Below are 42,183 nucleotides of genomic sequence, written 5' to 3'. Positions count from 1 at the left end.
GATTTTATACCCAGGGTATTTATTTACAAATAACCGCACTACATGCGAACCAATGAACCCGGCCCCGCCGGTGATGAGAATGTGTTTAGACATAAATATAGTGTTATATTAATGATAAATCGTTGGCTGTGAGCGGTTCCTTTTAATGACTGATAGATGAAGGCTGACAGCTTTGAGCGGTTCTTTCTGACGGCCGATTGCTAATAACTTCGAGCTTCTGACCGTCTAAGATTTACCTTTTTTCATAATATCCCTGAAATGCGCTTCATACTGCCCGGTAATAATATCCCATCTATAAATATTTTTAATTTTATCCATATTGTTCTTCAATATAGCCGGGTGATCATTTTTTTGTATGGAACATAATAGTGAAGCTACATCTTCTTTTGAAGAGAAATAAAAACTATCGCTCTCCAGGATTGTTTTATTAAAAACGTTTTCATGGGCACAAATCAATGCCCCTGATGCCATAGCTTCCAATAAAGAAGGGTTGGTGCCTCCAACTGAATGCCCATGAAAATAGAGCCGTGAAAACCACCGGAGGTTGTTAAGGATACTAATATCATAAATAGCGCCTGTAAATTTTATATTGGGGTATGCCTTGTATTTATCTTTTAAATACTTGCCGAATGTGGTTTCATGTTTTCCAATAACGAGAAAATCTTCTGCCCGTTTGCCCAACACCACCCCGTCTAATATGGTTTCAATATTATTTTCCGGTTCCAGCCTTGCAATAAGTAAACTATATTGATTCTTTAAAAGTTTATAGCTGCTTAAAACCGCTTCATCAGGATTTTCGAATGGGAGTGCCCCATAAGGAATAAATACAGAGGATTTGTTATACTTATCCTGAAGGTATTCGCGTATGCCTTCGGAATCGGAAATCAGATAATCACTAAACCGAACACCCAACGACTCAGCATATTGCAAAAAACGCTGTACCTTTTTTGAATATTTACTTCGTTTCCACTCCAGCCCATCCATATTGGTTGTAATGATTGATTTTTTGGGCAAAAGCCTTCCCCACACAGAACTGCTCGTATAGCCCAGTTGCAGTATTATATCAAAGTCTTGCTTACGGGCATGCCTTATACAGTTAAAGTCATAAATAAACTGCCCGGCCGTTCCTATTTTATTTTCAGGATCGTAACAATGAACGATTCTAACGCCGTTCCAGGTTTTCTTCTTATAGGGATGTGTATGCGAGTTATAGACAGTAACATCATATTTTTTTTCTGCAAGATCTTTCGCGAGATATTCTGCAAACTGCTCAAAGCCGCCATGAAAATTAGGAATGCCACGGGAACCGAGAATAGCAATTTTCATTCGTGCAAGTTTGTTTTTTAATTGTCTCATGGAACGCCTGAATATACATTACTTGTAATTGAAACATTTTACATAGGCGTTTCATCCATTAATAAAATTTTGCGTTGTAACCATACTGCAATAATAAATCCCTTATTCAGGTATAAGATCAAAATATTTTGCAGCTATATTTTTCCAGTTAAATAATCCCGCTGATTCCAGCGTGGTCTTAGTAATGTCTTCTTTTGCCGTGTTATCAAATAAATACATAATTTTTTCAGCAAGGTCATCCGGGCTGCCATCCCGGAATAACATGCCGTTTTTTTGATCAATAATAATTTCTTTGTTTGCCGGAAGGTCTGACGCTATTACCGGCAACCCATAGCTTACAGACAAAAGCAATACGCCACTCTGAAAGATTTTCCTGTAGGGCAATACAAGTGCGTCAGTTTTTTTAAACAGGTAATTTCTTTCCTCATCAGTAATAAACCGTATCAGTTTAATTATTTTATTTTCTATACCAGTTTCTTTAATGATGGCTTCATAGCGAGCAAATTCATCCCGGTGCGGCCTCCCTGCAATAATCAGCCTGTAATTTTGCGGCAGCAGCGCCATTGCTTTGAGCAGCACATCAAGCCCTTTTACGGGTTTTATCTGCCCGAAAAAAAGAAGGTAGTTTAAACCGCCGTCAAAATTTATGGGCAGTGCCTGACTGCCTTCCGGGATATCCTGTACAAAGGGTATGTAATTACCATGCGGTATTACTACCAGCTTTTTTTGGTTTTCAATGGTTAGGGATGATGACACCGCATCTTTTGAGGTTCGGTTGTGCACCACGAGCCATTGAGACCAGTTATACATTTTTTGCCTGTGGCGGACATTATCCTCATTGCTCAGGCTTTCCACATCATGGATGATAGTAATGATTTTTAATCCAAATAATTTAATAATTCTGTAAGAAAAATAGTCTTTAGGTGCTGAAGAGAAAAGATGCAGTATAACCCATTTTACCTTATTCTTTCTGCATTTAGCCAATGCTCTCAGGTGTGCTGTTATAAAATTAAGGGTATTTTGCACAGTGCCTTTTTTAACATCAAGAAAGAAGTTATACTGATTAACGTTGTTAAACCGGCTGTCTGTAAAGTTTGAAAAGGAATAGGTCTCCACATCCAGCTTTTGGAATTCATTCAATAAACCCAGATCATAACAATTCATCCCGGCTTTAATGCCTACCGGGTCTATGACGGCAACTTTTTTCATTTTGAATCGGCACAAATTAAATCAGTATTTATACAACAATGAAATAATAGAGAATATTAATAAGGGTACAATTATTGTTTTATTTTGGTGCTAAAAACTTGCGATGATTAAATGGTTTAATAATATAAATTACAGAAAATTTATTCTCCCGGCACTATTGTTTGTATCTCCATTTATTTATTGTTCTAACAATAATAATACAGAAAATCAAAAAAGTTCTCTCCAACGGCAGGAGAAACAAAATAGTGAAAAACGACAACCTCTTAGTTTGCTATCTTCAGGTGAAAATAATTTGTCAGACGCAAACACACCGAATAATATAATTATTGCAAATCTTGAAGGGGAACCTCGGAGTTTACCTTTATATGGATTCAATGGGAATATTAGCAAAGGCCCATCTTGGTCAAATAGTAACTTTCGTGACTCTGTTGTCTCATTGCATTTAAAAGTCATACGCTATCCAGGTGGTACTATAAGCAATTTTTGGGATTGGAGGAAGGGTAGTTTAATAGATAGCATGCAAGGGTTTAAAAATAAAGAGTCAAACCAGAAAATTTCTTCTCCAAATACTTTAAAAGACTTGCAATTATTAGTTAAACAATCAAATTGTGATGTGATATTTACGTTAAACATGTTAACAAGTACTGTTGAAGATCAGATAGAAATGTTAGAGAAAGCCAAATCTTTAGGAATTCCAATTAAATGGATCGAATTAGGCAACGAATACAATAACAAGGAAAGTGAAGGACGAAAAAAATTCATTAATGCCATCGAATATGGTAGAACTTGTGTTCAATGGATTAAACCTATTAAATCAAAATTTCCAAATGCTCAAATAGCCGTAGTTGGTGGCAACAAAGCTTACAGCCCGGAAAGCAGGAAATGGAACGCTATGGTTATGCAGAATGCCTCTTTGACTTCCAATAATGCAACCTTAAAAAGTATATCTTCGACTGCCCTTATAGCTCATCTTTATCCTTTGCCAATAAATGTTATAGATAATTCTGGAATCAATTTTCAAAAATTATATACAGAATTTCAATCCGAATTTATAAAAGGAGGCTTTAACACAGTTAATACGAATATCTGGATCACTGAATATAACATCTTATGGTCTGCGGGCAAAAAAAAGGGAATTGATAATTCTACAACGTTAAAGAATACATTAAAATGGAGTCAAACTTTAGCAACACTTTTGATGACATCCGAATGTACAAGCCTCAGCAATAAAACGCAACTCATTTTAAATCACAATATCGCCAACATCCAATCATTCGCTGCTATAAATACCAAGGAGAATAATAAAAAAATGCCAAGTGGTATAGGCATGGAATTATGGTTAAGAGCTAGCGATAACATGATAGATATTCAAAAAATAAAATTCGGTGCAGACAACTCTCAAATCAAAGATTATGAAATCTTTGGATGGAAATTTTCCAATAATACATCTTCATCGCTCCTAATTGTTAATTTAACAGGGACACCCATTACCGTTGACCTAAAAAAACTGCTCAATAACCAAAAAGACTGTACTATAAGGTTTGCAGACAAAAACGATATAGTGATGGGGGGCATAAATATTCAGACAAAGAACATTCCTATAGAGGATAAAATCGAATTTCCACCGTATTCTGTTGCTACAATAAAATGACTTAATTTGTAAATTAAGTGTGAGCTCTGTCGGCCAAAAATCTGCCTATTTTAACCACTCAGGTAAAGGCAAATCATTACTCTTAAGGTAAGTTAATAATTTTTTGTTTGAATCAGAATATATTGAGGTTAACCTTTTAACTTCCTCTGAATTTATATTTTGTTTATCCATTCTCTTTTTGTTTAGGTTATAATATGCATTTCGAAAAAATATTTTAAGCTTAAGGTTTTTCCGCCAGAAGATTTCGAATTTATGATTAAAATATAAAGCGGACTTATGCATGATTTTATTTTTTACGAATATTGTTTTATTCTCCTCTGTGTAAACCATTTTTTCAAAAATAGTTCTATCAATATCAAGCCAGATTGCCAATTCCTTCATTACTATTTTTGTGTTTTTTACTAGGTCTTCAAAGTAAATTATCTTAAAATTTTCTTTGTAGTATTCAATCCATTCAGGAATAAAATCTATATATCTACCCTCCATAATCGCCCTACTGAAATCATCATCTCTCAAAGCTTTTTTTTCCTCTTCTAAACATTTATCTATAAATAAATTAAGCGTGTAAAAATCTTCAATGAATAATTTTGATTTTAAATAATTATAATTTGATATAAATCGATCAACTGGATTTCTTAAGATAATAATTATTTTATGAGGGGGTAATATCTCAATCATTTTATGCATTAGAGTCTTTCCTCCATATATATATGAAGGGCTCGCATCTATAGCATATTTTTCATTTTTCCAATTTTTGTAAAAATCTTTATATTCTTCAACCTTTTTTATATCCTTATTGAATCTTATAGGAGTAAAATAATGTATCTCTTTCTTACCCGGTCCATAAACATCAGGATGGGAAGTCAAATAAGTATATAAAGAAGTTGTTGCAGCTTTATGAATACCAGCAATAATTAAATTAGGAAGATCTCGTTTCATCATTTAAAATCTAATAAATCACTTATAAGAAAATACCTTGCTTAAATGATGTTTGTATCAATATCCATGTTCTAAAATTTCTGTTGTATTTACCGGAAAACAAAAAACGCAAGTTAAGCCGGATCCAGAATATGATAATATGTGCATAAGCTAATACAGTCTTTTGCTTTCTTAAATAATATACCTTATTACGTGTCGTTTGCCTAATTATAAAGTCTCCAAATTTAAATTTTATAAAAGTACCGGATTTAGATTTAGTTAAACTTCCTTCTTTGTGGAGAAAAAAAACATCGTTTATATATAACATTTTGTGTTTACCGTTCTTCAACATCCTATACCAAAAATCTGTATCATCAAAATATACAAAGTACTTCTCATCCATTAATCCAATATCTTCAAATACCGATCTATGAATAAGCGCGCAGCATGTTGGGGCATATGTAATTTCACAATCATGATATTGACCAACATCTTTTTCTTTCATTCCTACATGACAATTGCTATATCCGTTATTCTTATCAAGAAATCCTCCAGCGAACCAGATGATTTCAGGATTACTGAAATACATCATTTTAGGCACTACGACATCATATCCTTTTGCTTTCGACGCTTGAACAAGTTTACTAATCAAAGTATCTTCAAATATCGTATCATTGTTTATTAAGATTACATATTCACATCCATCTTTTAATGCCTGCTTTATGCCTTGGTTATTTCCACCAGCAACTCCATTATTAAATGAATTTTTAATAACTTTCAAATCGTTAATTGTTGAATTGCTCTCAATCAAACTTACTGATTTGTCAGAGGAATTATTATCTATGACATACAATGAAAAATTCAAATAATCTTGTTTATTAACCGACGTAATGAAGTCTTCAACAACAGATTCTCCGTTAAATGTAATTGTTACTAGCCCTACTTTTTCCATTTAGATTGTTATTGCTTTTTAATCTATTTAAGATAACCCGTCTTATACTTTTGACTCTTCCCAAATTAAAAAGAACTGATATTCCTATTTTAAAAGGTAAAATGCAAAACAATGGAATAGCAGATAAAGGATAGCCAGTTTTCACATAAGGATAATCCAGTTTTTTCATAATATCTTTTGTAATTAACTGATTAATGAAAATTTCACCTTTACTTATTCCTCCTGCCTTCCATTGATCCTTTACAAAAGGCCTTATTCCCGTTTTCTTTGTATTTGTTTCATTCTTGTTCTTATTATTTGAGGATCCCACAAGCGGTATCTCAAGCATTTTTGATTCATAAGTGATGCCAATAAATTCACATACTTTTCTCAAATAAGTTTCAGGCTCTGAAAGTAGGTTTTCGAATTGAAGTAAAAAAAACCTTGGGTCATTTATGTATTTAAGCCCTTTTTTCACAGAAGCAGTCCAGAGAAGCCCATTGATATAAGGATGGTAGTTAAAAAAATTTCGCAGACTTTGCTTGATAGGAATGTCATTCTCACCCTTAAATCGCCTGCGCCACCTATTCTTTTGAGACAGTAATACACCTCTGGGGTCTCTAACCATATGAATAAATAATGCATCGGGGTAAGCTTTTAATATATTCTCTATATAAAAAATATTAGTCGGCGTTTGTTCACAAGCGTACTTCTTTTTATTTTTTTTTACTTCAAAATTTAAGAATTCATCGAAAAGGTCGTTACTATTTAATTTCGAATTTTGGCTATATATTAAATCAGCCTCTTTATAAATGATGTTTTTCGATTCTATAAATTTAAAAAGCCCGTTAGCTTGTATATTTATCAGCTTGCTGTATTTTTCAATTGCATCCTGCTTCTGAAGCTCTTTTGCACAATCTTCTGGCAAAGTTATTTGTTCAAAGAAGTGAAGCTCATTAAAACTAAAAATCTCAGAATGATTCCCTAATATTTGGCTTAACATAGTAGTGCCACTCCGACTACTTCCTACAATAAATATCTTTTTTACTTTTCCCATCCAAGGTTTTGTTAAGAATGCTAGAAAAAATAGTAATATTATTTATACAAGCCTTTTAATTTCATTTCGACTAACGATTCCTCAAGCCTACTTACTTGCACTTCCTGTTTATTTACCCAATTTACAAACAACATAATACCTTTTTCAAAATTGAAGGCTGGTTGAAAGCCGAGATCTTTTTTAATAAGTGTCAAATCAGCAAAATTGTGCCTTATATCACCCAACCTATAGTTTCCTGTAACATTAACAGCGACATCACTATTATATAATCTCTTTAATGAATTTGCGACTGTTAAAACATCAGTAGCAATACCTGATCCTACATTATATGAATTCCAGCGCAACTCTTTATCTTCAACACCTAAAATGGTTGCATTTACAACATCATCAATAAAAACAAAATCTCTGCTTTCCTTCCCATCTTCAAATACATTGATATCCTTTCCGTTTTTTATTAAAGTTGAAAATATTGATAAAATGCCAGTATAGGGATTTGATAAAGATTGTCCAGGTCCATAAACATTCTGATAGCGGAATGCTATAGCGGGAATATTTAAAGCCTTACCCACAGTAAGTACCATTTGTTCCTGGTTTTGCTTGGTAATACCATAAATTGAGGAAGGATGTATTCTTGAATTTTCATCAGTTGGCATTAGTTCAGCATTTGTTTTCGTATTCGGGCATTTCACATTAAAGTCACCTATAGCCAGGTTTTCTTCTTTCCGTGAATCCGGATAAAGGATTTCACCGTTAATATTTCTATACTTTCCTTCTCCATAAATTGAACGGGAAGATGCGACAATTATTTTTTTAACCTTAAAATTTTTATTATTAGTAATTAAATCAAGCAGAATAGCCGTTCCATTTATGTTTACATTACAATATTTCTCTATCTCATACATTGATTGTCCCGTACCGGTTTCTGCAGCATAATGAATAATAACATCCTGATCTTTTAGCGCTGCTGCAAGATGCGTACGGTTAGTTATATCTCCTTCGATAAAGTTCACCTTATCCCTTATTGATAGAAACAGAGGTGATTGATATGGATTATCTCCATGTATTTGTTTGGAAAGATTATCGAATACTGTAACATTATAATTTTTCTTTATTAAGCCCAAAGCAAGATTTGAGCCAATAAACCCAGCTCCCCCCGTTATTAGTATATTCATAGTAATAGTTTTTTATTTGAGCCAACTACTTAAATCTCTGTTTATTAATTTTTGAAGCTTTAAAATATCTTCCCTATAATGTTTTTTAAGCGCTTTTTTTATTTCCGGATTAATTTTCTCCTTTTGAAGATTAATGGCATATACTTTATTTTTAACTGAAGCCGCAAATTTTTTTCGGCTCTTCTTTGGAATAATCATCTTGAGGAATTGCTTAAGCACGGAATTTTCCTTAACCAAACGAATTAAAAATTTAGATTTTGGTCGCCCTGAAACATTAAATTTCTCATTTGTATTAAACTTAATTGAGCTATTGATTTTTAAAAAATCACACAAGTCTTTCATTAAATTTTCCGGGCTAGAAATTAAATCTTCGAACAAATAGATTTTTACATTTTTAAAATTTTCGAGATACGCTTTTACTTGCTCGGAATAATATCCACGTTCTAAATAAAAAAAATCTGTATTTGTATTTTTTTCTTTTCTTAATTTCTCCGCAGCTATAGCTTCTTCAAAAGTTGCATCCTCACGCATATCCCGCACGTTGTGCATATATTGGGAAAAGGCACGATCCACAGGATTTCTTAAAATCATTATGATATTTAAATCTTCATAATCTGGTAAATATTTCTTTATATTTTTTATTGTACTTTCATATAAGTAAAGATATATTGCTGTGGCTTCTCCTTTCATTTTATACTTGTCGGAATTTTTAAAAAGTTCCTTATATTCTTCAAAAGAGAAAATTGTATTAGGGGGGATTTTATATTGAGGTGGAGAGTCTGCAAAACAAAAAAAGCAAGGCTCTTTAATTCGAGTTAAAAAAACTTCTGGATGTTGAAGCAAATAATTATATATAGAGGTAGTACCACCTTTAGCAGCTCCCACAATTAAAAAATTAGGAACATTAGCATTCTTCATTGTTTTCAATTTTAATTATTCAGCTGAACGCATAATTTAACCTTGCAGTTATTTAATTACAAGCTTTACTATTCCTTTCAACTATTAATTATTAAATAATGTCTTATGAAAGATGAAGAGAACATTATATGCTCTAATGGATTTTCTTAGAACTGAATATTATAATCCTCTCTTAATTTTTGGAGATCTGGTCCATAAATATTTTCTAAATATTCTATTGCTTTTTCGTCAATAACTATTTTATTATCATATCCTTCTGTAAATAATTTTTCTTTTAGAAGAGCTTTTTTTGTCCCTAAAAGAGAAATAATCTTTTTTAAAAATTTATTCCTTCGAAAGCGCTTTATAAAAGCATATTTTGGATGTGTGGTTGAATTATATACATCATCAATGTGCAAATCAACATTATCGTCTACAGCCAAGAAAGTAAAGACTCTATTTAACGTTTCTCGTTTATTCGTTATGAAATCCTCAAACTTTAAAATCAGAATCTGGCTTGATGGAAATAAGCACGTATACCTTGCTACTTGCTCGTGATAAAAACCAAGGTCAATGTAGATATGATCTATGCCCCAAATTTTATTTTTCTTTTTAAACTCTTCTTTAATTAATTCTAAAAATGGTTTATTTGAATGAATACCTAAAGATTGGGCCATTTGATATTGAGAAATTAATCTTTTTACCGGGTTGCGTAACATTATTATAATCTTAGCTTCATTGTTATAATTATATATTTTTTGCGCGGCCATTACATCCCATAGATACGAAGGACTAGCATCACCTCTTATTTTATGATATCTTCCCTCTTCAAAGAGCGAAGCATAAACTTTAGCATCTCGGATTATTCTTGTATGCACTTTTTCTCCTTTAACAGGATTTCTATATAAGTCTTTGTTTAGGCTTTTTACGTTATCAGAAAAGAAATGTGGCTCTTTAATAGGTGACATGTAAATTTCTGGATGCTGAGACAAGTACTCGTAAAGAGATGTCGTTCCGCATTTTGCAGCTCCTACAATGAATAAGTTGGCTTTATTTTCCATAACAATAAGGAACTGATACCTTTTAGGTTTTTGAAATTGAGGCAGGATTTATTGCAGTCAGGTCGAGATTGGAACCTTGCCATAGAGACTGCTTCCCCTTCCGCTGAAACTTGGCTGCCAAAATCATTAAACCACTTATAATAAAGGTAATAAAAAAGGGTTTCAACAATAATGGTTCTGCCATAACACCAATAACTAATAAAAAAGTCAGCAATCCTCTCTTTTCTTTTATTAAACATTGCTTCGTATATGCATATATCCATAAACCTCCTATAAACACACCCATTGTTGCCAATATGAAAAGAATAGAATTAGAACTTCCTCTTTCTAATTCATTATAACCGAGTATACTTTGTAAATATTCGGGAAGCCCATATTTTACTCTTATTCGCATATATTGTTGGTCATCGATGCCAACCCCGGTAAAAAAATTGTCTTTTATAACAAATATCTGTTGAACTAAGTCATATAACCTTACTGCTGAAGAAGTTTGATGTTCACCTTCAAATTTGTTTTCGAGATTAGCTTGTAATAAAGGAACAAAAAGTAAAGCTCCAACTAAAATAATAGGCAAAATCAAAATTGGGTTTTTTTTAATCCTCCTAATTAAAAAGCCAAACAATACGATTATCATTATACCGTATGCAGTAGTTGAATAAGTTGAGATGATTGTAGCAATTGTAAGTAGTATGTAGAAGTTCTTAGTTTTGAAAACGTATAATTGGAAATATAAAAAAAGATTTAAATAAAATTGTAATACCCCAGGCTCCCAAAAAAGGCCTTGATTCCTTGTAAAAGGAATTCCAAACAGGCTAAAAGAATATTCATCAGCTCTCATATAAAATAAATAAAGAAAAGATCGTGCTTGGAAGCCAGTAAAATCATTCCCCATATTTATTGAAAAAAGAAAGGGTAAGATTAAGAATAGTATAGCACTGACAAATGCATGCAAACGTACAAAGATGAGTAGTCTATAAAATATTTTTATAAATTTTTGATACGTAAAAACACTAAAAATATACACGCAGAACATTCCTTGAATGAAGAATTGAATTAACTGAAATATATACTGCATTATATCTTGTGGCTTTATAGAGAAGATATAAACTATGCATAAACAGATAATCACAATTATTAGGCTATATCCTAAAGCAGTAACTACACTTTGTTTAAGCTTAGGTTGTCGAAGAACAAAAAGAAGCATCAAAACAACTATAAAGGCAATATAAACAGTATTCCTTTCAACCGCAGCAAGCACACTACCTCCATTTAGGACCCACAATAGCATTAATAAGCCATGCAAAATCGTCAAAAGTTGTTTAGATGGTTTATTCATGTCGATTATTAAGCATCAAATTTCCAATGACTTAAATCTTTTTCTATCAAAACTTCCAACTTTTCTACATCATTCTTAAAATAAGTGTTATAAACATTTCGCTTTATTGCTACCTCCAAGCTTTTATATTTCTTCGGTTGATTGTTGCTTTTCTGCAAAAATTTCCTTATCCTTTTCCTCATTGTAACTGAAGGTATAATCTTTTTGATGCCCTTTTTTATTACAGAATCATGAGTTATTAGCTTTTTTATCATTTTAGAACGCGCTACACTGCTTGGATTACTTGCTATGTTAAAATCCAAATTTATAGATTTGTCAATTTGAAGAAAATCAAGTATTGACTTTATACAATTCGGAGTATCGGCAAAAAGCTCTTCAAAGATCAACACCATTACCCTTTCTTTTCCAAATAATTGCCGATAAGTTAGTATAGTGTTTGCATATAAACTCTGCCATACATAACCAAATTTTAAAGCCAAGAAATAGGTATCTGGCTTCTTATATTTGATAATTCTATCTTGTTCTTCCTGAAGTGCTGTTTCAAAATCATATGGTTCTCTTTCATCTCTTTTATTGTGAAGAAAATGAGAATACGCTCTATCAACAGGATTTCTTAAAATAAAAAGGAATTTCACATCTTTTCCAATAAAACTTAATATCCGATGTGGAACCATTTCACTAGCAAGATATGAAGGTGTGAAATCACCAATAATTTTTTTCTCCTCACTAGTATTATAAAATGTCTTTAAATACCATTCAATTCCTTTTTTGAAATAATCTTCACGGTTAAAGAAATTAGGCTCTTTCAGTTTAGGTAAAAAAACTTGAGGATGCTGCTTCAAGATATCATAGATTGTCGTTGTTCCAGACTTAGGTGCCCCCCCACAAAAAAAATTAGGTAATTTCATTTTGATGATTTTGATTATTAAGTAATTATCTCATCTTGATTAACTAAGATTTCTTAATCCAGGGAAATAAATACTATTAAATCCAAAATACTTTTTAACATAATAGCTTAATGAAAAATTCCGTATAGAAGTGCCTGAAATACTGGCAATAGCGGCCCCAGTTACTCCATAAGAAGGTATTAGAATAGCATTAAGAAAAACTTCAATAACAACGCTAATTAACAACACATTTTGAACGATTTTTTGATGTCCCGTCATTTGCAAAAGTATTCCAACCGAACCTGTCATTACATTGATTAAAGCTGCGACACTTAAAAGAACCAATGCAAGACTACCACTGCTAAAGGATTTACCCATTATATTTAGGAAGAAGGAAGGGAAAATAATAAAGCAAGTGACTATTGGAAAGGTGGTCCAAAAAATGATCTTAGTTGTACTTCTAAAGTTTTTAGCAAGATTTTTATAATCTTTATTAAAAAAATATTCAGAGAATTTAGGCGCAGAAATGGTATTAATTGCTTGTAGTGAAAGAGACGAAAGCATCCCATATTTTACGCATAAATTTAAGATTCCAACATCTTCATTTGAGCCCATTACGCCTAGCATTAATTGATCAATCCAAGTACTTAAAAAGCTCATTGATTCTACAAGAAGTAGCGGGTATGAATTATTTATAAGTTGTTTATATGATTTGCTGTGTGAGGCATCAAAATTATCATTATTACTCACCGCACTTTGAAATTTTTTCCAAAAAATAAATCCTATTAAACTTGTAATCAAAATAGCTGTAAAAAAAGCATAGGTGGGTAAATCATTATATAAAATTGATTGCTTAGGCACAAATAACAAAAACAATGGCAACAATATAAAGTTAAGAGTGGGCAATGCTGAAGTACGCAAAAATGATGAAATTCCTATTTTTTTTAAACCTCTAAGACTCTGAGAATAAAATAAACCAAACGCCATTGGCAATATAAAGAATGCAGATAAAATGACAATGTTTTGAGGCATCTTAAGAATTTTCCCCCAAAACGAGGAGCCTATAACAACAATAGTAGAGGTAATAATACCAAATAATAAAAGGAGTCTTGAAAATTTTTTAGATATCTGCTTTATATTACCCCCCAGTTTTCTGGGTGCAAAAGCGGCAACAAATCTAAGCATAGAAGTATCGCAGCCAAAACGGGTTACAATACTTCCAATACGAAGCAATAACGTAACTAATACATATCTTCCGTATATTGAGGCTGAATTACTGCCATAAATTTTAGATACTAGAATTACAAAGAAGTATCCAAAACCCATTCCGATCGCGTTGACTATAAATGACGTCCCCCCCCCTTTAGCAATTTCTTTAAAATCTTTATCTTTCTTAAATTTAGACTTTAGCCTTTTAGTTATAACTGATAACATTCTGCCGTAAAAATTATAAGCTGCTTTTTTGAATCAATTAGTAATGGTTCAATTAAAATGAGAGGACAATCAATAAAGTATTCATACAATTAAAACTAAGATTTTGATCTTTTTTTATTTTCATTGTAACCATATCCATATCCATATCCATATCCGTATCCGTATCCATAACGATAAGAAGCACCTTGCTTTACATCATTTACTACCAAATAAAGATTGGGTATCTTATTATTTTCCTTTAGATCATTTACTATCTCAAGACTTCTTTTATAGGAATATCCTTGTCTTACTATATACAAGTGAACATCGCTATGCTTACTAAGTATCTGTGCATCTGCGACGGCACCTATAGGAGGAGAATCTATAATGATAACGTCAAATTCCTGTTCAAGCTGGTCAAACATTTCGCTCACTTTTGGAGACATTAAAAGCTCAGCGGGATTAGGAGGAATAGGGCCTGAACTTAAGACAAAAATATTTTCGCTTCCAGCATATTCCTTAATAAAATTATGAATGCTGCTGCTATGAGAGATGGCATAATTCGTAAATCCATTATCATTAGACATATTAAGCATAGCTGAGAGCTTGGGCTTGCGTAAATCCATTTCCATTAAGAGCACTTTCTTGCCCGAAAAAGCATATATCTGTGCCAGATTTACAGATATAAAGGTTTTCCCTTCACCCGTCATTGTAGAAGTTAACAATATTTTTGGACAAGTTTTTCCGCCCACCAGAAAATCCATATTGGCACGGAAAATACGAAACTGTTCAGCCAATACAGAACGGGAATATTCTTGCTTTAAAACCCCGGAAACATCATCACTGTGTCCTATTTCAGCTAATATTGGGCAGTTAGTATTAGTTGTAATATCGTCTTTCGAGTCAATAGTTTTGTTTAAAGTATATTTAAAAATAAGAAAACCACCAGGCAAAGCAATTCCGGCTAATACCCCTATCGCGAGAATTAAGATTTTAGACGGAAAATAGGGTTTAAATTCCGATTTAGGCACCGCAATAATGCTGGCGCTTGGAATATTTGAAGCCTTAGTGATAGCCGTAGTTTCTTCCTGCTGCAATAAAAACAGGTAGAGCGCCTGTTTCACATCCCTTTCTCTTGATAAATCCACATATTGCCTTTCCTGTGCTGGCACCTCACTTATCACATTGCTGATCTGCGCGTTTTGGGCGGTGATACTGCTGCGGGTTACCTGCAAGGCATGCAACTGATTTTCCAGGTTTTGAATCATATCACCCCGCACCACTTCCAACTGATTATTGATGCTTACAATTAGCGGATTATCCTTGGTTGTAGAAAGCAGTAATTTATCACGCTGGCTTATAAGCGTATTGTATTTTCCCACGAGCGCAACAAAATTCGGATCGGCATTTACAAGGGTAGGTATGGGCCGTCTAGTATCCGCTTTTACACCATCCAGCATGGTCTTTACGATATTAAGCTGTACATCGGTTTCATTCAGCTTGTTATAATATTCGCTGGCGCTACCCACCAAGGCTTTAGCCTGTTCATCAATATCAGCCAGTTTATTCTTTTGTTTAAAGCCCTGAATGCCGGCTTCTATATTATTGAGGTCTGCTGCCACAATGGCTACCCTGTCTTTTATGAATGCGAGTGTGCTATCAGATATCTTGTTCTTTTCGTTGAGGTTGCGTTGCACATATACATCAATTAGTTTTTGAAGGATATCTTCGCCTTTCCGCGGTACGTTATTATTTAAGGTTAAGCTGATAATATTTGATTGGTCATCAGGTATGTTTACAGTAAGCGCCGGCTGGAGATTGGTTACCGTAGCATCTATTGAATTCAGGGATATTGCATAATTTTCACCCGAAAAAGGCAATCCCGTTTTTGTAAATACAAGTATGCCTGCAGAAGTAATAAGCGTATCGCCGAATTTTGCCTTGGCAGAATTAATAATGATATCGCTGCTTGACAACGAAAAGCTGCTATGTTTGCTATCAAAAACAATATCAATCAAAGCTGCCTGCGTAGAATCATTTAAAGGAATAAATACTGCTTTAAAAGGGCTATTCCCATACATTTCAACAGACTTAACCACGCCCTTATTATAATAAACAACATTAAGGCTAAGGTCTTTCACCACCTGCTCCAGGAGGTCCCTGGTTTCCAGTATGCCCAGTTCATCATTTACATTGCTTTTTATGCCAAACAGACTCCCCAGTTGCTGCATCTGCGATCCCCCGACAAAAGAAAAAGCAGAATTGCTGCTGTTTTGGTCATCTTTCACCAGTACCTGTGCGTGTACGTTGTACTGGGGTGTGGCATACCAGATAAAAGCTACGCTTAAAACCAGGCACACCACGAGGCTAATGGCAAACAACAGCCAATGATCAAGCAGGCGGGCAATTAATTTTTGTATATCAAAAACATCTTCATCCTCAGATGTCTTTCTTTTATTGTAATTATTCATTCTATAGATTATTATCTTATTCGGCTTACTGCAACCAATATTATAGAAAGTAAAGAGGCAATGATGGTTATATTACGGTTACGTGCTGCATCTGTGCTCCTGGCCTTTGATTCATTGGGTTCCACATACACCACATCATTGGGCTGCAGGAAGAAATAAGGTGAACTTATTATATCCTTCGAATTAAGATTTAAATGCACCATATTCTTTTTATTATCCAATGTGTCGCGGATGACGGTTACATTCTCCCTTCGTCCGAATATGGTAAGATCCCCTGCCTGGCTTAAAGCATCAAACAAAGTAACTTTTTCCGTGGGCATTATATAAGTGGCCGGCCGGGCCACTTCCCCAAAAACGGTTACCTTAAAATTGCTGAATTTTACGTTTACAATAGGGTCTTTTATATATTTTTCCATCGCAGCGCGAACCACCTCCCTGGCTTCCACAGTAGTATTGCCCTCCAGCTTTAATTTGCCTGCAAACGGTAATTCTACCTCACCGTTCTTGTCAACCAAGTACCCCGATACGGTTTGAAGCTGGGGACTGTTTGCAGCACCAATAGCCTGGGTTACGGCATTAGCGCTGTTTAACAAAGCTGTGATATCGGGATCTACCGTTTCAATTGTAATGCTTAATAAATCATCCGGCTTTATCACCGGGCTTTTAAAAGCCTGCATTTGCACCGAGGCGCGATAAGCTGTATCAGGAAAATCTTTGAAATAAGGTATATTTTTATAGGACGTACATGATGTACAGGCAATACAAAAAAATACAAAATATAAAAACAGCCTTACAACATTGCAGTTGAATATGGTTTCAGTTAGCTGGTTTTTTTTCCGGGAACCTTTATAATTCACAATGAATGTATTTTAAATAAATCAAAATAAGCACAGATTGGCTTAAAAATCAAATACTATACTGGTATAATAAATTTTTTCAATATCAAGCTATAGCCTTGCATCAGCAAGTTCTTTGCCAATACATCCTTTTACATCAAAAATAACTGCATTATTCTTTTTGTATGGCATAAAATCCATTTCGAGGAATTCGCGGTGTGCCACCGCAATAATAACCGCCGCATAATTTTTATCTGTCTCTTGCCTGCTTACCATCCCGATTCCCAATTCCTTCATTACCTCTTCCCTGTCTGCCAGCGGGTCATATACATCTGTTTCCACTCCAAATTGCCGCAGTTCGTTGTATATATCAATCACCTTGCTGTTTCTTATATCGGGGCAGTTTTCCTTAAAAGCCAGGCCCAGCAATAAAGCCTTACAGCCTTTTATGGTATGCCCTTTTTTTATCATCAGCTTTACCACCTTACCCGCTATAAAAGCGCCCATCATATCATTTACCCTTCTGCCAGACAATATTACCTGGGGATGATAACCAAGCGAAGTTGCTTTATGAGCCAGGTAATAAGGATCAACGCTTATACAATGCCCGCCTACCAAACCAGGCCTGAATTTTAAAAAATTCCATTTGGTGGCGGCGGCCTCCAGCACATCATTTGTATCAATACCAATACGGTCGAATATGAGCGCCAGTTCATTTACAAAAGAAATATTTACGTCCCGTTGGGCATTTTCAATAGCTTTGGAAGCTTCGGCTACCTTTATATTGGGCGCTTTATGCGTGCCTGCGGTTATGATGGTTTTATATAAACTATCAATTCTTTCTGCAGCTTCCGGCGTTGAACCCGATGTTACCTTTTTAATATTCACCAGCTTATTCACTTTGTCACCCGGATTGATACGTTCCGGCGAATATCCCACATAAAAATCTTTATTAAATACAAGACCGGAGGCTTTCTCTAATACAGGCACACATTCTTCTTCTGTGCATCCCGGGTAAACAGTTGATTCATAAATAACTGTGTCCCCCGGTTTTAAAACCCGCCCGGTCATTTCAGAAGCCTGCAACAAATAACTCAGGTCGGGGGCATTATACCGGTCAACCGGTGTTGGAACGGTTATAATATAAATGTTGGCCGCTTTTATATCTGCAAGTGCATTTGTAAAATAAATTCCTTTGGAATTATTGTTGCCCTGTTTTAAAACGGCCTGTAAAACACCGGGTTCTGCTTCCAGTGTGCGGTCTTTCCCTTCACTCAATTCAGCGATCCGCTGGCTATTTATATCGAAGCCGGTAACTGCAAAATGTTTGGCAAATTCCAGGGCAAGAGGCAAGCCTACATAACCCAATCCAATTACAGCTATCCTGGTATTCATTCTATAAAATAACGCTATGGCGCTTATTTAAAAAAATATATCACAGGAGGAAAGCTACAAGCTGCAGGCCTCAAGCTGCAAGGGAGGAGAAGCTTCGAGCTACGAGCTGTGAGCTACGGGCGTTGGCGCTGTAGACTGTTGACTCACTTGTTCACAAGTTTATTACTATTTTCTTACTTATCAACTTATCAACCAATCAACTTTCCCCCAAATTCCTTATTCCCAATTCCACTTGCCCCTATAGTTCAAGCGTTCACGGTTCACTTGTTCACAAGTTTATTCCCGGTTTCTTACCTGTCAACCAATCAACTTATCAACCAATCAACTACCTCCCTGTTTATTCACGGCTTCGCCGTCCTCACTCCCACCGGACGAGCCAGGTTTTAAGTGAATATAGCTATGGCATGGCCAATATGTTTTCACTGAAGTATAATTATATACTTCTTAGGCGGAGTACGGGATACAGTAAAAGGCAGGCTTAATTCGTTCGAGGCAATAAACAACAAAGTGGTAAGCATTGTTGGTTCTTCCGGTTTCACAGATTTATTTAACAGGCCGCAAAAGAAAGGATAAAAAAGGAATTTTCAAAATCGGGGCAAAAATGAACTTATCGTTTTTTGCCTGTTAATTTTTTATTTCTTTTATGAGGAAGAAAACAGAAAGTGCCGGCTGAGGTAGAAACATCCATGCAGCTCTCATGCTCCAGATATGAAGGAAGTATGGAGGAGAGTACAAGGAGGTATGGAGGAAGCCATCACAATCCCGGTAAATATTGATAAATGGCTAAAACGATTGCTATAGTTTACTAAGGATGTTGCTATCTACCGGCGAACATTCCGAAAACCTAAAATGACGGCACCAGGTTTCTGCCAAACTCATACATGCCCGGCCAGGGGATCATAGCCAGTATTATCAAAAGCGCAAATGTGTATAATAATATGCAACGCCTGTGTTTTTTATCATCGGTTATACTCTTGCGGTACACACCCCGGGCTACGGTAATCAATATAATCGCCACGATCATTCCTACGGTATGTTCAACTGCAAAAAAGCGGCTGGCGCTGTTGCGCATTACTTCAGCCCCGTTATTCATAAAATTCTGAAGCCCCCATGAACCGGCAAACCATTCATATAATCCAATAAGCAATTGAATATGGGCAAAAATCATGAGCACTAAACCAAGCTTTTTATCGGTTGCACCAAAAGGCTTTTTAACAGCAGCGATGTGCCTCAAAAGATTTATGATCAGCAGCAATAAAATTACCCAGCGTAATAAATTGTGCAGGCCAAGCAGGAAATTATACATGATTTGATGAGTTTGAATTTGTCAAATGTAAGCATTGTTGGTTATAAGCTATGAGCGGCAGCACACAAGCTGCGAGCGGCTCCTTATTCCTCCCAGTCAACCATAAACAAATTAATATCATACCCGCCGCCACTGCTGCGGTTTGAGGAAAACATTAATTTTTTACCATCATAGCTAAACATGGGAAAAGCATCAAAACCATTACCATGCGAAATCTTTTCAAGCCCGCTGCCATCCAAATTCATTAAATACATATTGAAAGGAAAGCCGTGCTTGTATTCATAATTACTGCAAAAAATAATGCGTTTGCCATCCGGTGTAAAATTGGGCGCCCAGTTTGCCTGCCCCAATGAAGTTATTTGCTGCTGATGGCTGCCATCAGCATTGGCAATAAACACTTCCATCTGCGTTGGCGCAACAAGCCCTTTCGATAAAAGGTCTTTATAATCCTTAATATCTTCAGGCGTTTTTGGCCTGCTGGCACGCCATATTATTTTAGTACCGTCAGGACTAAACCATGCACCGCCGTCATACCCCAGCTCATGTGTAATTTGCATAACTTTTTCAGTTGCGAGATCCATTACATATAAATCAAGATCACCGTTACGGTCAGAGGTAAAGATCATTTTTTTACCATCGGGAGATAAGGTTGCTTCAGCATCATAGCCGTTTGTTTTGGTAAGCTGTTTAATTATTTTACCTGAAGTATCAGCCAGGAAAATATCATAGCTGCCATACACCGGCCACAGGTAGCGGTTGCCATATTGTGCACGGTCGGGCACCGGCGGGCAGCTATCTCCGCCCAGGTGCGTTGAAGCATACACTACCTCTGTTCCGCCCGGCAAAAAATAACCACAGGTAGTGCGGCCAAGGCCGCTGCTCAATTGTTTAAATACAAACTGTTTTCCCTTTTCAGGTATATTGCCAATAAACATCCTGTCGCACATAATGCCTTCCTTTTCATACTTCCGCTGAAAAATCACCTGCTTATCATCATAACTCCAGTAGGCTTCTGCATTATCGCCATTAAAAGTGAGCTGTTGAATATTTTTAAAATGTTTTTCATCGGGATATATTAAGCTATCGGCGCTTTGCGCTTTTACGCTTTTGGTTATTATGCCTGCAATAAAAAAAAGCGCTGTGCACCTTATTAATTTAAAAGAATACATGTTGCAAGATTTAATCCTTACAAATGTAATGGCAAAAGGTTTTGCTGTTATAAATAAACAACAGGCTTTATTCGTTATATTAAACTGCGATAGCCCTTCTTATCCATTTTATTTTATCTCATTCAATAAACTTAAAAAGAAGGATAAACTGATGCTGCGAAACAGCACTTAAAATTTTATCACAACCTTTCAATCTCCTATCTTTCCCAAAAAAATACAATGGCTTCATCTAACGAATTCCTGGCTGCTGTAAACAATGGCTATAGTTTTAAAGGAGATCATATTAAAATAGGCTGCGGCATGCTTGATGGCCAGGTTGTGCCGGGCGCTGACGTGTCTCTCCCGTTGCGCATGCTTAACCGCCACGGTCTTATTGCCGGTGCTACCGGTACAGGTAAAACCAAAACATTACAGTTGCTTAGCGAATTTTTAAGCGATGCCAGCGTGCCGGTTGTAATGATGGATATTAAAGGCGACTTAAGCGGTATTGCTGAAGCCGGCGCCGTAAACGATAAACTTGCCGAACGTATAAAACTGCTTAATATAAATTATGTACCAACGGGCTTCCCGGTTGAGCTGCTTACGCTCAGCAATGAAAAGGGAATAAGATTAAGGGCTACGGTAACGGAGTTCGGGCCCATATTGTTAAGCAAAATTCTCGGGCTGAATGATACGCAGGGCGGCGTGGTTGCCATGTTGTTTAAATATTGTGATGACAATAAACTTCCGCTGCTCGACCTCAAGGATTTCATCAAAATATTACAATATGCAGCCAATGAGGGCAAGGATGAACTGGGCAAAATGTATGGCAATATTTCATCTGCCACAACAGGCACCATTTTACGCAAAGTAATAGAACTGCAGCAGCAGGGCGCAGATATATTTTTTGGAGAACCCAGCTTTGAAATTGACGACCTGATGCGCATAGGCGATGACGGCCGCGGCATGATTAATATTCTCCGTGTAACAGATATGCAAAGCAGGCCAAAACTTTTTTCAACCTTCATGCTGCAAATGCTGGCAGAGCTATATGCCACCTGCCCCGAAGAAGGCGACCTGGACAGGCCTAAGCTTGTAATGTTTATTGATGAAGCGCACCTTATTTTTGAAGAAGCAACTGATGCGCTGCTGCAACAAATAGAAACCATCATTAAACTCATACGCTCCAAAGGCGTGGGCATTTTCTTCTGCACACAAAACCCGCAGGATGTGCCCGCTTCCATATTAAGCCAGCTTGCCCTAAAGGTGCAGCATGCATTGCGGGCCTTTACTGCCGCCGACAGAAAGACCATAAAAAAAGCGGCAGAAAATTTTCCTGAAACAAGTTTCTATAAAACAGAAGATTTACTTACACAGCTCGGCACCGGCGAAGCCCTCATAACAACATTGAATGAAAAAGGTATTCCCACGCCGCTGGTACATACCATGCTTTGCCCGCCGCGCAGCCGCATGGATGTTTTAAACGAGAATGAAATAGATATGTTAGTTGCCAAAAGCAAACTTGTAAATAAATATAACCGGGAAATAAACAGCCAGAGCGCTTATGAAATATTAAACGAAAAATTACAGGTGGCGGCAGAAAGGCAGCAGCAGGCACAAGCTGCCCGGCAGCAAAAGCAAACCCGGCAGGTTAAAGAAAAAAGCATTTTCGATTCACCCGCTATGCGCCAGGCTGAACGTACTGCGGCTTCTGTAATTACACGAAGCATACTGGGCGCATTGGGTTTAGGCGGCAGCAGCCGTAAACGAAAGAGCTGGTTTTAAAGTGTGAGTGGTGAGTGATGAATGGTGAGTAGCTGTGAGCTATCGGCTACGTGAATACCGCACTCACAACTCACCATTCACAACTCCCCGCAGTTCTCTATCAATTAAAATATTATTACAATGAAGATCGCCTTATTCAGCGCTAAGGGTTATGATAAGGACTATTTCGACAGGATCAATAAAAATTATCATCTCAGCATTACGTATTTTGAAACCGGCCTTAACAAAGACACATCCAACCTTACGCTTGGCTTTGATGGCGTTTGTGTTTTTGTGAATGATAATCTTGACAAAGAAACGATTGAAAAAATTGCGGCAAACGGCATTAAGGTTATTGCCCTGCGCTGCGCCGGTTTTAATAATGTTGATATTGCTGCGGCACAAGCCAACAATATTAAAGTGGTACGCGTACCGGCTTATTCTCCTGAAGCCGTTGCAGAACATGCGGTGGCGCTTATTCTTACCCTAAACAGAAAAACACATAAAGCTTATAACCGGGTAAGGGAAAGTAATTTTTCACTGGAAAAACTCACTGGTTTTAACCTGCACAATAAAACAGTTGGTGTAATTGGCACAGGCATTATAGGCAAAGCATTTTGCAATATCATGCTTGGTTTTGGATGCCATGTTGTAGCGTATGATGTGTATGCATCAGATGAATTAAAGCATAAAGGCGTTCAATATGTAAGCCTTGATGAATTGCTTAAGCAGTCTGATATTATCTCTTTGCATTGCCCGCTTACACCCGAAACAAAACACATCATTAATGAAAGCGCCTTTACTAAAATGAAGAACGGTGTAATGCTGATTAATACCGGCCGCGGCGCACTGGTAAATACGCAAGACGCCATTAAAGCATTAAAAGATCAGAAGCTGGGTTATCTTGGTATTGACGTATATGAACAGGAAACCAATATTTTCTTCCGCGATCTTTCAGAAGAAATTATGCAGGATGAAATATTTGCAAGGCTGATGACTTTCCCAAACGTATTGGTTACCGCCCACCAGGCATTTTTTACAGGCGAAGCATTAGAACAGATTGCAACCATTACATTACAAAACCTATCCGATTTTGAAAATGGCGAAACGCTTGTAAATGAAGTAAAAGGCTGATGGCTTTTTATGGGCTATTTATTATGGCTGTTTAAGCAAATAGTATATGGCGGCTAAAACCCCGAAGGTTTTTGAAACCTCCGGGGTTTATTATCAACAGCAGTTTCGGCCAATGATCTTTTTGTGCTTATTCATCTCTCTTATCATATTCAATTCCGAGAAAATTAAAGCTGCTTACTTTGCCTTCTTCATTTAAAGAAAAACGCATCAAATCTTTGCCATACCATTTGTATTCAAACCTGCCGAGAAAAGTATCATAATTCCAGTGGCTTAAATCAACATTGATATTATTGGGAAATTTTGCTACAAGAGAATCGCCCTGCAATACAATGCCTGCATTGCCGTATAATTCGTTATGATAACTGCCCGCATAATCTTTCAGCTCAAGCGAAGGTTTGGTATTTGAAACCCTTGCAGAATCTCTTTGCGCTTCTCTTTTTTTATTAGCCGCAAAGCGGGCGGCATAAAGCTGATAAAGTTCCTTGCTCCAGTTAGTATTATCATCATTAAAAACAAAAAGGTCCATGGCTTTATACATTAAAGCGTGGCGTATTTCCGTATGGTCCATATTGGCAAATACATACACACCAAAATTTTCATCCGGTATTAATCCTGCAATAGCCACCGCGCCATCAAGGCTGCCGGTATGAAACTGCACCATGCGGCCTTTATAATCTTCCTGGAACCAGCCAAGGCCATACGTAGTCCAGTGCGTATGCGTTAATTGTTTGGTTGGATAAAATTCATCTTCCGTAACTATAGATTGCGGTTTGAATAATTCCGAATATGTATCCTGTTTTAATAAACGTTTGCCATTAACCCTGGCGCTGTCGAGCATAAAATTTATCCATTTGCCCATATCATCTGTACAGCTCCAAACGCCGCCGGCGGCATCAATGGTTTTGCTGTCGATAAAAGGAATGGTTTCCACCACGCTGTCTTCATACATATAATGTGTTGTAATGTGGTTATTGCTTACCAGCGATTGCCTGTAATTGGGAAAAGTATTGTTCATGCCAAGCCTTGCAAACAAACTGTCTTTAATAAACCTTTCCCAAGGAATGCCTGAAACTTTATGTATTACTTCACCCGCCACTATATACATCAGGTTTTGATAAACAAAAGAAGAGCGGAACGAGTAAGCAGGTTTTATATACCGCATTTGGTGAATTACAGTATCCATATTGTAATCAAAAACCCAGAGCAGGTCGGCATTGCCCAAACCGGTGTTATGCGTAAACAGGTCTTTTACCGTAAGCTCGCTGGCGGCATAGTTATCATACAATTTCAGTTCGGGATAAATATCACTTACTTTATCCGTCCAGCTAACTTTTCCCGCATCCACCAGCATGCCCATACATACAGCCGTCATCGCCTTGGTGGTAGAGGCGCAGATAGAAAGCGTTGACGTTTCAAACGGCGCCCTCGTTGCAATATCTTTCACACCATAACCTTTATTAAAAACAATCTTATTGTCTTTTACTATTACTACAGAAAAGCCGGGCGTTTTCCATAACTGCATGGCATTTTGTGCAAATGCGTCAAAACTTTTTATTGCTTTTTGATAAGGTGCATTTTGTGTATATGCATTAAAAAGAAAAAAGGTTAGACAGATAAGTAGCGGTAATTTTTTCATAGCCGTATTTTATTCATACAAAATAAACGTTTGTAATGTTTTTATAGGCCTGTGCATGGTAAGATTCTTTGAAAAGAAAACCTGTTTGTTGAGTGCTGGCAGGCCCGTAAAAGAAGCCTGGCCGGAAATTCAACAGCATAGCACCTCTCATGCATTCTTTATAATTATGTAATATTGATGATTGAATTAAAACATGCTATCAATCACGATCAGCAATCAAATTAAAACGATTTTAAAAATAAAAGCCAATGAAAAGGTCAGCATTACTCATCGCTATTTTTTGCAGTGCATGCATAGTTGTAAAAGCACAGCCATCACGCTTCAGCGCTGAACATTTTGTAAGTAAAGGAGACACCTTAAATTACCGGTTGTTATTCCCCGATTCTGACCCCGGCCGCAAGTACCCACTTGTTATTTTCCTGCATGGCTCCGGCGAACGTGGTAATGATAATGATGCGCAGTTAAAATGGGGCGTGATGAGTTTCGCCACAGATGAAATGATGACCATGCACCCTGCATTTGTAATTGCGCCCCAATGTCCCAAAGGAATGGCCTGGTCTAATTTTAACCGTACCAATGCCAACCGTGCAATGGCTTTGCAGCCTGCCCCATCAAAACCAATGGAGCTGCTGATAGGATTGATACAGCAAATGAAAAATAACCCGTCAATAGATACCAGCCGCATTTATATAACAGGCTTATCAATGGGTGGCTTTGGCACTTTTGACGCGATTGAACGTTATCCTGATTTATTCGCGGCGGCTATGCCTGTTTGCGGCGGCGGCGATACATCGAAAGCTGCATCTATTGCACATATTCCAATCTGGATTGCACACGGTTCTGAAGACGGCACGGTGAACCCGCAGTTTTCAGTTGATATGCTGCAGGCATTAATGAATGCAGGAGCTCACCCGGGTTTTTCCATGTATCCCGAAACAGGCCATTTTTCCTGGCTGGCTGCATACAATAATAAACTTGCCATTGAATGGATGTTCAGGCAGCGGAAATAAAGGTGTGTATTACTGCGAAACCTGAAAAGTTCAAGAAAGAGCCATTTGCTGAAAAAGAAGTAAAAGGTTACAAAATTAATTTTGCTTAAAATTAATTTTAAGAAAGACAAAGGAACGGACATCAACTTATCGCTTATGGCACTGCAAACGGACGGCCTGTATTAATGCAACTTTCATTAGACAAAGCGTCTAACTCAATGACAATATTCCAATTTTCCAAAACCGCTAATTCGCTTTACAAATGATGCAACAGGTGGCAATTTCTTACCTTTACAGCATATAGAATAACAAAAAATGAGACCCACAGATATAAATACAAACTTAGTTGACAGCTACTATGCATTGCTTAGAAATCTAAGCCCTAACAACAAATTGGAGCTTATAGCACGACTCTCAAAGTCAATGAAGACAACCAAAAAAGCAAAAGATAATTCCTGGAAAGCTTTGTTTGGCGCTTTGGTTATTGACCAATCGGCTGACGAATTTGTTGAAGAACTTAAAAAAGAAAGAAAATTCAGCCGTAAAGAAATCGACTTGTGAAAAAGTATCTTTTAGACACTAATACTTGTGCTTATTTCCTGAACGGGAAGTATGATCTTGAAACCAAAATTGACGAAGTTGGTTTTGAAAATTGTTTCGTGTCTGAAATAACGATTGCCGAATTGAAATACGGAGTTGCAAAAAGCACTCAGAAAGAGAAGAACAGAAAAACACTTGAAACGTTTCAGGCAAAGTTTGACATTCTTCCAATTTTCCCAGCGCTTGATATTTACGCAGCAGAAAAAGCACGACTAAAAACGAAAGGTAAAATCTTAGACGATTTTGATTTACTAATAGGCACAACAGCAATTTTGAACAACCTGATTTTGATAACAAAAAACGTGAGCGACTTTGACCGCCTTGACGGAATTGTTATTGAAGATTGGACATCTGCCGGCTAACAAAAAATACAATAAACAATAACTAAGCTCCCACATACAAAGATGTTGAGCGTTTCGTATCGAAGAAATAGGGAAAATCTACGGTTTCCGGTTTTGCATTATAAAGTTGCCGCTGTTATACTTATTCAGCAAAGCATTCCACATAGCCTTTGTGCCTACCGTAAATAAAAGCTTACACTTTATTTTACAGAAACTGCAGATGTAAGTTTTGCATCTGCAGCATTTTCTCCCACTGTAATGGTGTAGTCGCCCTTGTTTAACTTCCAGGCATTCTTTTCATCATCCCATTTTTGCAGTTCGCTTAAGGCAATGGTAAACTGCACCGTTTTTTCTTCATTTACAGCCAAATTGATTTTCTTAAACGTCTTCAATTCCTTTAAGGGCATACCGGGCAACTGTGGATAACTGACGTACACCTGCGCCACATCATCGCCATTATACTTCCCTGTATTTTTTATGTTTACAGAAAACGAAATGCTGTCTTTATTTACAACAGGTTTATTCGCCCATGTATAATCAAAGCTGGTATAGCTGAGGCCAAAGCCAAAAGGATATTGCACCTGGCCGTTAAAATAGCGGTAAGTCCTGCCTTTCATGGCATAGCTTGAATAATCCGGGAGATCGTTGAAAGAGTTGTAAAAAGTTACCGGTAAATGGCCTGACGGAGAAACTTTCCCAAACAAAATATCAGCCAGCGCGTTGCCGCCTTCTTCACCGGGATACCATGCCAATATAATGGCGTCGGCATAATCTTTAATAGCACTTACATCAACAGCGCTGCCGGAAGTAATTACAACAATCAACGGCGTTTTGGTTGCTTTGCGCAGGGCTTTTAAATAAGCTATATGGGCAGCAGGCAAAGAAAAATCTTTCCTGTCGCCACCGCCCTTGGCAAGAAAGGCATCGCCTTCTTCGCCTTCATACACGGGTGTAAACCCTACTACAGCAATGGTAACTTCCGCATTGCCGGCAGCCCATATACCGCCGAAGTGCGTGGTATCTTCATAATTGCAGCCCATATCATATTCAATCCTCGTAGCAGCATCCACGGCGTTGGTTATGCCTTCAACAAAGTTTACGGCCTTGCCGGTTACACCATGATAATTGCCCATTAATGCATCTGCAGAAGTGGCATTAGGGCCCACTATCATTATCTGGTGATATTTATTTTTATCGAGCGGCAATACCTGCTTATCGTTTTTCAGCAATACCATACTTTCCGCAGCCATTGACCTTGCCAGTGCTCGGTGATAATTATTGGCAATACTGTCATCGCCAAAATTTTTATACGGCGAAAGGCTGCTGTCATCAAAAAAGCCAAGCTTCATTTGTGTTTTTAATATCTGTGCAAGTGCATTGTCAACATCTGTTTGGGTAAGTAATTTTTCATCAACAGCTTTCTTCACATCTGCCTGCAACACATTGCCGCATTCAAGGTCAAGCCCTGCTTTAATAGCTGCGGCGGCTACTTCGGGCCTGGTTGGATAGGTTTTATGCCTTGTATAAATATCATTCAATGCGCCGCAGTCTGTAACAACATGCCCCTGGAAATTCCATTCCTTATGCAGGATATTGTGCAATAAGGTTTCGCTGGTGCAGCAAGGTTCATCGTTCACCCGGTTATAAGCACACATAACGGCTTCCACCTTTGCATCAACCAGTTTTTTAAATGCATATAAATATGTTTCGCGAAGGTCTTTTTCGCTAACCAATGCATTAAATGAATGGCGCCCGGCTTCAGGGCCGCTATGCACGGCATAATGTTTTGCACAGGCCGCCGCTTTTAAATGCAACGGATCATCGCCCTGCAAACCCGTGACAAACGCAGTGCCCATAGTTGCTGTGAGAAAAGGGTCTTCACCATAGGTTTCCTGGCCGCGGCCCCATCGCGGATCGCGAAAAATATTAATGTTTGGCGACCAGAAAGTAAGTCCCATGTACTGAAGATGCTCTCCCTTCTTTGCACCAAGATTATATTTAGCCCTGGCTTCTGTTGAAATAGTTGCAGCGCATTCTTTTAAGAGTGCATTATCGAAACTTGCCGCCATGCCTATAGCCTGCGGAAATATGGTGGCATTGCCTGCCCTGGCCACACCATGCAAAGCTTCGTTCCACCAGTTATAAGCAGTAATGCCAAGCCTTGGTACGGCTTTACTTTCATTTCCCAATAAAGAAATCTTTTCTTCAAGCGTTAGCTGTTGTAAAAGGTCATTTATCCTGGTTTCAACCGGCAGGGAAGCATTGCGAAATGCAGGCTGGTTTTGCGCCGCAGCCAAAAAAACTGTTGCGACAAAACAAAGCGTGATGATTGATTTATGTAGCATAATAGTTTAATGATTATGATGTACGTAAATTACTAAATGATCGTTACGCCTAAGCCATTCTCTTCCGGCAGGTACATGTATCCATCTTTAATTATAAAGCCACCGGCAACCACATCTTCGGCAAGATCGAGGCTGCCATCAAGGTCGATATATTTTGTATGAGGACAGGCGAATGCAGCATGCAGTGCGGCTGTTATGCTTACGATACTTTCATCGTTGCAGCCCCAGAATAAATTAATGCCTGCAGGCTTTGCAATGTTTGCAATATTGAATGCGCTTTGCACGCCGCCGCATTTCATCAGTTTAATATTGAATATGCCATATAAGTTTTGTGCTGCAATGGACAAAGCTGATGCTTCGTTTTTGAGTGATTCATCAGCCGCTAATAAAGCACGTGTTAGCGCAGGCAACTGCAATAATTCTTGATCCGTGTTCGGAAGTAATGGCTGTTCTATCAGTTCAACATGATAATTTTTTGTAAGTGCAAGAAACTGCTTTAGCTCATTCAATGTATAGCCTGTATTTGCATCAACGCGAATGATAAAACCTTCACCGAATTTTTCCTTTAGTTTGATGATACGTTCTGCATCAAGCTGTGCATCGAGCCCCGTTTTTACTTTTAAAATTTTAAAACCCTGCTTATAATAACCAGCCGCTTCATCAAGCGTTGCCACCACATCTTTAATACCAATCGTTACAGAAGTAAGCATGCGCTGATGCTGCCTTCCATAAAAATCAACGATGCTTATGCCCAGCCATTTGGTAAAAACATCATGCAGCGCAATATCAATGCAGGCCTGCGTTCCGGGCATATTAGTAAAATGTTGTTTGGTTAAATAAATAAGATGCAGAAACTGCCTTATATCTTTTCCAATAAACGACTCTAAAAAACCTGATTGCAGGTTTGTTAAAGTTTGTGCTGGTGTTTCACTAACCACTTCCGGTGAAGGATTGGCCGCGCCAATGCCTGTGATCCCATTTTCCAGTTCAATTTCCAGGAAAACATTTTCAACATCCGTAATCGTTTCCCTCGCAATAGCATAAGGCTTTTGCAGCAAGAGGTTTTTACTATATGATTTAAAAGATTTTATTTTCATTCGTACAGGTTTGATTTTTCAATGGCTTCATGCCCGCCTGAACGGCTCAACCGGGGCAGGAAATCCCGCTATGTATATTTCCCTGAGTGAGAAAAAATTATCATGCCCGGTTTCATTCGCTTAACTTTTGCGAAGGCTTTTTATTACAGGCACTATTTTTTCACAACCTTCCTGCAACGGCAGCATAACCGGTATTCCAAATTGGGTTTCATATTGTTTTTGAAACATAAATGCCTCTTCATGATTGCAATGTTCTGTGTTAATAGCAATGGCAATTACAGTTGAGCTAAACTGTTTTATCAATTCAATTTCAGATGCCAGCGAAGGTATTTCTCCCCATACAGGTTCATGTTCATAATATTTTCTTTTAGGAGCTGTAACCAATATTACAGATTTGGCATTGCCCGATATAAGCAGCTCACTGCCGCAAGGCCCTGTGGGGTTTCTCAACGCCGACTGCCCTTCAATAAAAATAACATCCGGGTTTGTTTCTTCATTACAGGTTAGAATGGCATGTTCCAGTTCGCCCGAAACAAAATCGTTTAAGGTTGAATCGAAAATAAAACCATATTTACCACCCTGCAGCCAGCCCGTTTGACCGGTATAAATCATTTGCGTGTTCATGCCTGCGTTATTGCAGGCGTTCATCACAAAGCGGGTGGTGGTACGTTTCCCCAATGCACAGTCTGTACCAATAACCGCCACAACAGGCGTGTTCATCTCAAAAATCTTTCCTGTCCAGAAATGAAGTTCGTGCAACCTTTTAGGCCTTCTTATATCAATCAGTTGAACGTTATTCTTTGCTGCAAGCGCTTTTATTTCGGGGCGATCATTTAAATGATCGTGCAGACCGTTTACAATATCAAGCTTTAATCCAATTGCCTCTTTTACTTCATTCAGCAATGTACCCGGAAAAATGCCGCCGCTTGTGGCCACGCCCACAATACACACTTCCGGGTTTACAGCCATTGCTTCGGTAACCGTTGCATAAACAGGTATGTTCCTGTGTTGGCTATCCAGTAAAACACCGGCATCGTTGCCTGCAAAAACATGATCTATTACTCCCGCGATTTTGTAACGGTTACTTTCGCGTACCAGGCCATGCGCTGTTTTGGCATCCTCTGTATCATATAACCCGTTTGTAAGTAAAATGGCTTTCTTCATATATTTCTTATAACCCGATAAATGTAGAATAATGCATTATTTTATCAGCATTCAACCATAATTTTTTCCAACAGTTGAACAATGAATAATTGTAAAGAATAAATTAGAATTCAAACCGGGCATTAAATATTCTGTTTCAAAAAAAACTAAAAACTTTGTTCATTGGCAAATGGCTATTATCTTTGCGCTCCCGCAATTAAAGCGGCCGGTTCGTCTATCGGCTAGGACATCTCCCTTTCACGGAGGAAAGACGGGTTCGATTCCCGTACCGGCTACAAAGGAAAGGTTAAGTTAACCCCATATTCAGATTATTGAGTGTGGGGTTTTTGTTTATGATTACTGTTTATGTTATAGAAAGCCTTACTGATTCCACCTGGTATACAGGCATGGCCAAAAATGTTTTGCAAAGATTGAAAGAACATAATAGCGGCAAGAACAGGTTCACAAAAGGACACAGGCCATAGAAAATCATTCATACCGAAACGCATCCTTCATGGGTTGAAGCACGTGCAAGAGAGAAATACCTGAAAACGGCCGCAGGTAAAGCCTGGCTAAGAAAATATCTTACTGAAACCGGAGGAAAGACGGGTTCCCTGCCTGCGTGAACGCAGTTCAGGCAGGGATTCTCCCGCAATAAGCGGGACTCAAAGGAAAGGTTAAGTTAACCCCATATTCAGATTATTGAGTGTGGGGTTTTTATTTATGATTACTGTTTATGTTATAGAAAGCCTTACTGATTCCACCTGGTACACAGGCATGGCCAAAAATGTTTTGCAAAGGCTAAAAGAACATAATAGCGGCAAGAACAGGTTTACAAAAGGACACAGGCCATGGAAAATTATTCATACTGAAACGCATCCTTCCTGGGTTGAAGCACGTGCAAGAGAGAAATACCTGAAAACGGCCGCAGGTAAAGCCTGGCTAAGAAAATATCTTACTGAAACCGGAGGAAAGACGGGTCCCCTGCCTGCGTGAACGCAGTTCAGGCAGGGATTCTCCCGCAATAAGCGGGACTCAAAGGAAAGGTTAAGTTAACCCCATATTCAGATTATTGAGTGTGGGGTTTTTGTTTTTAACCCTAAAATTTTATTGTTAGAATCGCCGCAAAGTTTTTCAACAAATATTTTTAAAAGTGAAAGTTACTTTTGAAACTGAAATCTTTTTCGCATGAAGACAGTCATTCTTATTTTATTCTCTTTATTTATCATTTGTGCATGCAACAACAATAAAAAGTTTGATGAAAACAAAGAAGCCGCAGCACCCATATTAAAATCACAGGCAGACACCGCTAACTATACCGAAATTCAATGGGTGGATTCTATTATTGATTTTGGAACAATGAGAACGGAAGATTCGATGCATTTTAAATTCAGGTTTAAAAACACAGGCTCAAAGCCTTTATTCATTTCAGAAGCACAATCGTCTTGTGGCTGTACGGTAACAAATTATCCAAAAGATCCCATTATGCCGGGCAAAACCTCTTTCATATCAGCAACATTTAACAGCAACTTTTCCATCGGGCCTGTCTTTAAAACAATAACTGTTATGGCTAATACGAAAAACAATAACCAGCATGTTTTGCTGCTGCACGGCGAAATAGTTTCAAAAGAAAACAGGTAATCAGCCTGAAATTATTTCTTTAGCCGGTATATGTTTTTCCCAATGATTATCAGCCATATCTGAAAATATACCAGTGAGGCTTTATTTTTGGGCGCCCCGATCCATAGCTCTGGCATAATTTTTAAACGGCATATAAAAAATTTTTTATGAAAAGAAAATTTTCAGGCCTGCTGGCATTGGCTATTATCCTGCTGCTGTCATCATGCGTTGCAAAAAGAAAGTTGCTGGATGCGCAAATGCAATACAGGACTTTGCAAAATGACAGTTCTTTAATGGCATCAAAAATTGCAGCACAGCAAGCAAGCATTAATAAACTGCAAGCTGATATAGATGCGCTGAACAAACAAAACAATCAATTAAGCACCGATGCGTCCAATAAAGTAAATTCATTACAGCAAAACCTGCAGGCACAGCAAAAACGTTTGCAGGATTTGCAAAACCTGCTTGACCAGCAGCGTAAAGCTACAAGTGAATTAAAAAATAAAATGATCAATGCCCTCGTTGGTTACAGCGACAGCGACCTTACCGTTACACAAAAAAACGGGAAGGTTTATGTAAGCCTCAGCGAAAAGTTTTTATTTCCTTCAGGCAGCGCGGTAGTTAACCCGGCAGGAAAGGAAGCCTTAAGCAAGCTCGCCAATGTGTTAACTGCAAATCCTGATATTGCTGTAACAATTGAAGGCCATACAGATTCAATTCCTATCCGCATGAAATTTGAAGATAACTGGGCTTTAAGCACTGCACGGGCTACGAGCGTTGTAAGGATTTTGGTGAATGATTATAAAGTGGACCCAACAAAAATAATTGCGTCAGGGCATGCATGGTTTGACCCGGTTGACACTAACAGCACGCCTGAAGGCAGGGCGCGAAACCGTCGTACGGAAATTATTCTCACACCTAACCTCGACCAGATTTATAAATTGCTTGAGCAATAAATAAAATATTTAAACTTTTATTATTGAATAATTTAAGTATTGATTATCCTGTTTTTCCTAAACAGCTTGAATAAAAAATCCTTGCTTAAAATTTAATAATAATAAAAATCATTTTACCTTTGCAATGTTTTTTAAGGGTTTAGGGTTGAAAAAACCCCGCCTAGTCTTAGGCGGGGTTTTTATTTTATATACGCTTGTTATAATTATTTATAGTGAACAGGTTTCAAACAGATGGCGCATCTGTAACTTCATCACCTGTTTGTGGTGGTATGAGTTTACTCCTGAGGTAATCATCTGTATGATCTATTTTCACTTCAACCCACATAGGCAGATGATCGCTCATTTGATAAGTTCTCCAGTACGTTTTATAATAAAGTGTTTTGTTTTGCCTTTCATTGCCTCTGCTGGTTGTATAGTAACGATCACCCATTGCTGGTATATATAATTCTTCGTCCTGCTCTGTAAACACCACTTCATAAAAATTAAAAATACCCGCATTATTTGTGGCCTCAAACCTGCCGGGTTTTACCTTAAAAGCAATCTGGTCGTAAAACTTATTTTGCAAAGCGTTTGACGGAAGGCTTTGCAGTTGCGGCGGTATTTCAAACCCGGCCTGCAAAATAGCTGAATAGGTTTCATCTTCCGGGCTGTAAATATTAAAATCGCCAAGCAATACAAGATTATCCGACCACTCAAATTTATCTGCTGCTTTTCGTGCAAGCGCATTGGCAATATCTTTAATTTCTTTAACCCTGCGCGGATCATTGGCAGCAGATGTGCCATACAAAATATGAACAGTTGAAAGCATAAAATCTGCCCAGCCTGCTTTAAAGCCGCACAGGTAAGGCGTTCTGGCAAGCTGCTTAACGGGCTGATAAATTGTTTGGCCGGTATCAGGATCTTTTGCTTTAAAAGGAGGCAACATAACTTCACCTGCAAGCCCGCCGAATTTTACTTTCCTTGTATCAAACACAAAAGCCAGCCTTTCTTTATTGCCCTGCCTGCCCTCAGTAACATCAGTAATAATATATTCCCAGTAACTGCCTAAAATACGCATGAGCTTTTTCAGCGCTTTCAAATCCTGCCTCACTTCCTGTATGGCTATGATGTCAAACTTTGAAACAATTTCCGCTATATAATAAAACGCTTCTTCAAGCCGGTCTCCATAAGCAGGTGAATCAAACTCACGTATATTCCACGATGCAATAAGCAGGTTTTTTTCAAGATGCTTCTGCGGTATTTCGTTATCGAGTTTTATACGTAACTTAAGCAACCTTTCAATGGTGCGTTTGCCATTAACGGTATGGGCATTTATGTTTTGGTAGAAGGGCATAATAACTTTGGTTCAATAAATGTAGCAATATTGTTCTTTTGTTAGTCGTTTTTATGCCAGTTAAAAGCATCAGTTTAAATAAAAAAACAGCCGTATAAAACATAATAAAGAAATATGGACAATCGGGCATTCCACGAGAACGCTGGAACATTTTGTTGAGATGCTGCAATCGTTTAACATAGAATTGCTTGCCGATATACGCAGCTTTCCCGGCTCAAGGCGCGTACCGCAATTCAACAAAGAAAACCTTGAAGAATCAATGCCTGGAAGCGGAATAGCTTATGTGCATTTAAAATTACTCGGCGGCAGAAGGCCGGTGCATAAAGACTCAAAAAATACAGGCTGGCGGCATCCTGCTTTCAGGGGTTATGCAGATTATATGGAGACAGATGATTTTAAAAAAGGTATTGATCTACTGGAGGCGATGGCCATAAAACAACGTACTGCCTATATGTGCTCGGAAGCGGTCTGGTGGAGTTGCCACCGTTCTATGGTATCAGATTACTTAAAGCTGAACGGGTGGCTGGTGCATCACATTATGGAAGTGAATAAAGCAACAGAACATACCTATACACAGCCTGCAAAAATTGTAAACGGGAAATTATTTTACGGTGAGCAAACGCTGCTATAAAAAAGGCAAAGCAGCTTACCTGCTGTTTGCTTCATTCATTCTTATCCTTCTGCCTTTATAATTTTTACCATCTAAAGAGCGCATCATTTGTTTGGCTGCCTTGCTGTCAACTTCAACCCAGCTATTCATTTCACGCATATCAATTTTGCCAAGTACATCCTTACGCAGGTCGCTCATATCAAGAATAAACTGCAGAAAACTTGCTTTATAAAAACCATCTTTTGTACCAAGGTTTACAAACAACCTTGTATAATTACCGTTGCCATAATTTTCCTGGCGGTTTCTGCCTTTACCCCTGTCATCGCGCCTTTCACTTCCTCTTGCACCCCTTGCCCCGCCAGGTTCTCTTGCTGGCTGGCGCATATTTAAATCTTCGGCATTTTCATAATATTTCAGAAAACGGTCAAACTCCAGCGCCGCTACTCTTTTCAGCACTTCTTCTTTGCTTACATCCGAAAATTTCTCAGCAAGCATGGGCACATACGTTTCATAATCGCCGTGGCTTATATCAGCCTGCAACAATTTATCCATAAAGAAGAAAAACTGCTTGCGGCAAACATCTTTGCCCGATGGAATTTCCAAACGGTGAAACGGCTGCTGCACGATTTTTTCAATTTGCTTTAAGCGGTACATCTCACGCGTATGCACAATGCTCATGCTGATACCGGTATTGCCTGCACGGCCTGTTCTTCCACTGCGGTGCGTATAAACTTCAACATCATCGGGCAGTTCATAATTGATAACATGCGTTATGCCCTGTACATCAATACCACGCGCTGCAACATCTGTTGCTATCAATAACTGTAAACTTTTATCACGAAACTGCCCCATCACTTTATCACGCTGTCCCTGTGTTAAATCGCCATGCAACGCATCAATATCATAACCTTCCCGGGTAAGCTTTTCTGCTATTTCCTGTGCATCGGCTTTAGTGCGGGTGAATATCAAACCATAAATACCGGGATTAAAATCAATCAGGCGCTTTAATGTTTCATACCGGTTTTGCGCAGACGTTACAAAATACTGGTGATCGATGTTTTTATTACCGGTATTGGCTTTACCAACCGTTACTTCAAAAGGTTCGTTCATGTAACGGCGGCTTACTTTTCTTATTTCGGGTGGCATGGTTGCACTGAATAACCAGGTGGCTTCACGGTTTGGCGTATTCTGCAAAATAAATTCTATATCGTCCTGGAAACCCATGTTCAGCATTTCATCTGCTTCATCCAATACCACATATTTTATTTGTTCGAGGTTGATGGCTTTGCGTTCAATCAAATCAATCAAACGGCCAGGCGTTGCCACCACAAGCTGCACGCCTTTTTTAATATCTTTTATCTGCATGCCAATGCTTGCACCGCCATATACTGCCACCACATGCATGCCGCGAACCCGCTTTTTAAATAATTCTATTTCGTTTACAATCTGTATGCATAATTCCCTTGTGGGGCAAACAATTAATGCCTGCGGATATTTATCGGCCACAGCAACTAACTGCAGCAAGGGCAGGCCGAACGCAGCCGTTTTACCGGTGCCGGTTTGAGCAAGGCCTATAAAATCTTTTGTACCGCTTAATAAAACCGGTATTGCTTTTTCCTGTATGGGTGTAGGGTTTTCAAATCCTAATTCTGTTATTGATGCGAGCAAATGCTCGTTCAATCCTAATTCTTCAAAACTTGCCATCTTAAAAATTTGCGCAAAGGTAAATGAATTGTGAGTGGTGAAAATATTTATAGGCCAGAGATGCACAAATGAAACCTGCGCATTCGTGAATAGCCTTAAGTAACCACATTGAATGATGAATAACGAATGTATTATTTTTATAGCAATAATCGCTATCCCAGTCTTAACACTCATTTATGTATCAATAATTTTATCTTCAAACTTTAAAACGATTGTTATGGCACATATTCTTAATGATACAGAAGTAAATACTTTTAACCGCGATGGTTATGTGATTGTAAAGAGCTTTTTTTCAAAACCTGAAATTGATAAACTGTATGGCATTGCTGTTAGCGACAATGTAGTAAAAAATAATGCACTTGACCTGAACGATCAAACGGGTAAGAAAACAAAACTTACTTTATGGTTTACGCCCGGCGATGATGTGTATAGCTGCATGTTGCGTAGCGAACGTATGGTGTATTCCGCTGCAAAATTGTTAGACAGCACTGCGCCTGTTTGCCACTTTCATACAAAGCTGATGCAGAAAGAACCGAAGGTTGGCGGGGCATGGGAATGGCACCAGGATTATGGCTACTGGTATAAAAATCAATTTCTGTTTCCGGACCAGTTGGTGAGCGTGATGATTGCTTTAACAGAAGCCAACAAAGCCAATGGTTGTTTGCAGGTAATAAAAGGTTCGCACAAAATGGGCAGGGTGAACCACGGGTTTGCCGGTGAACAGGTTGGCGCTGATATGACGATGGTAAATAATGCACTTAAAACAATGGAGCATGTTTACGTGGAATTAGAGCCGGGCGATGCATTGTTTTTTCATAGCAATATTTTACATCGTTCTGAGGCCAATACAAGCGATAAGCCAAGATGGAGTTTAATTTCCTGTTATAATTCCTTATCTAATCCTGCCTATAACGATGAAAGCACTTCATGGAAAGAACCTGTAAAAATTTTACCCGATGATGCATTAATGAATGATAATGCAGGAAGCGCATCATTGCAGGGAGATTTTTTAAAGAAAGAAAAAGACCCGGCGCTGAAAGAAACAGGCTGGGAAAAAGAAGTGGCAACAAATTAATTACAGCCGCCGTTTTTATTTTAATATACTTTGATACTGTATCATCTTTAGTATGTTAAAAATGATAGCAATTAAATTTAAGTTGCGACCTTTAGAAGATTAATGAAAATTTTTAGCGCCTTTATATTGCTGCTGATGTTATTCTTTTTAGCAGAACCCTTATTTGCTAAAACGAACAAGGATAGCATTTGCGTTAAAGATTGCTGCAGCAAAAAGCCACATAATACTAACAATCCATGTACAGGTATCTGTAACCCCTTTTTTAGTTGCATATATTGTCAATACATTCCTAAAAAAACAATTGAAATAACTGATTTAAGCCAGCCAATAACCAGTAAGTCTTTTGAGTTTACTATGCAGGATATTGCAGAAGGTTGCTTGCTGGCCTGCTGGAAACCGCCAAATTATTTTATGCTTTAATTAAATGGACAAAACATTTTTAAACGTATAAAATTATAATTATGAAGAAAATAATTGTTGCAGCAGCAACAACGCTTATTGCGTTTGTTAGCATTGCACAGGCAGGTAATAAACCAAAAAGCGCGTCTTGTTGTGATGGCAGCGCTTGTTGCCATCCCGGCAGTGCTTGTTGTTCAACCAAATAAGTTTACAGGTTGATGTAACGGTCCGTTCGCTTAGCGAACGGACTTTTTTATTTATAATATTTACAGGCTTATTTGTTTAGATATTACTTTCTTCCTGTAGAAAATGCTGGCGTGATTATTAAAATCTTCTGAGGAATCTGTTGTATAAAATTGAATGGTTTTATTTTTTGAAAGCTGCGTTTCTATTTCAGCATGACGAAGCAGGTAATCTTTAAGGCTTGCTGCAACAAGTTCAGCTTGCGCAATTACATTAACGCCTTTGGGCAAAAACTTTTCTATCTTTTTTTTTATTAATGGATAATGTGTGCAGGCCAGCAATATTGTATCAATCTTTTCATCTTGTTTCAATAAATCATTGATATATTTCTGAATGAAATAATCCGCTGCTTCATTTTCAAATTCATTATTCTCAATCAGCGGTACAAGCATAGGGCAGGCTTGTTGCACAACTTTTACCCGGGGAAAAAATTTATTTATCTCTATAAGATAAGATTGCGATTGCACCGTACCGCTCGTTGCCATTATGCCCACATGGTTCGTCTTAGAATAATTACCAATTATTTCTGTTGTCGGTCTTATTACACCTAATATTTTTTTACCCGGAAACTTTTTATCTAAATCGTTTTGCTGTATGGTGCGCAAAGCTTTTGCAGATGCAGTATTACAAGCCAGTATAATTAACGGGCAGTTTTGTTTAAACAGCCAGCTTACGCATTGCAATGTATATTGATATACGGTTTCAAAAGAACGGTTGCCATAAGGCGCCCGGCCATTATCGCCAAGATAGATATAATCATATTGAGGTAAATGTTTTGTAAATTCTTTCAACACTGTAAGGCCGCCATAACCCGAATCAAAAACACCAATTGGAGCTTGCATATAATTCAAAAATAAATGCCTGACGATTAATCAAATTTTAAAGTCTGCAAAACTTTTATAGTAACTAATAACTGGCCGGTATGCCGCATAGTGTGTTCAGCCGAATGAAACAATAAACCCATTACAGTGGAAGGTATTTGTTTGCGGCCTACATACCTTATTTCAGTTAACGTGCTTTCATCTGTTTGTTTTAATTGTTCAATTGACTTTTCTGTTTGCTGATGTAAATGTTCCAGCAAAAATGCCAACGTGATAGTTTCGTTTTCTTTGCCCTCACTTTTTAAATAAGCAAGTTGCGATTCGCTTAATGCTTCGCCTTTTGCGTAAGTAAACAGCCTGTCCTGAACGCCGGCAATATGCTGCAAATGAAAACCAGCAGAAGCAAGCATTGCTGGCCTTTTCCATAATAGGTCCTCATTAAAATCAAGCAGGATTGCATTTATTTCTTCAGCGGCCTGCAAGAGTGCATGTGCTACAGGTTGCAACAATGGTGGTATGGAGGGCAGCGGGCCTCTTAACCAAACTTCGGGTAATTTTTCCTGGCTCATAGTAATTAAATAATGATATAGCTTAATAAAATTTACAGGCTCACAAGTTCACGAGTTTATTCCAGATTCCCAATACCTGTTTCTTATCTTTTAACTTTCAAGCGTTCAACTTAACCAACTAACCACGCGTACTAACAAACATTTGCTTTGTTATAGCGATCATTTATTTTTTAAATCACTAAAAAAAATTTCATTTTTTTATTATCAGCATTTTATATTTGCCGCTCAAAGCAAGCAAATGTTTAATCCTTCTTCACTGTGTTGTTGTATGTGTTACATCTCTACGGGGAAGGAACTTGTATTGCGATAATTCAAAATAAAAAACGCAAGAAATTATATAAAGCCTTCTCCACAAGAGAAGGCTTTTTGTTTTAATACACTATTATCAACAACAGCAAAATGAGCAATGCACCAACAGAAGCACAAAGCGCAAATACCGGTAAAATTTATTTTATCGGTTCGGGACCAGGCAATCCCGACCTTATTACTGTTAAGGGCGCTAACCTGCTGGCACAGGCTGAAGTAATTATTACAGACAGGCTTGCCGGCGATGAAATCATCGGGCGCTATGCCAATCCCAATGCGATTATTATTGATGTGGGTAAACAGGGCGGCAATGAGAAATCATACAAACAGTCAGACATAAATAAACTGCTTGTTCAGTTTGCTAACCTGTATGAAAAAGTGGTAAGGCTGAAAGGCGGCGATATTGCTTTCTTCTCCAATGTTTATGATGAATTACAAACACTTGCTTACAATA

Annotated in this window: 40 protein-coding genes and 1 tRNA gene (1 of these 41 cut by a window edge); 16 read left to right on the top strand and 25 right to left on the bottom strand. The window is 37.7% G+C overall.

Features of this window, described 5'->3' with window-relative positions; translation table 11 throughout:
- From BM015_RS21445 to BM015_RS19475, 3 genes are all read right to left on the bottom strand, one after another.
- Positions 1-93, bottom strand: a 93-nt coding sequence (locus BM015_RS21445; RefSeq protein ID WP_143075862.1) for an NAD-dependent epimerase/dehydratase family protein, incomplete at its 3' end; no start/stop codon positions are given.
- A 132-nt stretch (positions 94-225) separates the two neighbouring features.
- A complete protein-coding gene (locus BM015_RS19480; protein WP_090662713.1) occupies positions 226-1,326 on the bottom strand; it encodes a DUF1972 domain-containing protein in 1,101 nt (366 codons plus the stop codon).
- A 132-nt stretch (positions 1,327-1,458) separates the two neighbouring features.
- The gene (locus tag BM015_RS19475) at positions 1,459-2,565 is read right to left on the bottom strand and encodes a glycosyltransferase (RefSeq protein WP_090662712.1); all 1,107 of its coding nucleotides are present in this window, start codon (positions 2,563-2,565) and stop codon (positions 1,459-1,461) included.
- Between the two features lie 103 nt (positions 2,566-2,668).
- Here BM015_RS19475 and BM015_RS19470 point away from each other — a divergent pair, with 103 nt between their 5' ends.
- The gene (locus BM015_RS19470) at positions 2,669-4,216 is read left to right on the top strand and encodes a hypothetical protein (protein ID WP_090662711.1); all 1,548 of its coding nucleotides are present in this window, start codon (positions 2,669-2,671) and stop codon (positions 4,214-4,216) included.
- 45 nt (positions 4,217-4,261) lie between these two features.
- On the opposite strand, the gene BM015_RS19465 is transcribed toward BM015_RS19470, so the two are convergent.
- The 14 genes from BM015_RS19465 to BM015_RS19400 all read right to left on the bottom strand — a co-directional run bounded on the left by BM015_RS19465 (position 4,262) and on the right by BM015_RS19400 (position 21,065).
- Positions 4,262-5,158 carry a sulfotransferase family protein gene (locus BM015_RS19465; RefSeq protein WP_090662708.1) on the bottom strand — a complete coding sequence of 299 codons (897 nt, stop codon included), beginning with the start codon at positions 5,156-5,158 and terminating at the stop codon, positions 4,262-4,264.
- 19 nt (positions 5,159-5,177) lie between these two features.
- The gene (locus tag BM015_RS19460; protein WP_090662706.1) at positions 5,178-6,086 is read right to left on the bottom strand and encodes a glycosyltransferase family 2 protein; all 909 of its coding nucleotides are present in this window, start codon (positions 6,084-6,086) and stop codon (positions 5,178-5,180) included.
- Complete coding sequence (locus BM015_RS19455) at positions 6,052-7,122, bottom strand: sulfotransferase family protein (protein ID WP_090662704.1); 1,071 nt, start codon at positions 7,120-7,122, stop codon at positions 6,052-6,054. Before BM015_RS19455 ends, BM015_RS19460 begins: the two co-directional genes overlap by 35 nt.
- 38 nt (positions 7,123-7,160) lie before the next feature.
- Positions 7,161-8,294, bottom strand: coding sequence for an NAD-dependent epimerase/dehydratase family protein (locus BM015_RS19450; protein WP_090662702.1), 1,134 nt, complete (start codon positions 8,292-8,294; stop codon positions 7,161-7,163).
- 12 nt (positions 8,295-8,306) lie between these two features.
- Positions 8,307-9,212: a sulfotransferase family protein gene (locus BM015_RS19445; RefSeq protein ID WP_090662699.1), complete on the bottom strand. Its 906-nt coding sequence runs from the start codon at positions 9,210-9,212 to the stop codon at positions 8,307-8,309.
- A gap of 146 nt (positions 9,213-9,358) precedes the next feature.
- On the bottom strand, positions 9,359-10,252 hold the full coding sequence (locus BM015_RS19440) for a sulfotransferase family protein (RefSeq protein ID WP_090662698.1): 894 nt from the start codon (positions 10,250-10,252) through the stop codon (positions 9,359-9,361).
- Positions 10,253-10,274: 22 nt separating this feature from the next.
- The gene (locus tag BM015_RS19435; protein ID WP_090662696.1) at positions 10,275-11,588 is read right to left on the bottom strand and encodes an O-antigen ligase family protein; all 1,314 of its coding nucleotides are present in this window, start codon (positions 11,586-11,588) and stop codon (positions 10,275-10,277) included.
- 8 nt (positions 11,589-11,596) lie between these two features.
- Positions 11,597-12,496 carry a sulfotransferase family protein gene (locus tag BM015_RS19430; RefSeq protein ID WP_090662694.1) on the bottom strand — a complete coding sequence of 300 codons (900 nt, stop codon included), beginning with the start codon at positions 12,494-12,496 and terminating at the stop codon, positions 11,597-11,599.
- Positions 12,497-12,535: 39 nt separating this feature from the next.
- Positions 12,536-13,909, bottom strand: a complete 1,374-nt coding sequence (locus BM015_RS19425) for an oligosaccharide flippase family protein (RefSeq protein ID WP_090662692.1) — start codon at positions 13,907-13,909, stop codon at positions 12,536-12,538.
- A 95-nt stretch (positions 13,910-14,004) separates the two neighbouring features.
- A complete protein-coding gene (locus BM015_RS19420) occupies positions 14,005-16,359 on the bottom strand; it encodes a GumC family protein (protein ID WP_090662690.1) in 2,355 nt (784 codons plus the stop codon).
- A gap of 11 nt (positions 16,360-16,370) precedes the next feature.
- Positions 16,371-17,216, bottom strand: coding sequence for a polysaccharide biosynthesis/export family protein (locus tag BM015_RS19415; RefSeq protein WP_090662688.1), 846 nt, complete (start codon positions 17,214-17,216; stop codon positions 16,371-16,373).
- Positions 17,217-17,306: 90 nt separating this feature from the next.
- Positions 17,307-18,590: a nucleotide sugar dehydrogenase gene (locus tag BM015_RS19410; RefSeq protein ID WP_090662685.1), complete on the bottom strand. Its 1,284-nt coding sequence runs from the start codon at positions 18,588-18,590 to the stop codon at positions 17,307-17,309.
- A gap of 844 nt (positions 18,591-19,434) precedes the next feature.
- Positions 19,435-19,896, bottom strand: coding sequence for a hypothetical protein (locus BM015_RS19405; protein WP_090662683.1), 462 nt, complete (start codon positions 19,894-19,896; stop codon positions 19,435-19,437).
- 83 nt (positions 19,897-19,979) lie between these two features.
- On the bottom strand, positions 19,980-21,065 hold the full coding sequence (locus tag BM015_RS19400; RefSeq protein WP_090662681.1) for a TolB family protein: 1,086 nt from the start codon (positions 21,063-21,065) through the stop codon (positions 19,980-19,982).
- Between BM015_RS19400 and BM015_RS21645 the strand changes: the two genes are divergently transcribed.
- The 3 genes from BM015_RS21645 (at position 21,064) to BM015_RS19390 (ending at position 23,942) form a co-directional block, all read left to right on the top strand.
- Positions 21,064-21,237 carry a hypothetical protein gene (locus tag BM015_RS21645; protein ID WP_177191969.1) on the top strand — a complete coding sequence of 58 codons (174 nt, stop codon included), beginning with the start codon at positions 21,064-21,066 and terminating at the stop codon, positions 21,235-21,237. The two genes, BM015_RS19400 and BM015_RS21645, sit on opposite strands and share 2 nt — an antisense overlap.
- A 47-nt stretch (positions 21,238-21,284) precedes the next feature.
- Positions 21,285-22,829 (top strand): helicase HerA-like domain-containing protein, encoded by a 1,545-nt coding sequence (locus BM015_RS19395; protein WP_090662679.1) that lies wholly within the window; start codon positions 21,285-21,287, stop codon positions 22,827-22,829.
- Positions 22,830-22,949: 120 nt separating this feature from the next.
- Entirely contained in the window at positions 22,950-23,942 is a 993-nt protein-coding gene (locus BM015_RS19390) for a 2-hydroxyacid dehydrogenase (RefSeq protein ID WP_090662678.1), read from the top strand.
- Positions 23,943-24,069: 127 nt separating this feature from the next.
- Here BM015_RS19390 and BM015_RS19385 read toward each other — a convergent pair whose 3' ends face one another.
- Positions 24,070-25,578 carry a serine hydrolase gene (locus tag BM015_RS19385; RefSeq protein WP_090662676.1) on the bottom strand — a complete coding sequence of 503 codons (1,509 nt, stop codon included), beginning with the start codon at positions 25,576-25,578 and terminating at the stop codon, positions 24,070-24,072.
- A 248-nt stretch (positions 25,579-25,826) separates the two neighbouring features.
- Between BM015_RS19385 and BM015_RS19380 the strand changes: the two genes are divergently transcribed.
- From BM015_RS19380 to BM015_RS19375, 3 genes are all read left to right on the top strand, one after another.
- On the top strand, positions 25,827-26,588 hold the full coding sequence (locus BM015_RS19380; protein WP_090662674.1) for a carboxylesterase family protein: 762 nt from the start codon (positions 25,827-25,829) through the stop codon (positions 26,586-26,588).
- A 402-nt stretch (positions 26,589-26,990) separates the two neighbouring features.
- Positions 26,991-27,128 (top strand): hypothetical protein, encoded by a 138-nt coding sequence (locus BM015_RS21640; protein WP_177191968.1) that lies wholly within the window; start codon positions 26,991-26,993, stop codon positions 27,126-27,128.
- Positions 27,125-27,529 (top strand): type II toxin-antitoxin system VapC family toxin, encoded by a 405-nt coding sequence (locus BM015_RS19375; protein ID WP_090662672.1) that lies wholly within the window; start codon positions 27,125-27,127, stop codon positions 27,527-27,529. Before BM015_RS21640 ends, BM015_RS19375 begins: the two co-directional genes overlap by 4 nt.
- Before the next feature lie 179 nt (positions 27,530-27,708).
- Here BM015_RS19375 and BM015_RS19370 read toward each other — a convergent pair whose 3' ends face one another.
- From BM015_RS19370 to BM015_RS19360, 3 genes are all read right to left on the bottom strand, one after another.
- Complete coding sequence (locus tag BM015_RS19370; protein WP_090662670.1) at positions 27,709-29,853, bottom strand: glycoside hydrolase family 3 C-terminal domain-containing protein; 2,145 nt, start codon at positions 29,851-29,853, stop codon at positions 27,709-27,711.
- A 32-nt stretch (positions 29,854-29,885) separates the two neighbouring features.
- The gene (locus BM015_RS19365) at positions 29,886-30,950 is read right to left on the bottom strand and encodes a mandelate racemase/muconate lactonizing enzyme family protein (protein ID WP_090662668.1); all 1,065 of its coding nucleotides are present in this window, start codon (positions 30,948-30,950) and stop codon (positions 29,886-29,888) included.
- A gap of 120 nt (positions 30,951-31,070) precedes the next feature.
- Positions 31,071-32,114, bottom strand: coding sequence for an N-acetyltransferase DgcN family protein (locus BM015_RS19360; RefSeq protein ID WP_090662666.1), 1,044 nt, complete (start codon positions 32,112-32,114; stop codon positions 31,071-31,073).
- 203 nt (positions 32,115-32,317) lie between these two features.
- On the opposite strand from BM015_RS19360, the gene BM015_RS19355 reads away from it, so the two are divergent.
- From BM015_RS19355 to BM015_RS19335, 5 genes are all read left to right on the top strand, one after another.
- A tRNA-Glu gene (locus BM015_RS19355) sits at positions 32,318-32,389 on the top strand.
- A gap of 57 nt (positions 32,390-32,446) precedes the next feature.
- Positions 32,447-32,578, top strand: a complete 132-nt coding sequence (locus tag BM015_RS22075) for a GIY-YIG nuclease family protein (RefSeq protein WP_090662664.1) — start codon at positions 32,447-32,449, stop codon at positions 32,576-32,578.
- Between the two features lie 238 nt (positions 32,579-32,816).
- Positions 32,817-33,089, top strand: coding sequence for a GIY-YIG nuclease family protein (locus BM015_RS19345; protein WP_090662660.1), 273 nt, complete (start codon positions 32,817-32,819; stop codon positions 33,087-33,089).
- Between the two features lie 192 nt (positions 33,090-33,281).
- Positions 33,282-33,734, top strand: a complete 453-nt coding sequence (locus tag BM015_RS19340; RefSeq protein WP_090662658.1) for a DUF1573 domain-containing protein — start codon at positions 33,282-33,284, stop codon at positions 33,732-33,734.
- A 146-nt stretch (positions 33,735-33,880) separates the two neighbouring features.
- A complete protein-coding gene (locus tag BM015_RS19335; protein ID WP_090662656.1) occupies positions 33,881-34,669 on the top strand; it encodes an OmpA/MotB family protein in 789 nt (262 codons plus the stop codon).
- 223 nt (positions 34,670-34,892) lie between these two features.
- Here BM015_RS19335 and BM015_RS19330 read toward each other — a convergent pair whose 3' ends face one another.
- Entirely contained in the window at positions 34,893-36,002 is a 1,110-nt protein-coding gene (locus BM015_RS19330; protein ID WP_090662654.1) for an endonuclease/exonuclease/phosphatase family protein, read from the bottom strand.
- 94 nt (positions 36,003-36,096) lie between these two features.
- On the opposite strand from BM015_RS19330, the gene BM015_RS19325 reads away from it, so the two are divergent.
- Positions 36,097-36,633, top strand: coding sequence for a DUF488 domain-containing protein (locus BM015_RS19325; protein ID WP_090662652.1), 537 nt, complete (start codon positions 36,097-36,099; stop codon positions 36,631-36,633).
- A 15-nt stretch (positions 36,634-36,648) separates the two neighbouring features.
- Here the strand turns inward: BM015_RS19325 and BM015_RS19320 are convergent, their stop codons facing one another.
- Complete coding sequence (locus BM015_RS19320) at positions 36,649-38,316, bottom strand: DEAD/DEAH box helicase (protein ID WP_090662650.1); 1,668 nt, start codon at positions 38,314-38,316, stop codon at positions 36,649-36,651.
- 217 nt (positions 38,317-38,533) lie between these two features.
- Here BM015_RS19320 and BM015_RS19315 point away from each other — a divergent pair, with 217 nt between their 5' ends.
- Both BM015_RS19315 and BM015_RS21635 read left to right on the top strand, forming a co-directional pair.
- Positions 38,534-39,391 carry a phytanoyl-CoA dioxygenase family protein gene (locus tag BM015_RS19315; RefSeq protein WP_090662648.1) on the top strand — a complete coding sequence of 286 codons (858 nt, stop codon included), beginning with the start codon at positions 38,534-38,536 and terminating at the stop codon, positions 39,389-39,391.
- A gap of 461 nt (positions 39,392-39,852) precedes the next feature.
- Complete coding sequence (locus tag BM015_RS21635) at positions 39,853-39,996, top strand: hypothetical protein (RefSeq protein WP_177191967.1); 144 nt, start codon at positions 39,853-39,855, stop codon at positions 39,994-39,996.
- A gap of 60 nt (positions 39,997-40,056) precedes the next feature.
- On the opposite strand, the gene murI is transcribed toward BM015_RS21635, so the two are convergent.
- Both murI and BM015_RS19300 read right to left on the bottom strand, forming a co-directional pair.
- A complete protein-coding gene (murI, locus tag BM015_RS19305) occupies positions 40,057-40,875 on the bottom strand; it encodes a glutamate racemase (RefSeq protein ID WP_090662720.1) in 819 nt (272 codons plus the stop codon).
- A 26-nt stretch (positions 40,876-40,901) separates the two neighbouring features.
- On the bottom strand, positions 40,902-41,423 hold the full coding sequence (locus BM015_RS19300) for a DinB family protein (protein ID WP_090662644.1): 522 nt from the start codon (positions 41,421-41,423) through the stop codon (positions 40,902-40,904).
- Between the two features lie 399 nt (positions 41,424-41,822).
- Between BM015_RS19300 and cobA the strand changes: the two genes are divergently transcribed.
- Positions 41,823-42,183, top strand: the 5' end (the start) of a protein-coding gene (cobA, locus tag BM015_RS19295; protein WP_090662642.1) for a uroporphyrinogen-III C-methyltransferase. 533 nt of this gene lie beyond the right edge of the window; only the first 361 of its 894 coding nucleotides appear in the window; it begins with the start codon at positions 41,823-41,825; its stop codon lies beyond the right edge, outside the window.

It is taken from the genome of Parafilimonas terrae (assembly GCF_900115755.1).
Classification (GTDB): Bacteria; Bacteroidota; Bacteroidia; order Chitinophagales; family Chitinophagaceae; genus Parafilimonas; species Parafilimonas terrae.
This window is presented reverse-complemented; position numbering and strand designations above follow the sequence as displayed.

Coding starts and splice junctions, on each gene's coding strand:
- BM015_RS19425 (WP_090662692.1), bottom strand. CDS start 13,909: ATGTTATCAGTTATAACTAAAAGGCTAAAGTCTAAATTTAAGAAAGAT.
- BM015_RS19465 (WP_090662708.1), bottom strand. CDS start 5,158: ATGATGAAACGAGATCTTCCTAATTTAATTATTGCTGGTATTCATAAA.
- BM015_RS19360 (WP_090662666.1), bottom strand. CDS start 32,114: ATGAAGAAAGCCATTTTACTTACAAACGGGTTATATGATACAGAGGAT.
- BM015_RS19475 (WP_090662712.1), bottom strand. CDS start 2,565: ATGAAAAAAGTTGCCGTCATAGACCCGGTAGGCATTAAAGCCGGGATG.
- murI (WP_090662720.1), bottom strand. CDS start 40,875: ATGCAAGCTCCAATTGGTGTTTTTGATTCGGGTTATGGCGGCCTTACA.
- BM015_RS21640 (WP_177191968.1), top strand. CDS start 26,991: ATGAAGACAACCAAAAAAGCAAAAGATAATTCCTGGAAAGCTTTGTTT.
- BM015_RS19395 (WP_090662679.1), top strand. CDS start 21,285: ATGGCTTCATCTAACGAATTCCTGGCTGCTGTAAACAATGGCTATAGT.
- BM015_RS19315 (WP_090662648.1), top strand. CDS start 38,534: ATGGCACATATTCTTAATGATACAGAAGTAAATACTTTTAACCGCGAT.
- BM015_RS22075 (WP_090662664.1), top strand. CDS start 32,447: ATGATTACTGTTTATGTTATAGAAAGCCTTACTGATTCCACCTGGTAT.
- BM015_RS19430 (WP_090662694.1), bottom strand. CDS start 12,496: ATGAAATTACCTAATTTTTTTTGTGGGGGGGCACCTAAGTCTGGAACA.
- BM015_RS19470 (WP_090662711.1), top strand. CDS start 2,669: ATGATTAAATGGTTTAATAATATAAATTACAGAAAATTTATTCTCCCG.
- BM015_RS19410 (WP_090662685.1), bottom strand. CDS start 18,590: ATGAATACCAGGATAGCTGTAATTGGATTGGGTTATGTAGGCTTGCCT.
- BM015_RS21635 (WP_177191967.1), top strand. CDS start 39,853: ATGAAGAAAATAATTGTTGCAGCAGCAACAACGCTTATTGCGTTTGTT.
- BM015_RS19405 (WP_090662683.1), bottom strand. CDS start 19,896: ATGTATAATTTCCTGCTTGGCCTGCACAATTTATTACGCTGGGTAATT.
- BM015_RS19385 (WP_090662676.1), bottom strand. CDS start 25,578: ATGAAAAAATTACCGCTACTTATCTGTCTAACCTTTTTTCTTTTTAAT.
- BM015_RS21645 (WP_177191969.1), top strand. CDS start 21,064: ATGTTGCAAGATTTAATCCTTACAAATGTAATGGCAAAAGGTTTTGCT.
- BM015_RS19390 (WP_090662678.1), top strand. CDS start 22,950: ATGAAGATCGCCTTATTCAGCGCTAAGGGTTATGATAAGGACTATTTC.
- BM015_RS19300 (WP_090662644.1), bottom strand. CDS start 41,423: ATGAGCCAGGAAAAATTACCCGAAGTTTGGTTAAGAGGCCCGCTGCCC.
- BM015_RS19330 (WP_090662654.1), bottom strand. CDS start 36,002: ATGCCCTTCTACCAAAACATAAATGCCCATACCGTTAATGGCAAACGC.
- BM015_RS19370 (WP_090662670.1), bottom strand. CDS start 29,853: ATGCTACATAAATCAATCATCACGCTTTGTTTTGTCGCAACAGTTTTT.
- BM015_RS19400 (WP_090662681.1), bottom strand. CDS start 21,065: ATGTATTCTTTTAAATTAATAAGGTGCACAGCGCTTTTTTTTATTGCA.
- BM015_RS19440 (WP_090662698.1), bottom strand. CDS start 10,252: ATGGAAAATAAAGCCAACTTATTCATTGTAGGAGCTGCAAAATGCGGA.
- BM015_RS19340 (WP_090662658.1), top strand. CDS start 33,282: ATGAAGACAGTCATTCTTATTTTATTCTCTTTATTTATCATTTGTGCA.
- BM015_RS19320 (WP_090662650.1), bottom strand. CDS start 38,316: ATGGCAAGTTTTGAAGAATTAGGATTGAACGAGCATTTGCTCGCATCA.
- BM015_RS19435 (WP_090662696.1), bottom strand. CDS start 11,588: ATGAATAAACCATCTAAACAACTTTTGACGATTTTGCATGGCTTATTA.
- BM015_RS19450 (WP_090662702.1), bottom strand. CDS start 8,294: ATGAATATACTAATAACGGGGGGAGCTGGGTTTATTGGCTCAAATCTT.
- BM015_RS19345 (WP_090662660.1), top strand. CDS start 32,817: ATGATTACTGTTTATGTTATAGAAAGCCTTACTGATTCCACCTGGTAC.
- BM015_RS19420 (WP_090662690.1), bottom strand. CDS start 16,359: ATGAATAATTACAATAAAAGAAAGACATCTGAGGATGAAGATGTTTTT.
- BM015_RS19480 (WP_090662713.1), bottom strand. CDS start 1,326: ATGAAAATTGCTATTCTCGGTTCCCGTGGCATTCCTAATTTTCATGGC.
- BM015_RS19455 (WP_090662704.1), bottom strand. CDS start 7,122: ATGGGAAAAGTAAAAAAGATATTTATTGTAGGAAGTAGTCGGAGTGGC.
- BM015_RS19445 (WP_090662699.1), bottom strand. CDS start 9,212: ATGAAGAATGCTAATGTTCCTAATTTTTTAATTGTGGGAGCTGCTAAA.
- BM015_RS19380 (WP_090662674.1), top strand. CDS start 25,827: ATGAAAAGGTCAGCATTACTCATCGCTATTTTTTGCAGTGCATGCATA.
- BM015_RS19335 (WP_090662656.1), top strand. CDS start 33,881: ATGAAAAGAAAATTTTCAGGCCTGCTGGCATTGGCTATTATCCTGCTG.
- BM015_RS19365 (WP_090662668.1), bottom strand. CDS start 30,950: ATGAAAATAAAATCTTTTAAATCATATAGTAAAAACCTCTTGCTGCAA.
- BM015_RS19460 (WP_090662706.1), bottom strand. CDS start 6,086: ATGGAAAAAGTAGGGCTAGTAACAATTACATTTAACGGAGAATCTGTT.